We start from the raw sequence: 57,671 nt of genomic DNA, 5'->3' as shown, positions 1-57,671 counted from the left end.
TCCACGTCGAGGGATTCTGGACCGCCGTCCTGGGCGGTCTGATCATCTCGATCGTGTCCTGGGCCCTGCACGTCGTCCTGCCCGACGAGGACTGAGGAGGCATGACCTACCGGGTCTGCTTCGTCTGCACGGGCAACATCTGCCGTTCCCCGATGGCCGAGTCGGTCTTCCGCGCCCGCGTAGCGGAAGCCGGCCTGGACGGCCTGGTCGAGGTCGACAGCGCCGGTACGGACGGCTGGCACGAGGGCGACGGCGCGGACCCACGCACCGTGTCCGTCCTGGAGGAGCACGGTTACAGCGGCGTCCATACGGCCCGGCAGTTCCGCTCCTCCTGGTTCTCCCGCCTCGACCTCGTCATCGCCCTCGATGCCGGCCACCTCAGGACCCTTCGGCGCCTCGCCCCCACACCGGAGGACGCCGGAAAGGTACGGCTGCTGCGTTCGTACGACCCCGCCGCGGGCGCCGACCTCGACGTTCCGGACCCGTACTACGGGGGCCTGGACGGCTTCGAGGAGTGCCTTGAGATGGTGGAGGCGGCGAGCGAGGGTCTGCTCGCCGAGGTGCGCGAGCAGACGGAAGGACGGGTGGCATGAGGGACAGAACTGCGGACACGGGAGAGGGCACGCGCGCGGTACGGGCCGGACTGCCCGAGACGGTCAAGAACGAACCGACCCTGCCCGGTCCGGCCTTCGCCGCCCACTTCCACCTGCCCGGCGAGGTCGACGGCCCGTACACCTACGGCCGCGACACGAATCCGAGCTGGAGCCTGCTGGAACGCGCCATCGGCGAGCTGGAGGCGCCGGGGCAGGACGGGGTGGAGACGCTGGTGTTCGCCTCGGGCATGGCCGCCATCGCCGCCGTGCTCTTCTCGCAGCTGCGCGCCGGGGACACGGTCGTCCTGCCCAGCGACGGCTACCAGGTGCTGCCGCTGATCCGCGCCCAGCTCGAGGCGTACGGCATCACGGTACGCACCGCCCCGACCGGCGGCGACGCCCAGCTCGACGTTCTCGACGGCGCGCGGCTGCTGTGGATCGAGAGCCCGTCCAACCCCGGACTCGACGTGTGCGACATCCGGCGGCTCGTCGAGGCGGCACACGCGCGTGGGACGCTCGTCGCCGTCGACAACACCCTCGCCACACCGCTCGGACAGCGCCCGCTGGAGCTCGGCGCGGACTTCTCCGTCGCCAGTGGCACCAAGCAGCTCACGGGGCACGGAGACGTCCTCCTCGGGTACGTCACCGGCCGCGAGGGCGAGGCCATGGGCGCCGTCCGCCGCTGGAGGAAGATCGTCGGGGCGATCGCGGGGCCCATGGAGGCTTGGCTCGCCCATCGGTCGATCGCGACCCTTCAGATGCGCGTGGACCGACAGAACGCGACCGCGCTCGTGCTCGCGCAGGCGTTGCAGAGGCGACCTGAGGTGAGCGGGCTGCGCTACCCGGGGCTGTCCGACGACCCCTCGCACAAGATCGCGTCACAGCAGATGCGGCGCTATGGATGCGTGGTCTCCTTCACGCTGCCCACGCGTGCGCGTGCCGAGCGTTTCCTGGACGCCCTGCGGCTCGTGGACGACGCGACGAGCTTCGGCGGGGTGCGCTCGACCGCCGAGCGGCGTCGACGCTGGGGCGGAGACGACGTGCCCGAGGGCTTCATCCGCTTCTCGGTCGGGGCGGAGGACCCCGAGGACCTGGTGGCGGACGTGCTGCGGGCATTGGACGAGTCGGCCGACTGACCGTTTCAGCAGGGCTTTCACCGACGCCCGGCCATGTCCGGATACGCACAACGGACGGTCCGAGCCTCCCCCCTCGTGGCTCGGACCGCCCCGGTTCCCGCGCGCGAAGAACCGCGCGAACAAGGCTAGTTGACTCTGTGTCAGTGTCCAATCACAGTAGCGACAGAGACCTATCGACATATTTATAGTTGGGCCCCTGCCCCGGGGCCGGGAATGGGGCGGGGAGGGGGACGCCACCATGGATCTGGCCTTGCTGCGCACCTTCGTGACGGTGCACCGCTCCGGTTCCTTCACCCGCGCCGCCGCGCTGCTCGGACTGTCCCAGCCGGCCGTCACCTCGCAGATCCGCACCCTGGAACGGCAGTTGGGGCGCCCCCTGTTCCTACGGCAGGCCCGCGGCGTGACCCCCACGACCATCGGCGACGAACTCGCCCACAAGGCCGCACCTCATCTCGACGCCCTGGTGGAGATCACCGAGACCGGCCTCGACGACGAGTCGTCCTTGCGCACGTTGCATCTTGCGGGGCCTCCCGAGTTCACCGCCGAGCGGGCACTGCCCGCCCTCACCGAGTTGACCGGCGAGGACGGCCAGGGTTTCGCTCTGCGGGCCTCCTTCGGCAACGCCGAGGAGACCCTGGAGGGTCTGGCCGCCGGGCATCATGATCTGGCCATCAGCACGGCCCGTCCACGGGGTGCGCTGCTCACCGCGAGCACGCTCTGCGACGAGGAGCACGTCCTGGTCGCCGCCCCGAGCTGGGCCGACCAGCTCGGCTCAGGAGAGGCGGCCAAGGCGCTTCCGGCAATCAAGCGGGCCCCCGCGTTCGAGAACGTGCCCGTGATCGAGGTGCACGAGTCGCTGCCCTTCGTCTCGCGCTACTGGGCCTCCGTCTTCGATTGCCGCCCGGCCGCACCGGGCACCGTCGTCGTCCCCGATCTGCGCGCCGTACTCGCCTGCGCGGTCGCGGGCGCCGGGCTCGCGGTGCTGCCGCGGTATCTGTGCGCGGCCGCGCTGGAGCGCGGGGACGTCGTCGCCCTGCATGAGCCCACCGTGCCTCCGTTGCGGACGTACTTCCTGGTGGTGCGCACAGGGACGCTGGCGATGCCGCATATCGCGCGGGCGCACGAATGGCTGCTGCGGGCGGCTGTCGACTGGTGTTGAGCTGGGATTTCGCGCTCATAACCCAGCGAGCCCGGCCGGTGACACCACGCGATGTTTCACGTGGAACCATCCGGGCCACATACCCCACATGACCGTCCGACCCGTGGTCAAGCGCACCGCCCGTGCCGTCCTGCTCGACGGCGACGATCTGGTCCTGATCAAGCGCACGAAGCCCGGCATGGATCCTTACTGGCTGACTCCCGGTGGTGGAGTCGAGCCGACGGACACGACCGTCGTCGACGCCCTGCACCGCGAGGTGTACGAGGAGCTCGGTGCCAAGATCACCGACGTGGTGCCCTGCTTCGTGGACACCGTCGAGCACATCGGTGACGACGGCGGCGCCACCGGAGTGAAGGTGCAGCACTTCTTCGTCTGCCACCTGGAGTCGATGGACCTGTCCCTGCGGCACGGGCCCGAAGTGGACGAGCCCGTCGGAGAGTACGAGATCGTCCGGGTGCCGTTCACCCGCGTCGGGATCGCCTCCGTCCACCTGGTCCCGCTGTCCCTGCGGCACTATCTGGACGGCAACATCGAGGGCGTACGGGCCATGCACGCGCCGGACCTGGGCTGACCCCTCGCGAGGTCACTGGGCCAGGACGAGTTCCTCCACGGAGTCGTGGCGTATGCGGTCCGACGGGATCCCGATGGACCTGAGCGTGTCCACACCGCTGCGGATCATGCCGGGCGGCCCCGAGAGATAGGCGTCGTACTCGTGCCAGGGACCGTACTGGCGTACGGCGTCGGGGAGCTGGAGACCGGCCTGCTGGTCGACGACTGCGCGGACCGACAGCCAGGGGTGGGACTGCTGGAGCCTGAGCATCGTGTCGATGTCGTACAGGTCGTTGTCGGTGCGGGCCCCGTAGAACACCTCGACCGATCGTCGTGCACCGTGTTCGGCCAGGTCCTCGACCAGCGCCTTGATCGGCGCTATGCCGGTACCTCCGCCCAGGCAGAGCAGTCCGCTGTCGGTGGTGTGGTCCACGGTCATCGACCCGGTGGGCGGACCGAGCCGGATGATGTCGCCGGGGCGGGCCCGGCGCACCAGGGCGTTGGAGACCCAGCCCGCGGGAACAGCCTTCACGTGGAACGACAGCAGCCCGTCCGAGCGGGGTGCCGAGGCGAAGGAGTAATGCCGCCATATGCGCGGCCACCACGGCGTCTCCAGGCTCGTGTACTGGCCGGCGAGGAACGGATAGGGCTGGTCGGGCCGGACGGCGACGACGGCGACGTCCGGGATCCTCAGGTCGTGCGAGACGACCTCCGCGTACCACCAGGCCGGAGCGCGCCGTTCGTCCGCGGCTGCCGCGTCGATCATCATCTGAGAGATCCTCGTGTACGCCCGGACCCACGCCGCTTCGGTCTCCGTGTCCCAGCTGTCGGAGGCGTACTTGCTCAGCGCGCCGATGAGGCACTCTCCGACCGCCGGGTAGTGCTCGGCGCGCGTGCCGTACTTGCGGTGTCCCCGCCCCAGGCTCTGCAGGTACTCGACCAGGACCGGGGTGTTGTCGATGTGCTCGGCCGCCGTCAACAGTGCCCTGAGCAGGCGGTCCCGCTGGGCGTCCATGGCGGCGGGGAACAGCGGGCGCAGATGGGGATGGCGTACGAAGAGCAACGCGTAGAAGTACGACGTGACCTTCCCGGCGACAGGGGCGATCTCGGCCATGGTCCGGCGGATACGGACGGCGTCCGGGGAGGACGGCTGGAGAGCGTCCTGGGGCGGAGAGGAGCGCACGGGGACCAGGGGGTGCGCGGAAGCCGACCGTCCCGGGACCTGTGCCCGGTCGACCGGGGCGGGTGTCTCCTCGGCGGGTGGGACTTCCTCGCGGTCGATCTCCGTACCGGGCGGCAGTGTGGTCCGGGCTGGAGCCTCGGGCGGCACTGTGGTCTGGGCCGGCGGGTCCGTTTCGATGGCTGCCGGGGCTCCTGGAGAGGCGTCCGCCGCCGGCTGATGGCCGGAAGCGAACCAGCCGCTCCCGCCCCCGGAAGTACCGTTGTCGGCCGACATGGCGGTCGGAGCGTCCATGGTGTGCCTCGCCTCGACATCTCTCGATCGGTCTGCGGACTTCCTCGATCGGAAGATGCCTGCTTCCCCCGCAGACGGCTTGCTTTCCCCGCTCGGCGTCACGGTCGACGCGGCCACATTCATCGTCCCACCGTGTATGGATGCCCTGGCCGCATAACCACAAATGCGGGTTTTCGATCTCTCCGTCCCGATAGGCTGCATTGCCCCTCCCTCGGCCGCCACTCCGGATACAGGTGAACCATGAATGGACTCAATTACCGGGCGCGGCACACCAATTCATAGGCTTCCCACAGGTCCATGCCCTTGTAGGAGTGGGTTGAGATATCGGACAGTTGATGGTCCGCGTTGACCGCCACCGAGATCGGCACCGCGGCGAACAGGTCCTTGTCGGAGGACGAGTCTCCATAGGCAACGCAGTCGGCCCGGGTCACGCCGAACTGCTCGCACAGCAGGTCCGCGATCAGCACTTTGGCGGCGGCGCTGAGTGCTCCCGCAGGATCCACGGGCTCGGTGAAGGGGACGGCCGGAAAGCGGGATCCGTACGCGGCATGGGCTCCCCAACCGATGAGCCGTTCCACGAAGAAGGACGGTGAGAGTGACACCACCGCGCAGTAGTCGCCCCGCCCTCTGATCTCCTCCCAGACCTCACGAATGCGGGTCAACCACGGTGCGCCTTCGAAGACGGCGACGACGTGCGCCTCGGTCAGGGACGCCCACAACTCGTACACCTGCTGGGCGTATTCGGACGGGCCTATCAGTCCGGCCCCGATCGCCTGGTCGAGCGCCACCGTCTCGGCCTCAAGTCCGAGTTGCCGGGAAATCTGCACAGGTGCGCTGGTTCCATGCATCAAAGTGCTGTCGAGATCGAAGAGATGAAGTCTCGCCATGTTCCTGAGGCTAGTGGTCCATACGATCAGTGAGGCGTCCCGGGTGCTTCCGGTCGATCACCGGACGGTCGCCGTTCTTCGATGTTTCACGTGAAACACCCGGCATCTGATCGCGTGTTGTGCGCTTGTCCACGACATGGCCAAAAGCTCGTACGCACCCCGGGAAACAGGTGGACGCCGAGGGCATGCGTCGGACAGCCTGACCTGCGTGCCGACTCCTTCTCTCGCCGCTCTCCCCATCCGTCGTCTGACGCTTCGTGATCTCACGGCCTGCGCGGACCTGTCCGAGGACCGGGGGTGGCCACGCGAGGAGCACAAGTGGGGCCTCCTCCTCGCGGCCGGAAAGGGCTACGGCATCGACGACCCCGACGGAGGCCTTGTCACCGCCTGCGTGGTCACGGAGTACGGCCCCTACAGCGAGCCCGATCTGGCAGCGATCGGAATGGTGCTGGTCGCCGAACGCCACGCCCGACAGGGCATCGGCCGTCGGCTCATGCGTCACATCCTGTCCGCGATGAGCACCACCCCGCTGACTCTTCACGCGACGCCCTACGGCCGACCGCTGTACGAGGAACTGGGCTTCAAGGTCACCGGCCGGGCGGAGATGCTCCACGGACACTTCACTCCGGGCGGCCCGGCACCGACGGTGAACACGCGTGCGGCCACCGCCGAGGACCTCACCACGATTCTCCGGCTCGACGAGGAGGTGCTCGGGACGGATCGCACCCACTTCATCACCCGGCTGCCTGCCTTCGCCGATCAGTTCCGCGTCGCCGAGGAGAACGGCCGAGTCATCGGATACGCGGCCGCCTGGCCAAACATGCGCACCCATGTCGTGGGCCCGCTGATCGCCCGTGACACCGAGACGGCCCAGGCACTCATCACGTCGCTCGCCGCCGGCACCGACCGTCCCCTGCGCACCGACATCGACGTACGGCACGAAAAGCTACGAGCGTGGGCCAGAGAACGCGGTCTGGCGCCGGTCGCCTTCAACTCGGTCATGACCTACGGGATCCCGGAGCTGCCGGGCGACTGGAGCCGGCGGTTCGCTCCGCTGACGGTGGCCGCGCTCTGAGGCACGCCTGTACGACGGCACCGGTGTCCCGGAGTTTCAGTGGTGCACCACGGTCCGCTGTTCTGCGGGCGTCGCCCCTGTGACCACGGCACTGGGAGCACTGTCCCGGCGCTCCAGCGCGGCCGAGAGGAACGCGAGGAGAAGGGCCCCGGTGGCCAGGCCGGCGCCCACCAAGTTGGGGGCGGTGTAACCGAGACCGGCCGAGATGACCAGCCCGCCGAGCCAGGCGGAGAGGGCGTTGCCGAGGTTGAAGGCACCGATGTTGACGGCCGAGGCGAGCGTCGGGGCCTCGTGTGCCTGATCGAGGACCCTCTTCTGGAGCGGCGGCACGGCGGCGAAGCCCAAGGCGCCGATGAGAGTGATCGTGACGCCGGCCAGGACCTTGTGGTGTGCGGTGAACGTGAAGAGCGCGAGCACCACGGCCAGGGCGCCCAGGGAGGCGTACAGCATGGGCATCAGGGCCCGGTCGGCGTACTTGCCGCCGACGAGGTTGCCGCCGACCATGCCGAGGCCGAAGAGGACCAGCAGCCAGGTCACCGAGCCGTCGGCGAAGCCTGCCACGTGGGTCATCATCGGCGCGATGTAGGTGATGGCGGCGAAGACACCGCCGAATCCGAGGACCGTCATCGCCATGGCGAGCAGCACCTGAGCGTTCTTGAAGGCGGCCAGCTCGTGACGCAGGCGTACGCCCTCGGGCCTGGGCATGTCAGGGACGAGCCTGGCGATGCCGATCAGGCCGATGACGCCGAGGGCCGCGACGATCGTGAACGTGAGACGCCAGCCGGCACCCTGCCCGATCAGTGTGCCCAGCGGGACGCCGACGACATTGGCGACGGTCAGGCCGGTGAACATCATCGCGATGGCTCCGGCCTTCTTGTTCGGGGCCACCAGGTCGGCGGCGACGACCGAGCCGATCCCGAAGAACGCTCCGTGGGCGAGGGAGGCGACCACACGGCCGATCAGCATGACGGTGAAGGCCGGGGCGAGGGCGGAGAGCAGGTTGCCGACGACGAACAACCCCATCAGCAGCATCAGCATCCGCTTGCGGGAGATCTTGGTACCGAGGGCGGTCATCAGCGGGGCGCCGAACATGACGCCGAGCGCGTAACCGGTGACCAGGAAGCCGGCGGTGGGGATGGAGACCCCGAAGTCGTCCGCGACCTCGGGCAGCAACCCCATGATCACGAACTCGGTCGTTCCGATTCCGAAGGCCCCGGTCGCGAGGGCCAGGAGCGCGAGCGGCATGGGGGTGACACCTTCCCAAACGATTGCAGGAGCATGTTTCGCTCGAACACAATAATTGCAGACGCGCTATATATGCAAGTGGCGGCAATCTCTCCGTGCATCTGCGGCACCCGCACACGAGTGCCCCGCATAGGGTGCGGACATGGGAGATCTTGATATTCGGCCCGCCACGACGGACGACGTCTCCGCGATCGTCGGCATGCTCGCCGACGACCCCTTGGGTGCCCAGCGGGAGACCCCGGACGACCTGGAGCCCTATCTCGCCGCACTGGAGCGCCTCTCCTCCGACCCGAACCAGCATGTGGTCGTCGCGACGCGGGAGGACCGCGTGGTCGGCACGCTTCAGCTCACCATCGTTCCGGGACTGTCCCGCCGCGGTGCCACCAGATCGATCATCGAAGGGGTGCGCATCCACGCCGATGAGCGTGGCAGTGGACTCGGGTCCCGGCTCATCGAGTGGGCGGTCGAGGAATCCCGACGTCAGAACTGCCAGTTGGTACAGCTGACGTCCGACAACACACGTACTGACACCCACCGTTTCTACGAACGGCTCGGTTTCACTGCCTCACACGTGGGCTTCAAGCTGGCCCTCTGATCGTTCTCCGTGGCCATTCCTCTCTGCACAGCAACGGCGCCCTGTTTCACGTGAAACAGGGCGCCGCTCAGTCGGATCAGCCACGGGTGCCTAGCCGATGCCTCGCCACCCCTCCGGATCCACTCCACCGGGCACGGAAGCCCCCTCGTCGTACGGCTGTCGAGTGAACACGAACGAACCGAGGTCGAGGTGGTCCACGGATCCGTCAGGCCGCCGTACGGCCTTCAGGAGCTCCCCCTGGAAGTAGCCCTCCAGGCCCGTCCAGGTGCCGTCACCGTTGGCCCGGAATCGTGAACGCCGACCCGCTCCCGACAGAGGCTCCAGCGAGACCAGTCCGTCCGCCGTCAGCCGTAGGGCGAATCCATGCGTTCCCCAGTACCACTGACCCGCCAACTCCAGCTCGTGCGAATCAACTTCACGCATCGGGCGCCAGGGCTCGGGGATCCTGGGCTCCGCCTCGGCGACGATCCGTACGAGATCGGCCCCCAGGCCGGACAGCAGCGGGCCGGAGGTGCAGTTGGCCAGCACGACCGCGGCGACATCGTCCGTCACACTGATCGTGAGGTTCGCGAGGAACCCCGGCAGCGAGCCCGAATGACCCACGAGCAGGCGTCCGTCACGGTGCTGAATCTGCAACCCGAGCCCGTACGTGGCACCGTCGGCGAGCTCCCCCGTCCCGGCCGGTGCCGCGGGCGTACGCATCTCGCGCAAGGTCTCCGCGCACAGCACCCGGTCGTCGCCGTTCGCGAGGAAGACCGCGAAACGGGCCAAGTCCGACGCGGTCGACCAGAGTTGGCCGGCTGGAGCCATCCGCCCCAGGTCCTCGGAGGGCTCGGGCAGCATCACATCGGCCCACGGATGGACCGCCCAGCCGCCCGCATGCGGTGCTTCCGGACGGACACTCGTGCGGTCGAGACCCAGAGGTGCGAGTACTTCACGCCGGAGCACCTCATCCCAGGGAGCCCCGCGCAGCTTCTCGACGAGTGCTCCCAGCAGCGTGTAGCCGGGGTTCGAGTAGTGGAAGAGGCGTCCGACCGGATGCAGGAAAGGCTGCTCACCCAGTACGTCGGCGAGTTCGGGACGCAGAGCCCCTGAAGTGCGCTCCCACCAGGGTGCTGGGGACTCGGCCGCCAATCCACCGGTGTGGGCGAGGAGTTCGGCAACGGTGGCCTCCCCCGCTCCCGTGCCGGGTACGTGCTTCTCCAGCGGGTCGCCGAGGTCGATCAGCCCCTCGTCACGCAGCCGCAGGACGAGGACGGCGGTGAAGGTCTTGGTGATCGAGCCGATGCGGTACTGCACGTTCTCGTCCGGGCCGTGCCCGTCCACCGAGGTGCGCGCACCGCGCCACATGGTCCGTCCGTCCCGCACGACCGCCGCGACCAGTGAGGGTGCCCTCCCCTCTGCCTGGGCCACGGCGATCCGGTGCAGCAACGCCCGGCGCGTGCCGGGAAGCAGCTCTTCCTGAGATGTCGTCATGCCCTCAGTCCATCCCGTGGGGTGGCCGGGCGTCGACTTCTTCAGCCCTGGGGAGATGGTGGACGGTCGACTGACGGCTGCCGTCTCGAGGCCGTGTCATGTCGCGGTCGAGCATTCGGCGGACCTGGGCGGCGATGGCGGCGGATCGGTCGGGCGCGTGGTGTCCACGGTGATGACGGGGCCGCAGCCTTGATGTGGTCCTCGGCCGGCACGATGCGACGCCACACCGACATCAGGTCTGCGCCATGTCCACGAAGCGCGAGTAATGCCCCTGGAAGGCGACAGTGATCGTCGCTGTCGGGCCGTTACGGTGCTTGCCCACGATGATGTCCGCCTCGCCCGCGCGTGGCGACTCCTTCTCGTAGGCGTCCTCACGGTGCAGCAGGATCACCATGTCGGCGTCCTGCTCGATGGAGCCGGACTCACGCAGGTCGGACACCATGGGCTTCTTGTCCGTGCGCTGCTCGGGACCACGGTTGAGCTGCGACAGCGCGATCACCGGCACCTCCAGCTCCTTGGCGAGGAGCTTGAGGTTACGGGACATGTCCGAGACCTCCTGCTGACGGCTCTCGGAGCGCTTGGACCCACCGGCCTGCATGAGCTGCAGATAGTCAATGATCACGAGCTTGATGTCGTTGCGCTGCTTCAGCCGGCGGCACTTCGCCCGGATCTCCATCATCGACAGGTTCGGGGAGTCGTCGATGTAGAGCGGCGCGGAGGACACCTCGGGCATCCGGCGCGCCAGCCGGGTCCAGTCCTCGTCCGTCATGGTGCCCGAACGCATGTGATGCAGGGCCACCCGCGCCTCGGCCGACAGGAGACGCATCGCGATCTCGTTGCGCCCCATCTCGAGGGAGAAGATGACGCTGGCCAGGTTGTGCTTGATCGAGGCCGCGCGGGCGAAGTCCAGCGCGAGGGTGGACTTGCCCATGGCGGGGCGGGCCGCGATGACGATCATCTGGCCCGGGTGCAGGCCATTGGTGAGCGAGTCGAGGTCGGTGAAGCCGGTCGGCACCCCGGTCATCTCGCCGCTGCGCGAGCCGATCGCCTCGATCTCGTCGAGCGCGCCCTCCATGATGTCGCCGAGCGGCAGGTAGTCCTCACTGGTGCGCTGCTCAGTGACCGCGTAGATCTCGGCCTGGGCGCGGTTGACGATCTCGTCGACGTCGTCGTCGGCCGCGTATCCCATCTGGGTGATGCGGGTCCCCGCCTCGACCAGGCGCCGCAGGACGGCCCGCTCGTGGACGATCTCCGCGTAGTACTCCGCGTTCGCGGCCGTCGGAACGGTCTGGACGAGGGTGTGCAGATACGATGCGCCGCCGACCTTGTTGATCTCGCCGCGCTTGGTGAGCTCGGCGGCGATCGTGATGGGGTCGGCCGGCTCGCCCTTGGCGTAGACGTCCAGGATCGCCTGGAAAATCGTCTCGTGGGCGGGCTTGTAGAAGTCGTGGCCCTTGATGACCTCGACGACGTCCGCGATGGCGTCCTTGGACAGGAGCATGCCGCCGAGGACGGACTGCTCCGCGTCCAGATCCTGGGGCGGGACCCGCTCGAAAGCGGTACCTCCGCCGTCCCACTCGCCGGTGTCCCTGCCGCGGTCGTGTTGCTCGTCACGCCCCCGGCCTCCGTCGCCGCGGCGACGCGAGGAAGGCAGACGATCACTGGGACCGCTGTCGGCCCAGGGGTCGTCCAAGGGCTCGGAAATACTCACCGAGCCACCTCCTCCCGTCCGCCGAGCGGACCCTCGCCGTGCTTCTCAGTTCTACGGCACGGCACTGACAAATGAGACGCCCAACTCCGGTTCTGGCGCGTCGGTTTTGTGATGGTTTCCAGGCCGACGGACGGAGTGGGCGCCGGTCCACCGTAGGCCCGCGGGCACCGTCAGCCAATCTGGTTATCCACAGGCCATGTGGACGACGGCCCGGATGCTGTGGAGAACTCCGCAAAACCTGTGCACGACCCGGTGGACAGCCCTGTGAACAAGCTCGCCGCCCTTCTCGTAAACCTGCGCTGACCTGCATCTTCGTCGTCCACCGGCTGTGCAGGAGAAAAACTTTCCCGGTCGGCTCAAGATCAGTTCGAACTGTACACAGCGACAGGCACCCCACGAACGCGGGTAAGGGTCTAATCTCCATTGCATCTCTTACCTGTGGACGATTAGATTGGTGCACATGACACAGGCGTCCGCGACCCCCAAGGCCACCCGACGAGAGCACGACCGCGAGATCGTCGCCCTCGCCGTTCCGGCCTTCGGCGCGCTCGTCGCCGAGCCTCTCTTCGTCATGGCCGACAGCGCGATCGTCGGCCATCTGGGCACCGCCCAACTCGCCGGCCTCGGCATCGCCTCGGCTCTCCTGACGACAGCCGTCAGCGTCTTCGTCTTCCTCGCCTACGCCACCACGGCTGCCGTCGCCCGCCGTGTGGGAGCCGGCGATCTCCAGGCAGCCATCCGCCAGGGGATGGACGGCATCTGGTTGGCACTACTGCTCGGTGCCGCTGTCATCACCGTCGTCCTGCCCGCCGCCCCTTCGATCGTCGAGCTTTTCGGCGCCTCTGACACGGCGGCCCCCTACGCGACCACCTACCTGCGGATCTCGGCCCTCGGCATCCCTGCCATGCTGGTGGTGCTCGCTTCCACCGGGGTACTCCGCGGGTTGCAGGACACCAAGACTCCGCTCTATGTCGCCATCGCTGGGTTTGTAGCCAACGCCGCTCTCAACGTAGGGCTCGTCTACGGCGCCGGCCTCGGCATCGCGGGTTCCGCCTGGGGCACAGTCATCGCCCAGTGCGGCATGGCCGCCGCCTATCTCGTGGTCGTCGTCCGCGGAGCCCGCAGGCACGGCGCATCTTTGCGCCCTGACGCCGCCGGGATCAGGGCCTCCGCCCAAGCCGGTGTCCCACTGCTGGTTCGCACGCTTTCCCTGAGGGCGATCCTGATGATCGCCACAGCCGTCGCAGCCCGTCTGGGGGACGCCGACATCGCCGCCCACCAGATCATCCTGTCCCTGTGGAGCCTGCTCGCCTTCGCACTGGACGCCATCGCGATCGCCGGCCAGGCCATCATCGGGCGCTATCTGGGCGCCGACGACACCGAGGGCGCCCGCCAGGCATGCCGTCGGATGGTCGAGTGGGGCATCGCAGTCGGAGTCGTTCTCGGCGTACTGGTCGTACTCTCCCGACCGCTGTTCCTTCCTCTGTTCACCAGCGACTCCGCGGTCAAGGACACTGCTCTGCCTGCTCTGGTGATCGTGGCTCTCTCTCAGCCGATCTGCGGTGTCGTCTTCGTCCTGGACGGCGTTCTGATGGGAGCGGGCGATGGACCGTACCTCGCCTGGGCCATGGTGATCACCCTGGCCGTCTTCGCCCCGGTAGCACTGCTCGTGCCTGTACTGGGCGGCGGACTCACCGCACTGTGGGCAGCGATGACACTGATGATGGTGATCCGCATGCTGACGCTCTGGCTGCGAACCCGTTCAGGCCGCTGGATCGTCACCGGCGCGACCCGCTGACCGTTTCACGTGAAACATCGTGGGCCGTCACGTTTCACGTGAAACACCACGCACTCCACGATGGCTTGTGGCATGCAAGAGGGGCCGTACCCATGGGCACGGCCCCTCTCACCACTGCTCAAGACAACCGCAGCCGTCAGGCCGCGACAACCTCGATGTTGACCTTGGCGGCAACCTCGGGGTGCAGACGCACGGACGTCTCGTGGGCGCCCAGGGTCTTGATCGGCGAGCCCAGCTCGATGCGGCGCTTGTCGACCTCGGGACCACCGGAAGCCTTGATCGCGGAAGCGATGTCGGCCGGGGTGACGGAACCGAAGAGACGACCGGCGTCGCCGGAGCGGACGGCCAGGCGGACCTTGACGCCCTCGAGCTGCGCCTTCACCTGGTTGGCCTGCTCGATGGTCTGGATCTCGTGGATCTTGCGAGCACGACGAATCTGCTCGACGTCCTTCTCGCCGCCCTTGGTCCAGCGGATCGCAAAGTTCCGCGGGATCAGGTAGTTGCGAGCGTAACCGTCCTTGACGTCGACGACGTCGCCCGCGGCACCGAGGCCGGAGACCTCGTGGGTGAGGATGATCTTCATTAGTCGGTCACCCTTCCCTTATCGCGCGGTGGACGTGTAGGGCAGCAGCGCCATCTCACGGCTGTTCTTGACGGCCGTGGCGACGTCACGCTGGTGCTGCGTGCAGTTGCCGGTCACGCGGCGGGCACGGATCTTGCCGCGGTCGGAAATGAACTTCCGCAGCATGTTCGTGTCCTTGTAGTCCACGTACGTGACCTTGTCCTTGCAGAAAGCGCAGACCTTCTTCTTAGGCTTGCGCACAGGCGGCTTCGCCATGGTGTTTCTCCTGTGTGATCAAGAAGTGTGGGTACGACCCACCCCTCGGCCCGAGGCCTAGAAGGGGGGCTCGTCCGAGTAGCCGCCGCCACCGCCGCTGCCGCCGGAGTTTCCACCCCAGCCGCCGCCGCTGCCGCCGCCCTGGCTGCCACCGGCGGGGGTGCCGGTCGCCCAGGGGTCGTCAGCGGGAGCGCTGCCGCCCTGCTGACCACCGCCGGGGCCACCGCCCCAGCCGCCGCCACCCTGGCCACCGGCGCCACCGCCACTGAAACCGCCCTGGCCACCACGACCGGCACCGCCGGCCGTCTTGGTGACCTTGGCCGTGGCACTGCGCAGGCTGGCGCCGACTTCCTCGACGTCCAGCTCGTAGACCGTGCGCTTGACGCCCTCACGGTCCTCGTAGGACCGCTGCTTCAGCCGGCCCTGCACGATGACGCGCATGCCTCGCTGGAGCGACTCGGCGACGTTCTCCGCCGCCTGACGCCAGACCGAGCAGGTCAGGAACAGGCTTTCGCCGTCCTTCCACTCGTTCGTCTGACGGTCGAAGGTGCGGGGGGTGGACGCGACACGGAACTTCGCGACCGCCGCACCGGAAGGGGTGAAGCGCAGCTCGGGGTCATCGACAAGATTGCCGACGACCGTGATGACGGTCTCGCCTGCCATGGGGAACCTCTCGGCGGGTTTGCTCTGGCTGCTTGGTTGCTGCTACTCGGATCCCGGGATCAACTGAGCGGAAGCTCAGTGGGTCTCGGGGCGGAGGACCTTGGTCCGGAGGACCGACTCGTTCAGGTTCAGCTGGCGGTCGAGCTCCTTGACGACCGCAGGCTCGGCCTGCAGGTCGATGACCGAGTAGATGCCCTCGGGCTTCTTCTTGATCTCGTACGAGAGCCGACGACGGCCCCAGGTGTCGACCTTCTCCACCTTGCCGTTGCCCTCACGGACGACGGAGAGGAAGTTCTCGATCAGGGGGGCGACAGCGCGCTCCTCCAGATCGGGGTCGAGGATGACCATCACCTCGTAGTGACGCATGTGGAACCCACCTCCTTTGGACTCAACGGCCACGGTCGTTCCGTGGCAGGAGGGTTGTGATGCGTACGCAACGGTATCGGCCGCCACTGACAATCGGGGCTTCCTCGCGGTAGCTCCGGTCGTGACATGGGCAGACACCGTGCAGACGGTACAGACTACCCGCACACCGGCTTCCGGTTGAAATCCGGCCCCGAGGACGGTCACTCTGTACAACATCGGGTGTGTATGGCGCTACCATGCGCCGTCTTCCGCAGGAGGTGCCCTATGGCACAGGCAATGCGACCCAACACCGCCGGAGGCCTTTTCGCCACGGACGGAAAGTCCCATCCGCTCCAGCACACGCTGCTCGCGGTGACCCTGGTGCTGGGCATCACGGCGTTCGTCTCGGCGATGTTCCACAACCTGCACCTGCTCAGCTCCTGGACCGGCCTGGTGGGCATCCTCACCGGTGCCTACGGCCAGTGGGTATCGGAGACGACCCGGGAGCGCTTCGGACTGATCCTGGGCCTCGGCGCGGCCGCGGTCGGATTCTTCCTCGGCATGGCGCACGGCGGCCTCTTCGGCGGGGTCATCAACTGACGCCACGGGCACCGTCCCCTCAACACCACCCAAAGCACCGCGGAACGCCTCAGCAGCCCATGAGCCGGGGCGCGGGTTCCGTACGCCCAGTCTGGGCGCTCGCAAGGCGCAGTAGGCTTCGGCGCGAGAGCCGGAGCCCCTGTACCCATGGGGACACACCAGCCCGAGGAGCGCCCCACAATGAGCCTGACCCTGAGGACGATCAGTCGCGAGCAGCATCTGGCGTACATCCAGAGCCTGCCCTCGGCGAGCCACATGCAGGTTCCTGCCTGGGCAGACGTCAAGGCGGAGTGGCGCTCCGAGAGCCTCGGCTGGTTCGACGAGAGGACCGGCGAGCTGGTCGGCGCGGGTCTGGTCCTCTACCGTCAGCTGCCCAAGATCAAGCGCTACCTCGCCTATCTGCCCGAGGGCCCGGTCATCAACTGGTTCGCGCCGAATCTGACCGAGTGGCTGGAGCCGATGCTCGCGCATCTCAAGCACCAGGGCGCCTTCTCCGTGAAGATGGGTCCGCCGGTGATCATCCGGCGCTGGGAGGCCACCTCCATCAAGGCCGGCATCCAGAACCCGGACGTGAAGCGCCTGCGCGACATCGAGGCCGACTTCATCGAGCCACGCGCCTTCGAGGTCGCCGACAAGCTGCGGCGGATGGGCTGGCAGCAGGGCGAGGACGGGGGAGCCGGCTTCGGTGACGTGCAGCCCCGCTACGTCTACCAGGTGCCGCTCGCGAACCGCTCCCTGGAAGAGGTCCACAGGAACTTCAACCAGCTGTGGCGCCGCAACATCAAGAAGGCCGAGAAGGCCGGCGTCGAGGTCGTCCAGGGCGGTTACCAGGACCTCGAGGAATGGCAGCGGCTGTACGAGATCACGGCGGTGCGCGACCACTTCCGGCCCCGCCCGCTGTCGTACTTCCAGCGCATGTGGACGGCCCTCAACAGCGAGGACCCCAATCGGATGCGGCTGTACTTCGCCCGGCACGAGGGCGTGAACCTGTCGGCGGCGACCATGCTGATCGTCGGCGGCCACGTCTGGTACTCCTACGGCGCCTCCGACAACATCGGCCGTGAGGTCCGGCCCTCGAACGCGATGCAGTGGCGGATGCTGCGTGACGCCTACGCGCTCGGCGCGACCGTCTACGACCTGCGGGGCATCTCCGACTCGCTGGACGAGACCGACCACCTCTTCGGTCTGATCCAGTTCAAGGTGGGCACGGGCGGCCAGGCGGCCGAGTACCTCGGCGAGTGGGACTTCCCGCTCAACAAGCTGCTCCACAAGGCCCTCGACATCTACATGTCGCGCCGCTGATCGCGCGTTCTTCGCTTCAATAGCTCCCATACCTCTGATACACCGCAGCGACCAGAAAGGTTCCAGGTCCGGCCATGGCGCTCACGCTCTACGTCGACACCGCGCGCTGGCGGGCGCATCACAAGCACGTGCAGGAGCAGTTCCCGGGACTCGTCCCGGTCTGCAAGGGCAACGGCTACGGCTTCGGGCACGAGCGGCTGGCGGAGGAGGCGACCCGGCTGGGCTCGGACGTCCTCGCCGTCGGCACGACCTACGAGGCCGCGCGGATCAAGGACTGGTTCGGCGGTGACCTGCTGGTGCTGACGCCGTACCGGCGGGGCGAGGAACCCGTACCGCTGCCCGACCGCGTCATCCGCTCGGTGTCGTCCATCGACGGGGTCTACGGCCTCGTGGGCGCCCGTGTCGTCATCGAGGTCATGTCCTCGATGAAGCGGCACGGCATCAGTGAGCAGGAGCTGCCGCAGCTGCACGCCGCCATAGAGAACGTCCGTCTCGAGGGTTTCGCGATCCACCTGCCGCTGGACCGCACCGACGGCTCGGACGCCGTCGAGGAGGTGATCGGCTGGATGGACCGGTTGCGCGCGGCCCGGCTGCCGCTGCACACCGTGTTCGTCAGCCACCTCAAGGCCGAGGACCTCGCCCGGCTGCAGCAGCAGTTCCCGCAGACCCGCTTCCGCGCCCGCATCGGGACCCGGCTGTGGCTCGGGGACCACGAGGCCACCGAGTACCGCGGCGCCGTCTTGGACGTCACCCGCGTCTCCAAGGGGGACCGCTTCGGCTACCGGCAGCAGAAGGCGGCCTCCGACGGCTTCCTGGTCGTCGTGGCGGGCGGTACGTCGCACGGCGTGGGCCTGGAGGCCCCGAAGGCCCTGCACGGCGTCATGCCGCGCGCCAAGGGCGTCGCCCGGGCCGGCCTGGCCACGGTCAACCGGAACCTTTCTCCGTTCGTCTGGGGCGGCAAGCAACGCTGGTTCGCCGAACCGCCGCACATGCAGGTCTCCATCCTCTTCGTGCCCTCGGACGCCCCGGAGCCGAAGGTCGGCGAGGAGCTGGTGGCCCATCTGCGGCACACCACCACGCAGTTCGACCGGATCGTCGATCGCTGAACGCTTGAGCACTGCTTGCGAAAAGGCCGTACACGGAGGCTTCCGTGTACGGCCTTTCACGTGAGTGGCTCAACCGGCGTACGCCATACAGGTGGTGTTCGCTCAGAGCGAACCGCCGGTGGCCTCCCGGTCGCTGCGGTCGCCGCCCCATTCCACCGGCCCGTCGAAGTGGGCCGCGTGCCGCGGTGGATGGGCAGCGGGACCCAGCACGAAGACGTCCTCCGCTCCGTCGAGCACACCGCCCGAGGGATCGTCGTCGCCGGCCTGGCGCACCACGTCCCGTTCCGGCATGAGGATGTCGCGCACGACCATCACACAGAGGTAGGCCGTGCCCAGCAGATGCAGTCCGATGGCCCAGTGGTAGCCGTCGGTCGGCAGACCCTTGTGGGCGTTGCCGCTGGTCGTGTACGCCAGGTACATCCAGATGCCCAGGAAGTACGCCACTTCGCACGCCTGCCAGATCAGGAAGTCCCGCCACTTCGGCCGGGCCAGCACGGCCAGCGGCACCATCCACAGGACGTACTGCGGTGAGTAGACCTTGTTGGTGAGGATGAAGGCGGCGACGATCAGGAACGCGAGCTGGGCGAAACGCGGCCGCCGTGGGGCGGTCAGGGCAAGCACCGCGATGCCCGCGCAACACAGCAGCACCAGCAGCGTGGCGAGGAGGTTGACGGTCTCCGTACTCAGCGGGTCGCTCGATCTCTGGGCCCAGATCAGCCAGAAGGAGCCGAAGTCCACTCCGCGTTCCTGGCTGAACGTGTAGAACTTCGACCAGCCGTCGAAGGCGAAGTACATCACCGGCAGGTTCACCACGAGCCAGGAGACGACCGCGCCGCCCAGGGCCTTGCCGAAGTCCCGCCACTTGCCCGCCCGCCAGCACAGCACGAACAGCGGTCCGAGCAGGAAGATCGGATAGAGCTTGGCGGCGGTCGCAAGCCCCAGGAGGACACCGAAGGCGAGCGAGCGGCCCCGCGCCCACATCAGCATCGCGGAGGCCGTCAGAGCGACCGCCAGAAGGTCCCAGTTGATGGTGGCGGTCAATGCGAAGGCGGGCGCCAGGGCGACCAGCAGACCGTCCCAGGGACGACGGGCGTGGGTACGGCTCACGCAGACGACGATGACGGCCGCGCAGACCATCAGCATTCCTGCGTTGACCATCCAGTACCACTGCTCCTGGTGCTGGATGCTGCCGCTGCCGGGGGTGAGCCAGGCGGCGACCTCCATGAACACACCGGTCAGCACCGGGTATTCGAGGTACTGCATGTCACCGGGGAGCTTGTCGAAGTAGGGGACGAGTCCGTCGGCGAATCCGCGTCCCTGGTAGAGATGCGGGATGTCCGAGTAGCACGCGTGGGTGTACTGGGTGCTGGCACCGAAGAACCAGCCGCCGTTGTAGCAGGGCGCCTTCTGGACCAGGCCGAGCGCGAACACGCCGATGGCCACGAGCGCGATGACCCGGACGGGCGTCCACCAGGAGGTCCCCAGCAGGGCGCGCCGCCCGAGCGGGCCGCCGATGAACTCACTGCCGTTCCTGGAGACCTCGTCGTCCTTGGTCGGACGCACTGGGTCCGACTCGCGCACGCTCGCTGGCGTCGATTCAGCACTGGGCATGCGGCCCATCCTGCCGTACGAGGCTAGGAGTACGCCGAGGGCCGCCGCACCGTCAGGGCGGCGGCCCCTGTGGACAGGCGGAATCAGCCGTCACCCCACGCGCCCTCCGCATACGCCAAGTACACGCCTCCAGTCTTCATTAGAGGTCGTTTTCTCCTGTTGTTTCAACCTGGAATTGGTGTTTGATCCCGAGCTGTCATGTCGCGCTCGGATACGGTGGCCTCGCCGGCGAGGAGGTGGACCATCAGGTCGGTCTTAGCCGGATGAATCAGGGCTTTGGAGCGGGGGGCGGGGTCTCGTAGTCGCGGCTGAGCGTCACTGGACGAGGCGACGGGCTTCTTGGGATGAGGCATCACGTCTCTCGCGTGTCGAGTTTCCACAGAGGGCGGCGGGTGGGAGCAATCGCTGCCCGTTCCCAAGGGCCGCTCCGACACGGGAGCACGAATTCGCCCTGGCTGCATTGCAGTTTTGACGAGTTCATGGCAGACTTGCCCCATACATTAAACTGACAACGTGATCCGGTTCACAAATAGACCGGACAATAAGGGGGGGATAATGCTTAATTCCAAGCTCACCCGCATGGCGGCGGGAGCCGCGGGCGCCGCCGCGATGATTGTCGCGACAGCGAGCCCAGCCTTTGCCGCAAACAAGACCGTAGACATAGGCCATGGCTACATGACCTTCATTGACGACGGAGACGTCTTCAAGATCTGCGACACCCAGGCGGACGGCAAGGGGGTATATGGTGCAGTTTTCTATAATTCATATATCACCACCTCCGGCTACGAAAGAGTCATGACGGTCTCCGACGGCGGCGACAGCGGATGCGGCAGCAAGGGTTATAACATCGGTAATTCTGGCAGCTATACGTTCGTCATCTGCTGGGGAAAGTACCCGACTAGTGCATTCATGGACCCCACCATGGGTGAACCGTGCAACGATAGTGGCGAGTTCAACGAATAGCCTCCAGATAGCCTACCTTGATTGCGGGGACCATCGCCCCATCACGGGCCGGCGCAACAACTGACGCCGGGAAAACCAAGCGCTCCCAAGCTTTTCCGCGAGGGCCGGTCTGGACGAAGCCAGTTGCAACCCTAATGGTACAACCGGCTACATTCAAAAAGCCGCTACCCTCGATCGTTCAAAGGGGTCCGTCAGCTTGCTGACGGACCCCTTTGTTGGTGAGTTTTGATGGGGTTTTCGAAGTCTGGGCAGGCTGATGTCCCGGTTGTCGCGTCGAGGGTGCGCCGGGTTCCACGGCTCCGGTCGGGGTGGTGCTGCTCGCAGGGACGGAGATCGTGCTGGTCAGCTGGCGTTCGGGAGGATGTGGAGCCGATCCAGGGCATCGCTGATCCTTTCGGTCCAGGGCCAGTGCTTGGCCAGGCGGAAATAGCGCTCGGCCGGTGGTGATGAGTTGGGCGGCGGTAGAGAACGGCCGACGCCGCAGGCGGCGGGGCTCCCGCAAGCGGGACTTGGCCGGTCAACACGAGCAGGGGCCTCCCGGCCAGCAGGTCCCGGGCGATCTGGATGATCTCCAACCAGATCTGGTTCTGTGCGGCGTCGTGGAGGGGGAGGTTGCGCAGACCCGTGGCGTGGGCAGCGCGGATGTCCTCGGCCCGGGCCCGCTGGCGGTGTTGTAGTTCGAGGGTGGCGATCGCCTTCCTGGCCGTGTTGGTGGCGACGGCAGGTCAAGCGCATGCGTCAGCGTCAGTGAAGCGCAACTGGGCGGCGGGGTGCGGCCGTTTCTTGCGCACGATCAGGCGCAGTCCCTTCGGCCAGCCGTCCGGCAGTCGTCGGCGAGTTCGGCCACGCAGGCGCCGTCGCGGATGTCGCCGTCGGGCTCCACGGCCGGTGTCCAGGCCGAGGCCGGGACCTTGAGGACGGCCTGGTGAGGGCGTCAGTGATGGTCATCCCGACCGAGTACGACAGCCACCTGCCGCGCTGGGCGAGCCAGGCGACGAACTCGTGGGTGCCGCCGCCGGAGTCGGCACGGATCAGCGTCTGCCGACCGCGCCGCAACCGCCTCGGCATCTGGTCCAGGGCCAACCTGGTGGCCCCGATGTGGTCGGCGGCAGTGTTGGAGCCCGCGTAACCGAGCCGCAGCAGGATTACGACCGGCTCTCCGGACCCTCCGCGGCCATGGTCGACGAACCCCATCAGCGGGTGGTAGCGGCGGCGTCCTGCCTCTCGGAGTGGGCCAGGACGAGGACCCCGTCGATGTCCACGATCACCTGCCTGACGGCGTCCGGAGCTGCTTCACCGGCCAACCGCCACACGTGATCGCGTTACTTCAGCACGGGCGGCGCGCAGCGCGGCCAGAACCCGCGGTCCACCCCACGCCGGCTTGCTGACAAGTCGGGAGACCGTGGGGTTGAAGGCCACCGGGCCCGAACACGGCCGACCCAGCTCGCAGCAGCCCCACATCGGCCAGCCAGTCCCCGCCCAGCGCTGCGGCGAGCGCTACATCCACCGGATCGTGCACCGCCCTCGGTTTATGCCACGCCACGAGCGCCGCCGATATCGCCGTATCCAAGCCGGCCTTGCGGATCGTCTCGACCAGCAGCACAGGCCCGACCTGCGAGACGACGCCGCGACCGCCGCCCTCGACGCGGACACGCAGGTAGGACCCGAAACGCCTCTTCACCTGGAAAGTGCCTCCGGCGGTGGCAGGAACAAGGACTTCAGCAATCCCAATTCTCGCTGGCCAGAGGCACTTTCCGATTTCTTGATCACCAGCCGGACAGCCCGCCTCGTGAAAGCGCGAGGCTAATCACTACCCAGTCGAGCCGCCGAAGAGACCCCCATTGCCGTTGCCATTGGTATTGCCGCCATTCGTGTCCGTCGATGTGGCCGTAGGCGTCGAGGTCACCCCACCGTCAGTGCCACCGTTGTCCGTACCGCCCGCGTCGCTGCACTGCCAGTCGAACCGGCAGGTCTCGGTCGCTGTGGGCGTCGGTGTGGTGAGCGTCGGGGTGGGCGTCGGGGTCGGAGTCGGAGTGGCCGACTCCGACTCACTGGGTGTCGGAGTGGGCGTCGGGCTCGGTTCCTCGTTGAGGACCTGACCGATGGGCTCCGGCGTCGGGAAGTCGATCGCCTTCTCGCCCTTCAGTGCCTGTTCCATGTAGTCGTGCCAGATCTCTGACGGGAACGACGCACCGTGGATCTTTTCCTGGCCACCTGTGCCGTACATCTCCAGGAACGTGCGGTTCTTCTTCGTCTCGTCGTCGTCCAGCCGGAACATGATGATCGACGTGGACAGCTGTGGGGTGTATCCCACGAACAGGGCGGACTTGTTCTTGTCGGTGGTGCCGGTCTTGCCCGCCACCTCACGGCCGGGGAGCTGGGCGTTGGTACCCGTGCCGTCCTCGACCACGGTCTTGAGGACATCGGTGACGTTGTCGGCGACCTTCTTCTCGAAGGCCTCCTTGGGCTTCGCCGTGTGAGTGAAGACCTCGCCGTCCTTGCTCGTGACCCTCTCGACGGAGTACGGCTCGTTCTGCTTGCCGCTGGCCGCGAAGGTGGCGTACGCGCCCGCCATACGGATCGCGCTGGGGTCGGAGATACCGATGGAGAAGGACGGGAAGCTGGTACCGGCCAGGCTGTTCTCCTTGAGACCCGCGTCCATGGCCGCCTCCTTCACCTTGTCCAGGCCGACGTCCATGCCGAGTTGCACGAAGGCGGAGTTCACCGACTCCCGCATGGCCTCACGCAGGTCGATCTGGTACTTGGGCGGAGAGCCGTAGGACTGCTTGCCGTCGTTCTCCTGGTTCCATTCCTCGCCCTTCTCGTTCTTCCAGATCGAACCGTCGTAGTTCCTGATCTTGAGCTTGTTCTGGCCGCTGAACAGGCTCTTGGCGTTGACGACCGTGCGCTCGTCCTGCGCCTGGCTCTCGCCCAGGTCCGGATCGCGCACTCCCCATTTCATCGCTGCCGCGAGCACGAACGCCTTGAACGTCGAACCGACCTGGGCACCGGTCGAGTCGCAGTTGTTGGTGAAGTGGGTGGTCGCGTCCTCGCCTCCGTAGCAGGCCCGGATCGCTCCGGTGGCCGGCTCCACCGACGCCCCGCCGAACTGGACATAGGTGTCCTTGTCCGGGCGCTTCTTGGGATCGATGTTCTCCTTGCGGACCTTCTTGACCGCTGCCTCGAGCTCACCGACCTTCTTCTTGTCGAAGGTCGTGTAGATCGAGTAGCCGCCCTGCTGGAGCTGGTCGGCGCTGATGATCTTGTTGTTGATCAGATAGGCCTTGGCGAGGTCGACCAGGTAACCGATCTGTCCCTTGAGCTGGGTGTTGGACCGAGGGTTCTGCCACTTGGGAAGTGTGGTGTACCTGGCCCGCTCCGTCGCGTCGAGGTGGTCGTACTCGACCATCTTGTCGAGGGTGTCCTGCATCTGCCGCAGGGCCCGCCTCTGGTTGGCTTGAGGCGTGGCGCCCGACGCGTCGATGGACGTAGCGCCCGCCGGGTCGTAGTACGTGGCGCCCTTGAGCATGGCGGCCAGGAAGGCGCACTCACCCGGGTTCAGCTTCTCGGCGTCCTTGTTGAAGTAGGCGCGCGCGGCCGCCTGGATACCGTAGGCGTTGCGTCCGTAGTACGCGGAGTTCAGGTACTCCGCCATGATCTGGTCCTTGTTGACCGTGGCGCCCACCTTGATGGAGATGAAGATCTCCTTGAACTTGCGCGTGACGGTCTGGGACTGGTCGTTCAGGAGCGCGTTCTTGACGTACTGCTGGGTGATGGTGGAACCACCCTGTGTGTCACCGCCCCTGGCCATGTTGAAGACGGCGCGGGCGATGCCCTTGGGGTCGATGCCGCTGTCGGTGTAGAAGGTCTTGTTCTCCTGCGAGACGACCGCGTACTGCATCGCCTTCGGGATCCGGTCGAGGTTGACGATCTGGCGGTTGGTCTCACCGCCGGTGGAGACCATCTCGCTGTTGTCGGACCAGTAGTAGACGTTGTTTTGTGCTGTCGCGGTCTCGGCGACGTTCGGAACGCTCACGAGCGCGTAACCGACGCCGGCGACCGCGACCAGGCTTCCGATGAAGCCGATGAACAGCCCCGTCACCAGCTTCCAGGACGGCACCCAGCGCGCCACGCCGTACTTGCCGGCGCGCGGGTAGTCGATGAGGCGCTTCCTGCCCGGATCGGATGCGCGTCCCCGGCCTGTCGGCGCCCCGCGCCGGCCCCCGCGGTCCGGCTCCGCCCCTCTGCGGCGACCACCGCCCGTGCTTCTCTGGGCGGCACGGCGGGCCTCGGCACGGCTGCCGTACGGACGCTCCTCGCCTCCCGGACCGTAGGACTCCGACTCCTGGGAGCTCGTCCCATAGGAGTCGGCAAGAGACCCGGTGGCGCCTCGCGGAGCCGCGCGGCGGCCGGAGGACGAGCTGGACTGGCCGCGTCGGGCCGCGGCACGTCCGCCTCCCTGCGGCGGCGGCGGTTTGCGACGGTGCTCGCTCATCGAACGACTACTCCTCGGGCAGGCGCACCTTTGCGCGCCTGGAAACGGCGGCTGGTTTCCGGTCCCCCCGAAGTACGGATGTGGTCGGTTCCTCATTCATCCGTACCGCACCGGGACAGCGACGCCCCCCAGGCGTCACTCGGTTCCCGGTGGTGTGCATGCCGCACAGACTACGCACCGTCAAAACCCGCCGAGCTTCGAAGTTCACCCCAAATCAGGCAACTTGGGTCGCATGAATCATTGATGTGATCCCGTTCACCGTCCCCCCACTTGTCGCTTCCGGAAGGGCGTTCTATCGTCTTGATGTATCGAGTCGATACATCGGTGCGAGATAGAGACGAGGAGGCGACGATGAGCCGGCGTTCCGGGATCCTCGAATTCGCCGTACTCGGCCTGCTCCGTGAGTCCCCGATGCACGGCTATGAGCTGCGCAAACGTCTCAATACGTCACTGGGCGTGTTCCGTGCGTTCAGCTACGGCACGCTCTACCCCTGCCTCAAGACGCTGGTCGCCAACGGCTGGTTGATCGAGGAGCCGGGGCACACCACCGAGGACGCCCTCGCCGCACCACTCGCAGGGCGTCGCGCAAAGATCGTCTACCGGTTGACGGCGGAAGGTAAGGAGCACTTCGAGGAGCTGCTCTCGCAGACGGGTCCCGACGCGTACGAGGACGAGCACTTCGCAGCTCGTTTCGCCTTTTTCGGGCAGACCTCGCGCGACGTCCGCATGCGAGTCCTCGAAGGCCGCCGCAGCCGGCTGGAGGAGCGCCTGGAGAAGATGAGTGCCTCGCTGGCACGCACCCGGGAGCGCCTCGACGACTACACACTTGAGCTCCAGCGCCACGGGATGGAGTCCGTGGAGCGCGAAGTGCGCTGGCTGAACGAGCTCATCGAGAGCGAGCGGGCCGGCCGGGACCTGAAGGGCCCCGGCCATGAAGAACCCACTCGCGACACCACAGAGGGAGCGCCGGGCGTCCTGCCCCGGCCCGGGGACACCCCCGGGCCGGATACGCCCGGCGACACCGCCACGTGAGGTCCCTGCCAGGGCCTCACTCGTACACACAGGGAGCAACCGGAATGGGTTCGGTTCGCGTAGCCGTCGTCGGTGTGGGCAACTGCGCCGCGTCGCTGGTTCAGGGAGTCGAGTACTACAAGGACGCCGACCCGGCGGCCAAGGTCCCCGGGCTGATGCATGTCCAGTTCGGCGACTATCACGTGCGTGACGTCGAGTTCGTCGCGGCGTTCGACGTCGACGCGAAGAAGGTCGGTCTCGACCTCGCCGACGCCATCGGCGCCTCCGAGAACAACACCATCAAGATCTGCGACGTGCCGAACACCGGCGTGACCGTTCAGCGCGGCCACACGCTCGACGGCCTCGGCAAGTACTACCGCGAGACCATCGAGGAGTCCGCCGAGACCCCGGTCGACATCGTCCAGATCCTCAAGGACAAGCAGGTCGACGTCCTCGTCTGCTACCTGCCCGTCGGCTCCGAGGACGCGGCGAAGTTCTACGCCCAGTGCGCCATCGACGCCAAGGTCGCCTTCGTCAACGCCCTCCCGGTCTTCATCGCCGGCACCAAGGAGTGGGCCGACAAGTTCACCGCGGCGGGCGTCCCGATCGTCGGCGACGACATCAAGTCCCAGGTCGGCGCCACCATCACGCACCGCGTCATGGCGAAGCTGTTCGAGGACCGCGGTGTCGTCCTGGACCGCACGATGCAGCTGAACGTCGGCGGCAACATGGACTTCAAGAACATGCTCGAGCGTGAGCGCCTGGAGTCCAAGAAGATCTCCAAGACGCAGGCCGTGACCTCTCAGATCCCCGACCGGGATCTCGGCGCGAAGAACGTCCACATCGGCCCGTCGGACTACGTGCAGTGGCTCGACGACCGCAAGTGGGCCTACGTCCGCCTTGAGGGTCGCGCCTTCGGCGACGTGCCGCTGAGCCTGGAGTACAAGCTCGAGGTCTGGGACTCCCCGAACTCCGCCGGTGTCATCATCGACGCCGTGCGCGCCGCGAAGATCGCCAAGGACCGCGGCATCGGCGGCCCGATCCTGTCAGCCTCCAGCTACTTCATGAAGTCCCCGCCGGTCCAGTACTTCGACGACGAGGCCCGCGAGAACGTCGAGAAGTTCATCAAGGGTGAAGTCGAGCGCTAAGGCTCACTCAAACGCTCCTGCCAGGGCTGCAGAGGGTCCCCGGGCTGTATCGCCCGGGGGCCCTCGCCGTATGTGAGGCTGTGCCCCATGTCCGTCGTCCGTGATCTGCGTGTCCTTCTCCGCCTTCGGGACTTCCGGCGTCTGCTCTTGGTGCGCCTGCTCTCCCAGGGTGCTGACGGCGTCTACCAGATCGCGCTCGCCGCCTACGTCGTGTTCTCCCCGGAGAAACAGACCTCTGCCACCGCGATCGCCTCCGCGATGGCGGTCCTGCTGCTCCCCTACTCCTTGGTGGGCCCCTTCGCCGGCGTCCTCCTGGACCGCTGGCGCCGCCGCCAGGTCTTCCTCTACGGCAACCTCGTGCGCGCCCTGCTGGCATCGGCGACGGCCGTCCTGATGTTCAGCCACGTCCCGGACTGGCTCTTCTATGTCTCGGCCCTGTGTGTCACCGCCGTCAACCGCTTCGTCCTGTCCGGCCTGTCCGCCGCGCTGCCCCGTGTCGTGGACGAAGAACGACTGGTGATCGCCAACTCCCTGTCCCCGACGGCCGGAACGCTCGCCGCGACCGCGGGCGGCGGCCTCGCCTTCGCCGTGCGACTACTGGTCGCCGACTCCGACACGGCCGTGGTGCTGCTGGGAGCGGGGTTGTATCTGTGCGGTGCGCTCGCCGCACTGCGCATGCCACCGGAACTGCTGGGTCCCGACCGCGAATTGGTCCAGCCCCGTCTCGGCGCCGCCCTCGCCGGAACGACCCGCGACCTGGGCGCCGGCGTACGGCACCTGACCGCACCCACCCGCCAGTCGGCCGCCCGGGCACTCGGCGCGATGTCGGTCATGCGGTTCTGCTACGGCGCTCTGCTGGTGACGGTGCTGATGCTCTGCCGGTACGCCCTGACGTCCGATCCGGACGACGGACTCGCCCTGCTGGGGCTTGCACTAGGAATCTCCGGTGCCGGCTTCTTCGTTGCCGCGATCATCACGCCGTGGGCCGCAGAGAGGCTCGGGCCGGAGCGCTGGATCGTCGTGTGTGCGGCGACGGCCGCAGCACTGGAGCCCACCCTCGGGCTCCCCTTCGCCACCGCCCCCATGCTCATCGCGGCGTTCGTGCTGGGTCTGATCACCCAGGGCGCGAAGATCGCCACGGACACCATCGTGCAGTCCTCCGTCGACGACGGATTCCGGGGCCGGATCTTCTCCGTCTACGACGTCCTGTTCAACATCGCCTTCGTGGGCGCCGCGGCCGTAGCCGCCCTGATCCTGCCGCCGGACGGCCGCTCGGCGACTCTGGTGGTCACGGTCGCCGTCCTCTACGCAGTGATCGCCGTGGCGATGACGAAAGAACGGCAGATGGCGACGGAACGATGAAGGGGCGATGTTTCACGTGAAACACCACCCCTCGATGCGTTCGGGGTCATGTTTCACGTGAAACATGACCCCGTTTCACAGCCTCAGTCCTGAGCGGCCCACCACTCCTTGAGCGCGGCCACCGCCTCGTCGTGCTTCATCGGCCCGTTCTCCAGACGAAGCTCCAGCATGTGCTTGTACGCCCGACCCACCGCAGGGCCGGGTGTCACGCCGAGGATTTCCATGATCTGGTTGCCGTCGAGATCGGGCCTGATCGAATCCAGTTCCTCCTGCTCCTGAAGCTGGGAGATCCGCTCCTCCAGGCCGTCGTAGGCACGCGACAGCGCGGCCGCCTTGCGCTTGTTCCTGGTCGTGCAGTCCGAACGGGTCAGCTTGTGGAGCCGGTCGAGCAGCGGACCCGCGTCCCGCACATAGCGGCGAACCGCCGAGTCCGTCCACTCCCCGGTGCCGTATCCGTGGAAGCGCAGATGGAGTTCGACGAGTCGCGAGACGTCCTTCACCAGCTCGTTGGAGTACTTGAGTGCCGTCATCCGCTTCTTGGTCATCTTCGCTCCGACCACTTCGTGGTGGTGGAACGAAACCCGGCCGTCCTGCTCGAAGCGCCGGGTGCGCGGCTTGCCGATGTCGTGGAGCAGCGCGGACAGGCGGAGCGTGAGGTCGGGCCCTTCCTTCTCCAGCGCGATGGCCTGCTCCAGGACGATCAGCGTGTGCTCGTAGACGTCCTTGTGCCGGTGGTGCTCATCGCTCTCCAGGCGCAGGGCCGGAAGCTCCGGCAGCACATGCTCGGCGAGCCCCGTGTCGACCAGCAGCGTCAGTCCCTTGCGTGGATGGGCGGACAGGATCAGCTTGTTCAGCTCGTCCCTGATCCGCTCGGCGGAGACGATCTCCAGGCGCCCGGACATCTCCGTCATCGCGGTGACCACCTCAGGTGCCACCTCGAAGTCGAGCTGCGCCGCGAAGCGCGCGGCCCGCATCATCCGCAGCGGGTCGTCGGAGAAGGACGCCTCCGGGGTTCCCGGTGTCCGCAGCACACGTGCCGCGAGGTCGTCGAGGCCACCGTGCGGGTCGATGAACTTCTTCTCCGGCAGAGCGACGGCCATCGCGTTCACGGTGAAGTCACGCCGGACGAGGTCCTCCTCGATGGAGTCGCCGTACGACACCTCGGGCTTGCGTGAGGTGCGGTCGTACGCCTCCGACCGGTAGGTGGTCACCTCAATCTGGTAGCCGTCCTTCTGCGCCCCCACGGTGCCGAAGGCGATCCCGACCTCCCACACCGCGTCCGCCCACGGCCGAATGATCTTCAGAACGTCCTGGGGGCGAGCATCGGTGGTGAAGTCCAGGTCGTTGCCGAGCCGGCCGAGCAGTGCGTCCCGGACCGAACCGCCGACCAGGGCGAGTGAGAACCCGGCCTCCTGGAAGCGGCGGGCGAGGTCGTCGGCGACAGGTGTGACCTCAAGCAGTTCGTTCACCGCGCGGTCCTGCACCTGACTCGGGGCACTGAGGTTGTCTTCGTTGGCGTTCGGCACAACAGAAGAGGGTACGTGGCCCGGGCGTTGCCGGGCGCCTTCATTAAACGTGCACAGACTCGCCATCCGGACCTGCACAAGCCCTGCTCCGAAGACCCACGGCGGTGCTCCCCTTCATACGTGCACATTCGGGACAGTGCGGCACCATCCCCCGATCTTGTGGAGCAGTCCGCGGCACTTCCCCTCAGCGCGCATCGTTACCATGCGTGGACGCACATTCCGACGACCACTGACGACGAGGGACGGGCGAGCGCGTGGCCGAGGCGGCAGACTTCCAGGGGACGAGTCCCTCACCTGCCCGCCGCTTGCTGCGGCGTACCGGGACCCTGCTCGCGGCGGCCCCTCTGCTGGCCGGCCTGTGCCAGGTTTCCGCCGCGGCGCCCGCTGAGGCAGCCGCCGCCTCCGGATCCGTGTCCGTCGCGATCGACACACTCAGCCCCAGCGTGCCTACGGACGGTGACACGATCACCGTGTCGGGGACGGTGACCAACAACGCAAAGCAGGCCGTCACAGCCGCCCATGTGGGGCTGCAGGTGGGCCCGGAGGTGAACACCCGCTCGTCGATCGACGCCGTCACCGAGGACGGGGACTCGCTGCAGGGGGCGACGGGGTCCGAGGTCGGCGGGAAGTATGTGGCGAAGTTCGCGAAGCTGACGCCCGGGGTGGCCGAACCCTTCTCCATCTCCGTACCGGTCGACGAGCTGAACCTCGGTGACCCTGGCGTCTATCAGTTCGCCGTCTCCCTCTCGGGCGAGACCTCCGCACAGTCGTGGGACCAGCCGCTCGGCATCCAGCGGACCTTCCTGCCCTGGCAGCCCGACGAGCCGGACACGAAGACGAAGACGACCTTCCTGTGGCCGCTGATCTCCACCGTGCACATGACGGCGGAGACCGGCTCGAACGCACAGCAGACCCCGGTCTTCCTCGACGACGACCTCGCCGAGGAGATCTCGGCGGGCGGCCGACTGGACCAGATGCTGACGCTGGGCGAGAACCTGGATGTCACGTGGGTGATCGACCCGGACCTGCTGGCGTCCGTCGACGCGATGACCCGCAGCTACCGGATCCAGGGCGAGGGCGACACCACCACCGCGGGCACCCACCAGGCCCTCGCCAAACAGTGGTTGGCCAAGCTGCAGAAGGCCGTTGAGGACAAGGAGGTCGTCGTGCTTCCGTTCGCCGATCCCGACCTCGCCTCGCTGGCCCACAACGGCACGAGCGTCACCGGCTCGCTCAGTCATCTCGACGAGGCCACCGACGTCGCGGCCACCACGGTGAGGACCGTGCTCCACGTGACGCCGAGCACCGACTTCGCCTGGCCCGTGAACGGCGCGGTGGACCCGTCGATCGTCAAGGTCGCCACCTCCGCCGGAGCCGACAAGGTGATCGCCCGCAGCGACAGCCTGCAGGAGACCGCCGGACTGTCGTACACGCCGTCCGCGGCCCGCCCCATCGGCGGCGGCACCACGGCGGTCGTCGCGGACGCGCGGCTGTCCACCGCGTTCCAGGGCGATCTGACGAAGGCCTCCTCCACCACACTCGCCGTCCAGCGGTTCCTCGCCCAGAGCCTCACTCTCGACCTCCAGACGGACAAGCAGCGCAGCATCGTCGTCGCCCCGCAGCGCATGCCCACGGCGAGCCAGGCCGACGCCATGGCCGAAGCGATCACCGCGCTGCAGGCCGGGAACTGGTCACAGACCCAGAAGCTCACGGCGGCGGCCGCGGCCAAGCCCGACCCCGGGGCGACCACCAAGGTGCCCGCCGCATCCGCCTACCCTTCCTCGCTGCGCAGGCAGGAGCTGCCGAAGTGGGCCTTCCAGCAGATCGCGAGCACACAGAACAAGCTCGACAACTTCAAGGTGATCCTTTCCGACCAGTCCCGTGTCGTGACACCCTTCGGACTGGCCCTGAACCGCGAGATGTCCACATCGTGGCGGGGCCGGTCCACCGAGGCGAGCGGCTTCCGCACGGACGTCGAGGCCTACCTCGACGACCTGACCTCCCAGGTGAGCCTGATCGAAAAGTCGGAGACCAAGCTCTCCGGCCGCAGCGCCACGATCCCCGTGACGGTCCAGAACAACCTGGTGCAGGGCGTGAAACACCTGAGGCTGCGGCTGACGTCGCTGAGCCCGAACCGGCTCGAGATCGGCGGCTCCTCCTACTACGAGCAGCCGGTCGAGGTCTCGGGCGGCCACAGCCAGACGGTGAAGTTCACCACGACGGCCAACGCCAACGGCAAGGCCTCGGTGATCGCCCAGTTGTACACGGAGGACGGTCAGCCGTACGGCGAGGCCGTCAGGTTCGACGTGAAGGTCACCGAGTTCACGGCCACCGTCATGCTGGTCATCGGCGGCGGTGTCCTGCTGCTGGTGCTGGCAGGATTCCGGATGTACACCCAGCGCAAGCGCGCGGCGGCCCGTGAGGCGGACCAGAACGGCCCGGACGACGAGGCGGGCGAAGCCGTGGACGGCCCGGAGAACCCGGAAGGCCCACAGGACCGTCTCAAGGGCGAGACCGGCACCGGGCCCGGGGCCAACGACTCCGAGCAGCCGAGTGACCTGACAGCGGACACCGCAGCGGAAAGCGCCGACCCGTCCGGCACGGGTGAGAGAGTGGACCGTTGAGGATGTCGTGGCCGGTGGGCCCGGGACGATGAGGTGGGGTAACCATGAACGCGCCGTACGACGGTGATCGCGGTCAGGGCGCGGACAGCTCGGGTCACTCCGAGGGGCCGCCGCCCGAGCATGGCCAGGTGCCGCCGCAGGCTCCCGCGGACATGTATCTCCAGGACGCCTACGAGCAGGACCCCTACCGGGCACAGGACCTCCATGCCCAGGATCCGGTCGCCGAGGCCCTCTACGACCGTGCCGCTCATCCCCCGCCGCCCCCCGGCACCCATCAGCCCCAGCAGCCGTTGTACTCCCAGCCTCCCCAGTCTCCTTACGCCCCGGACCCGAACGTCTGGGCGCAGACGCCGGCGCCCGAGCCAGAGGGCCCGACGCAGTACCTGCCGTACGGCGACGACCCCCGCACCACCCAGTTCGTGGGAGTCGACGACCTGGTGAGCCAGGCCGGCGAAGAACGCCACGAGCCGGATGCGTTCGCGCATCTCTTCCGCGACCAGCAGCAACGTGGTGGCCGCCCGACGGATCCCCCGTCGGTGCCGGCGCCGGGCGGACCGTCACCGACACCGCAGTTCCAGACTCCCGCGGCACCTGCCCCCTCGGCCGACGAGACGATGAATCTCGGTACCGCGTCGGCTGTGGCGCAGGCGGCCCCCGCCGCCCCCGCGAAGCAGGGCGGCAAGGCAGGCGGTCTGCTGAAGTCGAGCGCCGTGATGGCGGCCGGCACGATGGTCTCGCGGCTGACCGGCTTCATCCGCTCGGCGCTGATCGTGTCGGCACTCGGCACCGCCTTCCTGGGCGACTCCTTCCAGGTGGCCTACCAGCTGCCGACCATGATCTACATCCTCACCGTCGGCGGTGGTCTGAACTCCGTCTTCGTGCCGCAGCTCGTCCGCGCCATGAAGGAGGACGACGACGGTGGCGAGGCCTTCGCGAACCGGCTGCTGACGCTCGTCATGGTGGCTCTCGCCGCGCTCACCGTGCTCACGATGTTCGCGGCGCCGCTCCTGGTGCGTGCGCTGTCGGACTCCGTGGCGGCCAACCCCGCGGCCAACGACGTCGCCATCACCTTCACCCGCTACTTCCTGCCCTCCATCTTCTTCATGGGCATCCACGTGGTGATGGGACAGGTCCTCAACGCACGTGGCAAGTTCGGCGCGATGATGTGGACTCCGGTCCTCAACAACATCGTCATCATCGTGACGCTCGCGATGTTCCTGTGGGTGTACGGCACCGCCGGGCACTCCGGCATGACCGTCACGAACATCCCGCCGGAGGGACAGCGGCTGCTCGGCGTGGGCATCCTGCTCGGCCTTGTGGTGCAGGCCCTCGCGATGATCCCGTATCTGCGGGAGACCGGGTTTCGACCGCGGCTGCGCTTCGACTGGAAGGGCCACGGTCTCGGCAAGGCCGCGATGCTCGCGAAGTGGACCATCCTGTTCGTCCTCGCCAACCAGGCAGGCGCCCTGGTCGTCATCCAGCTCGCCACCGCGGCCGTCGCCGACACCAAGATCCCCGGCACCGGCTTCAGCGCCTACGCCAACGCCCAGCTCATCTGGGGCCTCCCGCAGGCCATCATCACCGTCTCGCTGATGGCGGCCCTGCTGCCGCGCATCTCCCGCTCAGCCGCGGAGGACGACGCCGGCGCGGTCCGCGACGACATCTCGCAGGGCCTGCGCACCACAGCGGTCGCCATCGTGCCCATCGCCTTCGGCTTCCTCGCCCTCGGCATCCCGATGTGCACGCTGATCTTCGGTGCTTCCAGCACCGGCGCCGCCACGAACATGGGGTACATGCTGATGGCCTTCGGCCTCGGCCTGATCCCCTATTCGGTCCAGTACGTCGTCCTGCGGGCCTTCTACGCCTACGAGGACACCCGGACGCCCTTCTACAACACCGTCATCGTGGCGGCCGTCAACGCCGCCGCCTCCGCCGCCTGTTACGCCCTGCTGCCGCCCCGCTGGGCCGTGGTCGGCATGGCCGCCTCCTACGGTCTCGCGTACGCGATCGGTGTCGGCGTCGCCTGGAACCGGCTGCGCAAGCGCCTCGGCGGCGACCTGGACGGCAACCGCGTCCTGCGGACCTACGCCCGGCTCTGCATCGCCTCGGTACCGGCGACAATCCTGAGCGGGGCGGCCTGTTACGGCATCGGTCACTCGCTCGGCCAGGGCGTCGTCGGATCGTTCGCCGCTCTGATCGCGGGTGGAGCGGTTCTGCTCGGGACCTTCTTCGTCGCCGCACGCAAGATGCGGATCGAGGAGCTGAACTCACTGGTCGGCATGGTCCGGGGGCGTCTGGGGCGCTGAGGCAGGGGTACGCGCACAACCATCGTCCGCCACCGTGTGTCGTGCATAGCGGCGGACTGTGGGCACAATTGGATTCTGCGTCGCACGGCGCGCAATGAATTGGGGAGGCAGGGAACGACGGTGGCGGAACGGAGCACGGCTGCCGTCGACGTGGCAGACACCAGCGGTGACAAACCGCTGACCGCCAAGGCGGACCAGTCCACGGCCGACGGCGTGGCCAAGAACCGGGAGCGGGACACGGAAGACGTCGAGGCACAGGGGAGTGGCGGGACCGAGAGCCTTGGCAAGGCGTCACCGCCGGAGTTGCACAGCGGCCACAAACTGGCCAGACGCTACCGTCTCGAGGAGTGCCTCACCCGTCTGGACGGCTTCAGCAGTTGGCGTGCCGTCGACGAGAAACTCCGTCGTGCCGTCGGCGTGCACATCCTGCCCGCCGACCATGCGCGGGCGCGCACCGTCCTGGCCGCGGCCCGTTCCTCCGCGCTGCTGGGCGACCCGCGCTTCGTCCAGGTCCTGGACGCCGTCGAGGAGAACGATCTCGTCTACGTCGTCCACGAGTGGCTGCCCGACGCCACCGAGCTGACCACCCTGCTCACCCCGGGCCCGCTGGAGGGGTACGACGCCTACCAGATGGTCACTCAGGTGGCGTCCGCCATGGCCGCGGCCCACCGTGAGGGGCTCGCGCATCTGCGGCTGAACCCGAACGCGGTCCTGCGCACGTCGAGCGGGCAGTGGCGCATCCGCGGCCTCGCCGTGAACGCCGCGCTGCGAGGCGTCACTTCCGAGTCTCCCCAGCGGACGGACACGGAGGCGATCGGCGCACTCCTGTACGCGGCGCTCACCCAGCGGTGGCCGTACGAGAACGACGCCTACGGTCTGGCCGGTCTGCCCAAGGACATCGGTCTCATCGCACCCGACCAGGTGCGGGCAGGTGTCCACCGCGGGCTGTCCGAGCTGTCCATGCGGGCGCTCGCCAACGACGGCGCCACCGCCTCCCGGCACGAGTCGGCGTGCACCACGCCCGAGGAACTGGTCAAGGCGATCGGTGAGATGCCCCGCATCCGCCCGCCGGAGCCGGCGTTCACGGCCCCGCCCGAGTACCAGCGCACCACGTACCAACAGGGCACGTACGGCCGCCCGGCAGCGCACCCCGGTGTCACCCAGCCCGTACCGCCCCCGCCACCGCCGCTGCAGAGCCGCACGGGCCGGGCCCTGAAGTGGGCGGTCTCCGCCCTCCTCATCGCCGCGCTGGGCCTGGGCAGTTGGCAGCTCGCGGACGCGCTGATGGACCGGGGCGGCAAGTCCGACGAGAACCAGACCCAGACGACCGACGACGGCGACAAGAGCCCCACCAAGGCGGCCAACACCCCGATCGCGATCGTCAAGGGGTACGACTTCGACCCGTTCGGCGACGGATCCGAGAAGCCGAACGACATAAAGAAGGCCTACGACAACGACACCTCGTCGTACTGGGAGACGAAGTTCTACGAGGGCGCCGACTTCGGGAACCTCAAGCCGGGTCTCGGGATAATTCTCGACCTCGGCAAGGTCCAGGACATCGGCAAGGTCACCGTCACGTTCAGGGGCGACACTTCTGTCGAACTGCGCGCCGCCTCCAGCGACGCGAGTTCCCGGCCGACCACCTTCGACGCCTACACCAAGGTCGCCGAGGGTTCCGGTACGGGTGTCCCGCTCAAGCCGGACAAGACCGTGAAGTCCCGCTACCTTCTGGTCTGGCTGACCAAGTTGCCCCTGACAGAGGAAGGCACCTACCGCGGCCGGGTGGCGGACATCAAGGTCACCAGTTAAGGCTGAGGAGGGGGTCCGATGGCAGATGACACCGCGTACGGCGACACCAGCGATCAGGACCTCCTGGCCCGTCATGTAGAGGGCGACCCCGACGCCTTCACCGAGCTCGTGCGGCGGCATCGGGATCGCCTTTGGGCCGTTGCCCTCCGCACGCTCGGGGACCGTGAGGAAGCCGCTGACGCCGTTCAGGACGCGCTGGTATCCGCCTACCGAGCCGCGCACACCTTCCGGGGGCAGTCGGCGGTCACCACCTGGCTGCACCGGATCACGGTGAACGCCTGCCTGGACCGGGCCAGAAAGGCAGCCTCCCGCAAGACATCCCCCGTGGACGACACCGAGCGCCTCGAGCAGCTCCTGGAACCGCACGAATCCGCCTCGGCGCCCGCGGAGCGCAACGACCTCCACCGCCAACTCGTGGAAGCCCTCGGCACCCTCCCGCCCGACCAGCGCGCCGCCCTCGTCCTCGTGGACATGCAGGGCTACCCCGTCGCCGAAGCCGCCCGCATGCTCGACGTGCCGACGGGGACGGTAAAGAGCCGCTGCGCCCGAGGCAGAGCCAGACTGCTCCCGCTTCTCACCCATCTGCGGCCGGAAAACGCCGGAGGCGGCAGAGAAGCGGGCGCTGGACGGAACCGGGCGCAGGGGACATCCGTCCCACCCGCAGCGGGACCTCCGTCAGGAGGCCCGCCAGATTCGGGATCAAGCGATTCAGCTGCAGTGAAGGGCGGAGGTGGGCGAGCGTGACTTCCTCGACAGACACAGCCGGGCACCCGGATGTCGCGGAGATCTCCGACCTCACCGAAGGCATCCTGTCCACGTCCAGGACAGCGGACGTACGCAGGCATTTGGACGAGTGCGAACTCTGCGCGGACGTTCACGCGTCGCTGGAGGAGATCCGCGGCCTGCTCGGCACGCTGCCGAGCCCGCCTCGCATGCCCGCTGACGTCGCCGGCAGGATCGACGCCGCCCTCGCCGCGGAGGCTCTGCTGCAGGCAACTGCTCCGGAGGCCGTGAACGCACCGGCACCGGTCGAGAGTACGCATGTTTCACGTGAAACATCACCCGTCTTCGACCGCCCCACAGGACATGCCCGTACGTCCACCACCGGTCCGGGCCGCAAGGACCGCAAGGACCGCAAGAAGAACGGACGCCGCAAGGTTGCCGTCCTCGGAGCGGTCTTCACCGTCGCCGCACTGGGATTCGGCTCCGTTCTGCTGTCGTCGTTGGACGACGGCAGGCCGACCGGCTCGGCACACGAACAGCCGACCACCTCAGCCGACACCTTCTCCGCGAGCGGCCTCAAGAAGCAGGTCTCGGACCTTCTCAGCGAGAAGAGTGCGAGCGGCGGGTCTCGGGCTCCGCACACCAGCATGGGCGCGGCGAGCATCCCCGGCTCCGAGGATCCCCGCACCCTCAGGACGCCCGAGGTTCCACCGTGCATCCAGAACGCCCTCCACACCAGCGACTCGCCACTCGCAACCAAGGACGGCGTCTACAAGGGCACGGACGCACTTCTCATCGTGCTGCGTGACCCCTCCGACAGCACCCGGGTCACCGCCTACATCGTGAATGCGACGTGCCTGAAGAACGCACCGACCGGCACTGCGAAGGTTCTGCTGAAGCGGTCGTACGCGCGTTCCTGAGCGGTCGCGCTTCGTCTTCGTCCTGCGTGGTAATCCGTACGGTGTGGCCTCTCCGTGTGCCCGGACACACCGGGAATGCGCGCCCCTTAGGATCCGTTGGGTGGGGTGAGAGTTCTGAGAGGGGCTCCACCGGTCCGACGACGCAGTCCAGAGACGAGGAACCAAGCCGTGAGCGACGTCCGTAACGTGATCATCATCGGATCCGGGCCCGCCGGCTACACGGCGGCGCTGTATACCGCGCGCGCGTCGCTGAAGCCGCTGGTGTTCGAGGGCGCCGTCACCGCCGGCGGTGCGCTGATGAACACCACCGAGGTGGAGAACTTCCCCGGCTTCCAGGACGGCATCATGGGCCCCGAGCTCATGGACAACATGCGTGCCCAGGCGGAGCGTTTCGGTGCCGAGCTCATTCCGGACGACGTCGTCAGCGTGGACCTGACCGGAGAGATCAAGGCCGTCACCGACACCTCGGGCACGGTCCACCGGGCGAAGGCCGTGATCGTCACCACCGGTTCGCAGCACCGCAAACTCGGCCTGCCGAACGAGGACGCCCTCTCCGGTCGCGGTGTCTCGTGGTGCGCCACCTGTGACGGCTTCTTCTTCAAGGACCAGGACATCGCCGTGATCGGCGGCGGTGACACGGCGATGGAGGAGGCCACCTTCCTCTCCCGCTTCGCCAAGTCCGTGACGATCGTCCACCGTCGCGGCACCCTGCGCGCCTCCAAGGCGATGCAGGAGCGCGCCTTCGCCGACCCGAAGATCAAGTTCGTGTGGGACAGCGAGGTCGCCGAGATCCAGGGCGACCCGAAGCTCTCGGGCCTGAAGCTGCGCAACCTCAAGACCGGCGAACTCTCGGACCTGGCGGTCACCGGCCTGTTCATCGCGATCGGCCACGACCCGCGCACCGAGCTCTTCAAGGGCCAGCTCGAACTGGACGGTGAGGGCTACCTGAAGGTGGAAGCGCCTTCGACCCGCACCAACCTGACCGGTGTCTTCGGCGCCGGTGACGTGGTCGACCACACCTACCGCCAGGCGATCACCGCGGCCGGCACCGGCTGCGCCGCCGCTCTCGACGCCGAGCGTTTCCTCGCCGCCCTCGCGGACGAAGAGAAGGCCGAGCCCGAGAAGACCGCTGTCTGACCCCCATCCCGCCCCACCGCACCAACCCAGTTAAGGAGCCCGCCGTGGCCGGCACCCTGAAGAACGTGACCGACGATTCCTTCGAGCAGGACGTCCTGAAGAGCGACAAGCCCGTCCTGGTGGACTTCTGGGCCGCCTGGTGCGGACCGTGCCGTCAGATCGCTCCGTCCCTTGAGGCGATCGCCGCCGAGTACGGCGACAAGATCGAGGTCGTCAAGCTGAACATCGACGAGAACCCGGGTACGGCCGCCAAGTACGGCGTCATGTCCATCCCGACGCTGAACGTCTACCAGGGTGGCGAGGTCGCCAAGACCATCGTCGGTGCCAAGCCGAAGGCCGCGATCGTCCGCGACCTCGAGGACTTCATCGCCGAGTGATGTTTCACGTGAAACACGATGGGGCCGGCCCGAAAGGGCCGGCCCCATCGCATCACAGGGGGCGTAGCGCCGGTTCCTTCTGTACGGCCCCCAGAAGCCGGTCCAGTGCCATCTCCACGTCTTCTTTCCAGGAGAGTGTGGTGCGCAGCTCCAGCCTCAGCCTCGGATACGTGGGATGGGGTCTGACCGTCTTGAAGCCCACCGCAAGGAGATGGTCTGCGGGAAGCAGACAGGCGGGTTCTTTCCACCGGGCATCGCCAAAGGCCTCGATGGCCTTGAAGCCCCGCCGCAGCAGGTCCTTGGCAACCGTCTGCACCATCACACGGCCCAGCCCCTGCCCCTGATAGCCCGGCATGATGAACGACGTCATCAACTGCACGGCGTCCGGAGAGACAGGGCTCGTGGGAAACGCCGTCGACCGAGGAACATACGCCGGAGGGGCGTAGAGGACGTAGCCGACCGGTACGTCGTCGACGTAGACGACCCGGCCGCACGATCCCCAGTCCAGGAGTACGGCGGAGATCCAGGCTTCTTTTTCCAGAGCGGCGGTTCCGGTCTTTACCGCGGCTTCTCCGCTGACGGGGTCCAACTCCCAGAAGACACACGAGCGGCAACGCTGGGGTAGGTCCGGAAGGTTGTCCAGCGTGAGCGGTACGAGCCGACGCCCCATGAAGGCTGTTCCTCGCTTCCTTCGCCCGCCGCGTCGCGGGCAGCCGTCAGAGCGCTCCGTTCCCTGAGCAGGCTACCGACGAATCCGCCGACCGCCCCCAGTCCCAGGCCCGCGCTCACCAGTCCGCTTCGGCTCATCGTTCGCATGGCCCCTGTCTCCCCTCAGAGGTACTGCCGGGTGGATGTGCCGCACCCAGTCGCATCGTATCCATCCAGAGATTCCATCGATACCGGCTGAAAGCAAAGAGCGGGCCGCGTTCCGGAACATACCGGACACGACCCGCTCTTCACGCTTCGCCTGGGCGGTGTCACCCTGCCGATCCTGACTAGCCTTCCGTCTCCTCGGCGTCGTCGTCCAACAGGCTCTTCTGCAGAACCGGTCCCTCACCGGGGGCGAGGGAGCTGAGGATGCGTTCGAGGTCCTCCATCGAGGCGAACTCGACGGTGATCTTGCCCTTCTTTTGCCCCAGGTCGACCTTCACCCGCGTCTCGAAACGATCCGAGAGACGAGTCGCGAGGTCACTCAGCGCCGGAGACACCCGGGCGCCGGCACGCGGCCCCTTGGAGCGCTGGGCGGTCTGCGGCCGCGACCCCATGAGGGTCACGATCTCCTCGACCGCACGCACCGACAGTCCCTCGGCCACGATCCGATGGGCCAACCGGTCCTGCTCCTCCGAGTCCTCGACGGAGAGCAGGGCACGGGCGTGTCCGGCCGAGAGCACTCCGGCCGCCACCCGGCGCTGCACTGCCGGCGAGAGCCTCAGCAGACGCAGGGTGTTGGATACCTGCGGGCGGGACCGGCCGATGCGGTCCGCCAGCTGGTCATGCGTGCAGTTGAAGTCCTTCAGCAACTGGTCGTAGGCAGCTGCCTCTTCCAGCGGGTTCAGCTGAGCACGGTGCAGGTTCTCCAGGAGGGCGTCCAGGAGAAGCTTGTCGTCGTCCGTAGCCCGCACGATCGCGGGGATGGCCTCCAGGCCGGCCTCACGGCTGGCCCGCCAGCGCCGCTCACCCATGATGAGCTCGTAGCGGGCGGGGCCGACCTGCCGTACAACGACCGGCTGGAGAAGCCCGACTTCCTTGATGGAAGTGACGAGCTCCTGGAGCGCGTCATCGTCGAAGACCTCACGCGGCTGGCGCGGGTTCGGCGTGATGGAGTCGAGGGGGAGCTCCGCGAAGTGGGCTCCGATGGGCGGCGGGGGCGTCTCCGGATAGCCGTTGACCGAGGGCATCTCGGTTTCATGTGAAACAGGCGGCAGCGTGGCCACCTTCGCCGCGGCCACCCCACGGTCGGTCGTCAGCACCGGAACGGACGTCGGAGACGCGGAACCAGCGCCTCCCATCGCCGCCGGGGTCGGCGTCTTCTCCGTCGGGGCAGCCGGGATCAGTGCGCCGAGACCACGACCCAAACCCCTCCGTCGCTCGCTCACTGGATCCCCTCCACCATGCTCGGATTGCTCTGTGCGCCGATGTGCGCCTGCGTCGGGTCATAGCTGACGCCGACGCCCTTCAGCGCGATCTCTCGTGCTGCTTCAAGGTAGGACAGGGCCCCACTCGATCCTGGATCGTAGGTCAGCACCGTCTGTCCATAGCTCGGCGCTTCGGAGATGCGGACCGAGCGGGGAATGCTCGTCCGCAGCACCTCGTCACCGAAGTGAGTGCGCACCTCATCCGCGACCTGGGACGCGAGGCGCGTCCGGCCGTCGTACATGGTGAGCAGGATGGTCGACACGTGCAAGGTGGGGTTGAGGTGGCCCCGCACCAGATCGACATTGCGCAGCAACTGTCCCAGGCCCTCCAGCGCGTAGTACTCGCACTGGATCGGGATGAGAACCTCCGCACCGGCCACGAGCGCATTGACCGTCAGCAGGCCGAGCGAGGGCGGGCAGTCGATGAGGATGTAGTCCAGGGGCTGCTCGTACGCCTGGATCGCGCGCTGCAGTCGGCTCTCACGGGCCACCAGTGACACCAGCTCGATCTCCGCACCGGCGAGATCGATGGTGGCCGGGGCACAGAAGAGACCTTCGACATCAGGGACGGGCTGGACGACCTCGGACAGCGGCCTGCTCTCGACCAGGACGTCATAGATGGACGGCACTTCCGCGTGATGGTCTATACCCAGAGCCGTGGACGCGTTGCCCTGAGGGTCGAGGTCGATGACCAGGACACGGCCGCCGTGCAGAGCCAGCGAAGCAGCAAGATTGACGGTCGTCGTCGTCTTGCCCACCCCGCCCTTCTGGTTGGCAACGACCATGATCCGGGTCTGCTCGGGCCGTGGCAGGCCCTCGCCGGCCCGGCCAAGAGCCTCTACCGCCAGTTGGGCAGCACGACCGATCGGAGTGTCGTCCATCGGGGGCGGTGTTTCACGTGAAACATCCTCCCCCATCGACTCGGTTCGGGGACCGGGGACCGGATCGGTCATCGGTCCCGCGATGTTGGCGTCGGACCGCAAGGATTCACTCTCCTCGACTTCAGGCTCGCAATGAACAGAGCCTCCCATGTCTTCGGGGGTGTGAACCAGTGAGGCCTGTTGTTCTGTGGAGAAATCCACCTCTGTGGACAACTCCGTTACCTCTCCGAGTGACCCGAGAGGCTTTCGGTCACGGGGTTCGGCCGCAGCGCGGCCCCGGCTGATGATGCCGTGCAGCAGTGAGCGACGTTTCACGTGAAACACGATGCAGGGCAGCAGTGCCCGTTCTGCCGCGACACTCCGGCATGCATAGGTTTGACAGCTTGTGTGGAGTACGTCTCGTCGTCAGGACGGGTCAGCGGCGTCGACGAGTACGACCGGTACGGGCCGCCTTGGCACGCTTGGCCGCGAACCGCACACCACCAGGACTCTCCCCGACCTCGACCCTCACCACCGTGGACAACGGATCGACCACGCCCTCACCCACATGCAGGATGGAGGTCCCCACAGCGCCGAGTTTGCTCAGGGCCGTACCTGCCGCCTTGAGTTCCTCCTCCGCGGTGTCGCCCTTGAGCGCGAGCATCTCTCCGTAGGGGCGCAACAGCGGAACCCCCCACGTCGCCAGCCGGTCCAGCGGGGCCACGGCCCGCGCCGTCACCACATGCACCGGGTTCAGCTTGCCCATGACCTCCTCGGCACGGCCCCGCACGACCGTCACATGGTCCAGGCCCAGCAGCTCCACGACCTCCGTCAGGAAGGTCGTGCGCCTCAGTAGCGGCTCGAGCAACGTGATCTTCAGATCCTCGCGGACGAGAGCCAGGGGAATGCCGGGCAGACCGGCACCGGAACCGACGTCGCACACCGTCACGCCCTCAGGAACGACCTCCGAGAGCACCGCGCAGTTCAGCAGATGCCGCTCCCACAGCCGGGGCACTTCGCGGGGGCCGATGAGACCGCGCTGCACACCCGCCTCGGCGAGCAGCTCGGCATACCGCACCGCGTCCTCGAAGCGATCGCCGAACACCTCGCGCGCCTGCTCGGGCGCGGGGGGAAGCTCCGCTGCCTCCGTCACGGGGAACCGTCCTTCCGTACCGCATCAGCGCACCGGGCGCTGATCATCAGAACTATCAGGCTGACAAAGTTCGGCCCCGCCTGCTCTACAGACGGGGCCGGAGGAACGTACGGACCGATCAGGCGGGAAGCACGACGACGAAGCGCTGTGGCTCCTCACCCTCCGACTCGCTGCGCAGCCCGGCGGCCTTGATCGCGTCGTGCACGACCTTGCGCTCGAACGGCGTCATCGGCTTGAGCTTCACAGACTCGCCGGTGCTCTTCACCTCGGCGGCGGCCTTGGCACCCAACTCAGAGAGCTCGGCCCGCTTCTTGGCCCGGTAACCGCCGATGTCCAGCATCAGCCGGCTGCGGTCCCCGGTCTCCCGGTGCACGGCAAGGCGGGTGAGCTCCTGCAGGGCCTCCAGCACCTCGCCGTCCCGACCGACCAGCTTCTGCAGGTCGCGGCTGGCCACGTCGCTGATGATCGAGACAGCGGCGCGGTCGGCCTCGACATCCATGTCGATGTCGCCGTCGAGATCAGCGATGTCGAGCAGACCCTCGAGGTAGTCCGCCGCGATCTCGCCTTCCTGCTCGAGGCGGGTCAGGGTGTCTGCACCCTCGGCAGCGGCGGAGGTGGTGCCTTCCGTCACGGGATGGACTCCTTCTTACTTCTTGGACGGGGACTTGGGCCGCTGCGGACCCTTGCGCTGTCCGGACTGGGCCTTGCTGCGGGTACCGCTGCCGGTCTGCTTCTTGGCGGGAGCAGCGGGCTTGGCGTCCTCGGGCTCGTCGGACTTGCTCAGTGAGATCGACTCCGACGACGGGTTGTCCTCGACTGCCTTCGAGCCGGCCGAAGCCGCACCCGACTGACGCTGGGACTTGCTCTGCCGCTTGGGCTGCTGACGCCTGGGAGCCGCCGCACTCGCCGTCGAACCGTCCTCGGTCTGGACCGCGGTCTGGGACTCGCTCTGCACGACCGAGCCGTCGGCCTGGGCCGCGAGGCCCGCCTTGTTCAGAGCGTTGATGAACTTGCGCTCGAACTCGTTGCGGTCGCGGCCCTTGGCGACGATCGCCTTGATGATGGTGCGCTCGCTGCGCTTGCGGGCCTTGCCGTGGCTCGTGACGTGCTTGGTGAGACGCTCCAGGTAGGCGGCCTGAGCCTTGGAACCCGGGGTCGGGTTGTTGTGGATGACGTACATCTGCTGGCCCATGGTCCACACGTTGGTGGTCAGCCAGTAGACGAGAACACCGACCGGGAAGTTGATGCCGAAGACGGCGAACATGACCGGGAAGACGTACATCAGCATCTTCTGCTGCTGCATGAACGGCGTCTTGACGGTGGTGTCGACGTTCTTGGTCATCAGCTGGCGCTGCGTGTAGAACTGCGACGCCGACATCATGACGATCATGACTGCGGTGACGACCCGTACATCGGTGACCGTGGCGCCCAGTGCCTGGACGGTGGCGGACCCGTCCTTGAACTTCGCGGCGAGGGGGGCGCCGAAGATGTGCGCCTTACGAGCGCTGGCCAGCAGCGACTCATTGATGACACCGATGGTGTCGCCCGTCGCGATGCCGTTGAGCACGTGATACAGGGCGAAGAAGAACGGGGACTGCGCCAGGATGGGAAGGCACGAGGAAAGCGGGTTGGTGCCCGTCTCCTTGTACAGCTTCATCATCTCTTCGGACTGACGCTGCTTGTCGTTCTTGTAGCGCTCCTGGATCTTCTTCATCTCGGGCTGGAGCGTCTGCATGGCCCGCGTCGACTTGATCTGCTTCACGAAGAGCGGGATCAGACAGATACGGATCAGGATCACGAGGGACACGATCGACAGGCCCCAGGCCCACCCGGTGTCAGGGCCGAAGATCTTGCCGTACACCGTGTGGAACTGAACGATGACCCAGGAGACGGGTGTCGTGATGAAGCTGAAAAGACTGGCAATCGTGTCCACTAATCATGCTCCTTGGGCATGGGACGGAGTCTCTGCGGCCGGGCTCGAAGGATTCTGTCCCTCGGTGGCCGAGGCGGCGGAGGGCCCGCCCCTACGTGCACGCCAGGCGTTACGCAGCATTTCGTGCCACCGCGGACGTTTGCGCGGCGGGACATGGTCCACACCGCCCAGCGACCACGGATTGCACCGCAGGATGCGCCAGGCGGTGAGTGCCGTTCCCTTGATCGCACCGTGCCGGTCGATGGCCTGGTAGCCGTAGTGGGAGCACGACGGGTAGTACTTGCACACCGGCCCCAGCAGCGGGCTGATGGTCCACTGGTACAGCTTGATCAGCGCCAGCAGCGGGTACTTCATCGTGCGCCCCCTCCCAGCAGCCGCTGAACGGCGGCATCCAGGTCTCGGGCCAGCTGTTCATAATCGGCGTCGCCCGCCTCGGGCAGCGCTCGTACGACTACCAGGCTACCGGGGGGAAACAGGGCCACCCTGTCGCGCATCAGATGGCGAAGCCTGCGCTTCACCTTGTTGCGCACCACAGCACCGCCCACGGCCTTGCTCACGACGAAACCCGCACGCGTCGGGGGAGCGCTCTCCCCAGGCGCGTGCGGGTCCGTGGCACCGCTACGAAAGTGGACGACGAGACACGGGCGGCCGGCCCGGCGCCCTCGTCGTACCGCGGTCGCGAAGTCCTCGCGCCGCCTCAGCCGGTTCTCGGTGGGCAGCACGACGGCATGACCTGACCGGTATCAGGCGGACAGGCTGGCGCGACCCTTGCTGCGGCGGTTCGCCAGAATCGCGCGGCCGGCACGGGTACGCATCCGCAGACGGAAGCCGTGGGTCTTGGCGCGACGACGGTTGTTCGGCTGGAAGGTGCGCTTGCTCACTCGGGGGCTCCAGAAATCAATCGGTGGTGGCGGGTGCCGTCCTGGCTGTCACCGTGCGCCCACGAGTAGCTCGCAGTTACGCCCGTGTGCACCGCTTCCCGATCACCCGAAGTGATCTGTGCCCATCGGAGGCAGGCGGCAGCAGCCATCGACAACTCGACCTGGTTACGGTACGCGCGGCTACGCCATCCGGTCAAACCAGTGGTCACCAGGAGACACTATCCACAGGCTGGGGACAACAACTTGAACCGCACCCGTCGCCCTGACTACCGTGGCTGAACTCCGATTCGTTCCCTTGACCCCTGCATTTCGGCTCCACCCCATTTGAATCCCGACTCGTCCCAGAACCACACGTTCGTGGGACCCGTGAGAGAGCGTGCCCTGTGGCTGACGTACCTGCCGATCTTGCCGCAGTGTGGCCACGCGTACTCGAGCAACTTCTCGGTGAGGGCCGCGTCCAGGGCGTGGAGGCGAAGGACGAGCACTGGATCCGGCGCTGCCAGCCGCTCGCGCTGGTCGCCGACACCGCCCTGCTCGCCGTACCGAACGAATTTGCGAAAGGCGTACTGGAGGGCCGACTGGCCCCGGCCGTCAGTGAGACACTGAGCCGCGAGTGCGGCCGCCCGATCCGCATCGCGATCACCGTCGACGACTCCGCGGGCGAGCCCCAGGCCCCGCCCGCGCCTCCGGCCCCCCGGCCCCAGTCCCGCTACGAGGAGCCCGAGCTCCCCTCCAACCAGTACGACGGCTCGTACGACAACCAGTACGAGGGCTACGGCCGCCACCGCGCGGACGACTCCCCCCCGGGTCGCGGCGAACAGCGCCCCGGACACCAGGGCGACCGCGAACCCCGCCCGGACCAGCTCCCCACCGCGCGCCCCGCCTACCCCTCGGAGTACCAGCGCCCCGAGCCCGGCGGCTGGCCACGGCCGACGCAGGACCAGTACAGCTGGCAGCAACAGCGGCTCGGCTTCCCGGAGCGCGACCCCTACGCCTCGCCGTCGCAGGAGCCCTATCCGCAGGAGCCGTACCCGCAGGACTCGTACGGCCCTCCGTCACAGGACTACCGTCCGCAGCCGATGGAGCGCTCGTCCTACGACAGCCAGCGCTCCGACTACGACCAGCGGCCGGACTACGACAAGCCCCGCTCCGACTACGACCAGCGCGACACCCGCCGGGAGCTGCCCGATCCGCCGCCCGGCTCCGGGCGGGTCCACCGCGGCGGCCCGGTCGGCTCCAACCTGCCCACCACCGGCGCCCCCGGCCCGCTGGCCGCGCAGCCCGCGCCCGCGACCGGACCCGGTGAGCCCACCGCACGGCTGAACCCGAAGTACCTCTTCGACACGTTCGTCATCGGCGCCTCCAACCGCTTCGCGCACGCGGCCGCGGTGGCAGTCGCCGAAGCGCCGGCCAAGGCCTACAACCCCCTGTTCATCTACGGGGAGTCGGGGCTCGGCAAGACCCACCTGCTGCACGCCATCGGGCACTACGCGCGCAGCCTGTATCCCGGCACGCGCGTGCGGTACGTGAGCTCGGAGGAGTTCACCAACGAGTTCATCAACTCCATCCGCGACGGCAAGGGCGACAGCTTCCGCAAGCGCTACCGCGAAATGGACATCCTGCTCGTCGACGACATCCAGTTCCTCGCGGACAAGGAGTCGACGCAGGAGGAGTTCTTCCACACCTTCAACACGCTCCACAACGCGAACAAGCAGATCGTCCTCTCCAGCGACCGGCCGCCCAAGCAGCTGGTCACACTGGAGGACCGCCTGCGGAACCGTTTCGAGTGGGGACTGATCACCGACGTCCAGCCGCCCGAGCTGGAGACACGGATCGCGATCCTGCGCAAGAAAGCGGTGCAGGAGCAGCTCAACGCTCCGCCGGAGGTCCTGGAGTTCATCGCCTCCCGCATCTCGCGCAACATCCGCGAGCTGGAGGGCGCGTTGATCCGGGTGACGGCGTTCGCATCGCTCAACCGACAGCCGGTGGATCTGGGCCTGACCGAGATCGTGCTGAAGGACCTGATCCCCGGCGGCGAGGACTCGGCCCCCGAGATCACGTCCACGGCCATCATGAGCGCCACGGCCGACTACTTCGGTCTGACCGTCGAGGACCTGTGCGGCACCTCGCGCGGCCGCGCGCTCGTCACGGCCCGCCAGATCGCCATGTACCTGTGCCGCGAGCTGACGGACCTCTCCCTGCCGAAGATCGGCGCGCTGTTCGGCGGCCGCGACCACACGACCGTGATGCACGCGGACCGCAAGATCCGCAATCTGATGGCCGAGCGACGCTCCATCTACAACCAGGTGACCGAGCTGACGAACCGCATCAAGAACGGCTGACACAGGCGCGGGCAGAGGCAGAGTCACGGCGGTACCAACGCCGAAGGGCGCCCTGGGGACAAGGTCCCGGGGCGCCCTTCGTCATGCCTGAGGTCACGCCGCCGTTGCCTGCTGTTCGATTCCCCGCCGGGTTACGGCCTCCCTCCACAGATGTGGTGACTTTTTGCCGTCCACATCCTGGGGACCGCGAAGTTGTCCAGATCGCCGTCCACAGGCTGCCTGGTGAAAGACCATCAGGCCAGGTCAGGTGGTTGTGGATTCGTGGACGAACGATCTCCACAGACTGTGGACGGCGCGATGATCCACAGGCTGTGCACCGAGTTGTCCACCGGCAACCCACAGGCTGGAGTCGGTTGTCCCCAGCGATCACCGGCTTCTCCACATGCCTGTCCACTGTTCGGCAACGCGACGCGCCTGATCACCGGGTCGAGTGAAAGGCGTCACACGAAGGTGCCGGGTTGGGCTGTGGGAAAGCCGGCCAAAGCTGGGGACGGCGCTGGGGAGAACTCGCCTCTGCCTGTGCACGGAGTGTGCAGAACTTTCTGTTCTCCACAGACAGGCTCAGTTGTCCACCGGCGTCGCCCACAGGGCCGGTGGACAAAATTCCTGCTCTGAGCTGGGAAAACAGGGTTATCCACGGTATCCACAGCCCCTACTACTACTCCCAACTAGAGAGAGCTGGGAATCCGTTTCGAAGTGGGGCCTGTGCACAACTCGCTGTCCGGTGCCCGGCTGCCCCTCGTCACGACTTGACCCCGAGAGGCACCTACTGTCAGTGGGGTGCGTCAGACTGTTCCCCGGTGTCCTTCCCGGCACAGGGACCGACGACACCGAGACAGACGACGAAGCCAGGCAGGCCGAGCAGCGCCGGCAACAGCAGGAGGCGGCAACAGTGAAGATCCGGGTGGAACGCGACGTACTCGCGGAGGCAGTGGCCTGGGCGGCGCGCAGCCTCCCGGCCCGTCCGCCGGCGCCTGTCCTCGCCGGCCTTCTCCTGAAGGCCGAGGAGGGCCAGCTGAGCCTGTCCAGCTTCGACTACGAGGTCTCCGCGCGGGTCTCCGTGGAGGCCGAGGTCGAGGAGGAGGGCACGGTGCTGGTCTCCGGCCGCCTGCTCGCCGACATCTGCCGCGCCCTGCCCAACCGCCCGGTGGAGATTTCCACAGACGGTGTACGGGCCACGGTGGTCTGCGGCTCCTCGCGGTTCACACTCCACACCCTGCCTGTGGAGGAGTACCCGGCGCTGCCGCAGATGCCGAGCGCCACGGGCACCGTCCCCGGTGAGGTCTTCGCGTCCGCCGCCGCCCAGGTGGCCATCGCCGCGGGGCGTGACGACACGCTCCCGGTGCTGACCGGTGTGCGCATCGAGATCGAGGGCGACACCGTCACGCTGGCGTCCACCGACCGCTACCGCTTCGCCGTCCGCGAGTTCCTGTGGAAGCCGGAGAACCCGGAGGCGTCCGCGGTCGCCCTGGTGCCCGCCAAGACGCTCCTGGACACCGCCAAGGCGCTCACGAGCGGCGACAGCGTCATCCTGGCGCTGTCCGGCTCGGGTGCGGGCGAGGGCCTGATCGGCTTCGAGGGCGCGGGCCGCCGTACGACCACGCGTCTGCTCGAGGGCGACCTGCCGAAGTACCGCTCGCTGTTCCCGACGGAGTTCAACTCCGTCGCCGTGATCGAGACCGCCCCCTTCGTGGAGGCCGTCAAGCGTGTGGCCCTGGTCGCCGAGCGCAACACCCCGGTGCGGCTGAGCTTCGAGCAGGGCGTGCTGATCCTGGAGGCCGGTTCCAGCGACGACGCACAGGCTGTGGAAAGGGTGGACGCGCAGTTGGAGGGCGACGACGTCTCGATCGCCTTCAACCCGACCTTCCTGCTGGACGGCCTGAGCGCCATCGACTCGCCGGTGGCCCAGCTCTCCTTCACGACGTCCACCAAGCCGGCGCTGCTCAGCGGCAAGCCGGCCCTGGACGCCGAGGCGGACGAGGCCTACAAGTACCTGATCATGCCGGTGCGCCTCAGCGGCTGAGCGCCCAAGCGGCTGAGTCAAAGCCCCAGGTGGGGGCATACGTTTGAGCGCGTATGCCCACAGGTGTGCGTGAGCGTCCGGGTTTAGGCTCGTACGTGGGTACGAAGGTGCCCCACATGCCACAGCAACCTAAGGAACCACTGATGGAGCTCGGTCTCATCGGCCTCGGCAAGATGGGCGGCAACATGCGCGAGCGGATCCGCCGCGCAGGCCACACCGTGATCGGATACGACCGCAATCCGGACCTCGCCGATGTCCACAGCCTGAAGGAGCTTGTGGACGCGTTGCAGGGCCCGCGGGTCGTGTGGGTGATGGTCCCGGCCGGTGCGCCGACTCAGGCGACCATCGACGAGCTGGCCGAGCTCCTGGAGCCGGGCGACGTCGTGGTGGACGGCGGGAACTCCCGCTGGACGGACGACGAGAAGCACGCCGGGGAGCTGGCCGCCAAGGGCATCGGCTTCGTCGACTGCGGTGTCTCGGGCGGTGTGTGGGGCCTGGAGAACGGCTATGCGCTGATGTTCGGCGGCGACGCGGAGAACGTCGCCAAGGTGCAGCCGGTCTTCGACGCCCTCAAGCCCGAGGGTGACGCCGGTGCGGTGCACGCGGGCAAGGTGGGAGCCGGCCACTTCGCCAAGATGGTCCACAACGGCATCGAGTACGCGATGATGCAGGCCTATGCCGAGGGCTGGGAGCTGCTGGAGAAGGTCGACTCCGTGACCGACGTCCGGGAGGTCTTCCGCTCCTGGCAGGAGGGCACGGTCATCCGTTCCTGGCTGCTCGACCTCGCGGTCAACGCCCTCGACGAGGACGAGCACCTGGACAAGCTGCGTGGTTTCGCACAGGACTCCGGCGAGGGCCGGTGGACCGTGGAGGCCGCCATCGACCACGCGGTGCCGCTGCCGGCGATCACTGCGTCCCTGTTCGCGCGGTTCGCGTCCCGCCAGGACGACTCGCCGCAGATGAAGATGATCGCGGCGCTGCGCAACCAGTTCGGCGGCCACGCGGTCGAGACGAAGTAATCCACAGGGCTGCGGAGCAATCCACAGGCCGCGGTCCACAAGCTGGGGGAGGTCGGCGACCGACCATGCACGTCACGCACCTGTCGCTGGCCGACTTCCGCTCGTACGCCCGGGTCGAAGTTCCGCTCGACCCGGGCGTCACCGCGTTCGTGGGCCCCAACGGGCAGGGCAAGACGAACCTGGTCGAGGCGATCGGCTACCTCGCCACCCTCGGCAGCCACCGGGTCGCCTCCGACGCCCCCCTGGTCCGTATGGGCGCCGACCGTGCGATCGTCCGGGCGCAGGTCCGGCAGGGTGAGCGGCAGCAGCTGGTCGAGCTGGAGCTGAACCCCGGCAAGGCGAACCGGGCCCGCATCAACAGGTCCTCGCAGGTCAGGCCCCGTGATGTGCTCGGGATCGTGCGCACGGTGCTGTTCGCGCCGGAGGACCTCGCGCTGGTGAAGGGCGACCCGGGCGAGCGGCGCCGCTTCCTGGACGAGCTGATCACCGCGCGCTCCCCGCGCATGGCCGGCGTCCGCTCCGACTACGAGCGGGTCCTCAAGCAGCGCAACACCCTCCTGAAGTCGGCCGCCCTCGCGAGGCGGCACGGCGGCCGCTCGATGGACCTGTCCACCCTCGACGTGTGGGACCAGCACCTCGCGCGTGTGGGCGCCGAGTTGCTCGCCCAGCGTCTCGACCTGATCGCCGCGCTCCAGCCGCTGGCCGACAAGGCGTACGAGCAACTGGCACCCGGCGGCGGCCCGGTCGCCCTGGAGTACAAGCCGTCCGCGCCGGGCGAGGCACACACGCGTGAGGCGCTCCACGAGCAGCTCATGGCGGCGCTCGCCGAGGTGCGCAAGCAGGAGATCGAGCGGGGCGTGACCCTCGTAGGGCCGCATCGGGACGATGTGAATCTCAAGCTGGGTCAGTTGCCCGCCAAGGGGTACGCCTCGCACGGCGAGTCCTGGTCGTACGCGCTGGCGCTGCGCCTGGCGTCGTACGACCTGCTCAGGGCCGAGGGCAATGAGCCCGTGCTGATCCTCGACGACGTGTTCGCCGAGTTGGACACCCGTCGCCGTGAGCGTCTGGCCGAGCTGGTCGCGCCCGGTGAGCAGGTCCTGGTGACGGCGGCGGTCGACGACGACGTGCCGCATGTGCTGGCGGGGACGCGGTACACCGTGTCCGAGGGGACGGTGGAGCGCGCATGACCGACGAACAACTCCCTGCCGAGAAGCCTGAGCCGAGTGCCGAACCCTCCGGCGTCGACCTCGCGCGCGTGGCGCTGCGGGCGGCGAAGGCACAGGCACGCGCGCGTGGGGACGCGGCGCAGCAGAAGCGGCAGGCGCGGCGTGGAGGCGGTCTGCGCTCCGGTGCGCGCGCCGACGGACGCGACCCGATGGCCTTCGGTGCCGCCATCAACCGCTTGATCACCGAGCGCGGCTGGGAGACGCCGGCCGCGGTGGGCGGGGTGATGGGGCGCTGGCCGCAGATCGTGGGCGAGGACCTGGCCAAGCACTGTGTGCCGGAGAAGTACGACGAGGACGAGCGGGTCCTGATGGTGCGCTGTGATTCCACGGCCTGGGCGACGAACCTGCGGCTGCTGGCCCCGCAGTTGGTGGCCCGCCTGAATGAGGATCTCGGGCACGGCGCCGTGAACCTGATCAAGGTGAACGGCCCCGGCGGACCTCCTCGTCGCTACGGTCCGCTGCGTGCTCCCGGCAGCACGGGACCCGGCGACACCTACGGGTGACAGACATCACATCCAGGGCGTCGGCGGTGCCTTCGAGGCGCCGCCGACGCCTTTGTCGTGGCACTGCACGCGGTTGCGAATCTGGACGTGACTCCCAAGTAGCCAAGGGTTGACGGCCGGAAGCGCTGAGTGCCTCCGTGAGCCTCTTGGAGCCCCGCTCCGTATATGGGGACCCGGAAGACGCCGGTTCAGGGCGGCACATGCGGACTCAGGTACCGGCAAACCCCCATCACTGTCGGCGCTACCGGTAGACTGGAAGCCGATCCCGCCCCGAACGTGGGGACCGCCCGGGAGAAGCTGAGCAACGCTGATCAAGGCTTACCAACGCAACATGCCGCAGCCGCTCCGGCAACCCGCCGACGAGCCCGGCTCGTGCTGTGCCAGAAAGGGCGCTTCGTGGCCGATTCCGGCAACCCCAACGAGAACATTCCGTCCACCGACGCCGAGGCGACCTCGTCGAACGGCGAGGTAACCGCCTCGTACGACGCCAGCGCCATCACCGTCCTCGAGGGTCTGGACGCGGTCCGCAAGCGACCCGGTATGTACATCGGCTCGACCGGCGAGCGCGGCCTGCACCACCTGGTGCAGGAGGTCGTCGACAACTCCGTCGACGAGGCGCTGGCCGGCCACGCGGACACCATCGACGTGACGATCCTCGCCGACGGTGGCGTGCGCGTCGTCGACAACGGCCGCGGTATCCCGGTGGGCATCGTCCCCTCCGAGGGCAAACCGGCCGTCGAGGTCGTGCTGACGGTGCTGCACGCGGGCGGCAAGTTCGGTGGCGGCGGCTACGCGGTCTCCGGCGGTCTGCACGGCGTGGGTGTCTCCGTCGTGAACGCCCTGTCGACCAAGGTGGCCGTCGAGATCAAGACCGACGGCTACCGCTGGACGCAGGACTACAAGCTGGGTGTCCCGACGGCCCCGCTGGCCCAGCACGAGGCCACGGACGAGCACGGCACCACGGTCACCTTCTGGGCCGACCCGGACATCTTCGAGACCACCGAGTACTCCTTCGAGACGCTCTCGCGGCGCTTCCAGGAGATGGCGTTCCTCAACAAGGGTCTGAGGATCAACCTCACCGACGAGCGCGAGTCGGCGAAGGCCACCGCCGGCGCGGACGAGGCGGGCGAGGACGAGAAGTACGAGGTCAAGACCGTCTCGTACCACTACGAGGGCGGCATCGTCGACTTCGTGAAGTACCTCAACTCCCGCAAGGGAGAGGTCGTCCACCCCACCGTGATCGACCTCGAGGCCGAGGACAAGGACAAGAGCCTCTCCCTCGAGCTCGCGATGCAGTGGAACGGCGGTTACAGCGAGGGTGTGTACTCCTTCGCCAACATCATCCACACGCATGAGGGCGGCACGCACGAAGAGGGCTTCCGTTCCGCGCTGACCTCGCTGATCAACAAGTACGCGCGCGACAAGAAGCTGCTGCGGGAGAAGGACGACAACCTCACGGGTGACGACATCCGCGAGGGTCTGACCGCGATCATCTCGGTGAAGCTGGGTGAGCCGCAGTTCGAGGGGCAGACCAAGACCAAGCTGGGCAACACCGAGGTGAAGACCTTCGTCCAGAAGGTCGTCTACGAACACCTCACCGACTGGCTGGACCGCAATCCCGTCGAGGCCGCGGACATCATCCGCAAGAGCATCCAGGCGGCCACCGCGCGCGTGGCGGCCCGCAAGGCGCGCGACCTGACCCGTCGCAAAGGTCTTCTGGAGACCGCGTCCCTGCCGGGCAAGCTCTCCGACTGCCAGTCGAACGACCCCACCAAGTGCGAGATCTTCATCGTCGAGGGTGACTCCGCCGGCGGCTCGGCCAAGTCCGGCCGGAACCCCGAGTACCAGGCGATCCTCCCGATCCGCGGCAAGATCCTGAACGTCGAGAAGGCCCGGATCGACAAGATCCTGCAGAACCAGGAGATCCAGGCGCTGATCTCGGCCTTCGGCACCGGGGTCCACGAGGACTTCGACATCGCGAGGCTGCGCTATCACAAGATCATCCTGATGGCGGACGCCGACGTCGACGGCCAGCACATCTCCACCCTGCTGCTGACCTTCCTGTTCCGCTTCATGCGGCCGCTGGTCGAGGCCGGGCACGTGTACCTGTCCCGTCCTCCGCTGTACAAGATCAAGTGGGGCCGGGACGACATCGAGTACGCCTACTCCGACCGCGAGCGCGACGCGCTGATCGAGATGGGCCGCCAGCGCGGCAAGCGCATCCGCGAGGACTCCATCCAGCGCTTCAAGGGTCTCGGCGAGATGAACGCCGAGGAGCTGCGCATCACGACCATGGACCAGGAGCACCGCGTCCTTGGCCAGGTCACCCTCGACGACGCCGCCCAGGCCGACGATCTGTTCTCCGTCCTGATGGGCGAGGACGTCGAGGCCCGCCGCCAGTTCATCCAGCGCAACGCCAAGGACGTCCGGTTCCTCGACATCTGAGTCGGTCTCAGCTGACCGCACCAGGAAGGATCTTCACCAGCAATGGCCGACGAGAACATTCCAGTCACGCCCGAGGGTGACGGCATTATCGCCCAGCGTGTCGAGCCTGTCGGGCTCGAGACGGAGATGCAGCGTTCGTACCTGGACTACGCGATGTCCGTCATCGTGTCCCGTGCGCTGCCGGACGTCCGGGACGGTCTCAAGCCCGTCCACCGCCGCGTCCTGTACGCCATGTACGACGGCGGGTACCGCCCCGAGCGCGGCTTCTACAAGTGCGCGCGCGTGGTCGGCGACGTCATGGGCAACTACCACCCGCACGGCGACTCCTCGATCTACGACGCCCTGGTGCGCCTCGCCCAGCCGTGGTCGATGCGGATGCCGCTGGTGGACTCCAACGGCAACTTCGGCTCCCCGGGCAACGACCCGGCGGCGGCGATGCGCTACACCGAGTGCAAGATGGCGCCGCTGTCGATGGAGATGGTCCGTGACATCGACGAGGAGACCGTCGACTTCACGGACAACTACGACGGCCGCTCCCAGGAGCCGACCGTCCTGCCGGCGCGCTTCCCGAACCTGCTGATCAACGG

At 67.6% G+C, this 57,671-nt stretch carries 50 protein-coding genes and 1 pseudogene (2 of these 51 cut by a window edge); 29 read left to right on the top strand and 22 right to left on the bottom strand.

Going from position 1 to position 57,671, the window contains the following annotated elements:
- The 5 genes from ACIRP7_RS11760 to ACIRP7_RS11740 all read left to right on the top strand — a co-directional run.
- Positions 1-95, top strand: the 3' end of a protein-coding gene (locus tag ACIRP7_RS11760; protein WP_403656684.1) for a phage holin family protein. Its footprint begins 283 nt before the window's first position; 95 of the gene's 378 nt are visible here — the last part of the coding sequence; its start codon lies beyond the left edge, outside the window; its stop codon occupies positions 93-95.
- 6 nt (positions 96-101) lie between these two features.
- Positions 102-593: a low molecular weight protein-tyrosine-phosphatase gene (locus tag ACIRP7_RS11755; protein ID WP_403656681.1), complete on the top strand. Its 492-nt coding sequence runs from the start codon at positions 102-104 to the stop codon at positions 591-593.
- Positions 590-1,729 (top strand): cystathionine gamma-lyase, encoded by a 1,140-nt coding sequence (locus ACIRP7_RS11750; RefSeq protein ID WP_403656679.1) that lies wholly within the window; start codon positions 590-592, stop codon positions 1,727-1,729. Before ACIRP7_RS11755 ends, ACIRP7_RS11750 begins: the two co-directional genes overlap by 4 nt.
- A gap of 238 nt (positions 1,730-1,967) precedes the next feature.
- Positions 1,968-2,888, top strand: coding sequence for a LysR family transcriptional regulator (locus ACIRP7_RS11745; protein ID WP_403656676.1), 921 nt, complete (start codon positions 1,968-1,970; stop codon positions 2,886-2,888).
- An 88-nt stretch (positions 2,889-2,976) separates the two neighbouring features.
- Positions 2,977-3,459 carry an NUDIX domain-containing protein gene (locus ACIRP7_RS11740; protein ID WP_403656674.1) on the top strand — a complete coding sequence of 161 codons (483 nt, stop codon included), beginning with the start codon at positions 2,977-2,979 and terminating at the stop codon, positions 3,457-3,459.
- A gap of 12 nt (positions 3,460-3,471) precedes the next feature.
- On the opposite strand, the gene ACIRP7_RS11735 is transcribed toward ACIRP7_RS11740, so the two are convergent.
- Both ACIRP7_RS11735 and ACIRP7_RS11730 read right to left on the bottom strand, forming a co-directional pair.
- Complete coding sequence (locus ACIRP7_RS11735) at positions 3,472-4,911, bottom strand: globin domain-containing protein (RefSeq protein ID WP_403656672.1); 1,440 nt, start codon at positions 4,909-4,911, stop codon at positions 3,472-3,474.
- Between the two features lie 254 nt (positions 4,912-5,165).
- On the bottom strand, positions 5,166-5,798 hold the full coding sequence (locus tag ACIRP7_RS11730; protein WP_403656669.1) for an HAD family hydrolase: 633 nt from the start codon (positions 5,796-5,798) through the stop codon (positions 5,166-5,168).
- 208 nt (positions 5,799-6,006) lie between these two features.
- Here ACIRP7_RS11730 and ACIRP7_RS11725 point away from each other — a divergent pair, with 208 nt between their 5' ends.
- On the top strand, positions 6,007-6,873 hold the full coding sequence (locus tag ACIRP7_RS11725; RefSeq protein ID WP_403656667.1) for a GNAT family N-acetyltransferase: 867 nt from the start codon (positions 6,007-6,009) through the stop codon (positions 6,871-6,873).
- Between the two features lie 36 nt (positions 6,874-6,909).
- Here ACIRP7_RS11725 and ACIRP7_RS11720 read toward each other — a convergent pair whose 3' ends face one another.
- Complete coding sequence (locus ACIRP7_RS11720) at positions 6,910-8,118, bottom strand: MFS transporter (protein ID WP_403656665.1); 1,209 nt, start codon at positions 8,116-8,118, stop codon at positions 6,910-6,912.
- A 142-nt stretch (positions 8,119-8,260) separates the two neighbouring features.
- Here ACIRP7_RS11720 and ACIRP7_RS11715 point away from each other — a divergent pair, with 142 nt between their 5' ends.
- Positions 8,261-8,713, top strand: coding sequence for a GNAT family N-acetyltransferase (locus tag ACIRP7_RS11715; RefSeq protein WP_403656663.1), 453 nt, complete (start codon positions 8,261-8,263; stop codon positions 8,711-8,713).
- A gap of 90 nt (positions 8,714-8,803) precedes the next feature.
- On the opposite strand, the gene ACIRP7_RS11710 is transcribed toward ACIRP7_RS11715, so the two are convergent.
- Complete coding sequence (locus ACIRP7_RS11710) at positions 8,804-10,189, bottom strand: serine hydrolase domain-containing protein (protein ID WP_403656661.1); 1,386 nt, start codon at positions 10,187-10,189, stop codon at positions 8,804-8,806.
- A 232-nt stretch (positions 10,190-10,421) separates the two neighbouring features.
- Entirely contained in the window at positions 10,422-11,900 is a 1,479-nt protein-coding gene (gene dnaB / locus ACIRP7_RS11705; RefSeq protein WP_037707244.1) for a replicative DNA helicase, read from the bottom strand.
- A gap of 460 nt (positions 11,901-12,360) precedes the next feature.
- Here dnaB and ACIRP7_RS11700 point away from each other — a divergent pair, with 460 nt between their 5' ends.
- Positions 12,361-13,698: an MATE family efflux transporter gene (locus ACIRP7_RS11700; protein WP_403656659.1), complete on the top strand. Its 1,338-nt coding sequence runs from the start codon at positions 12,361-12,363 to the stop codon at positions 13,696-13,698.
- A gap of 136 nt (positions 13,699-13,834) precedes the next feature.
- On the opposite strand, the gene rplI is transcribed toward ACIRP7_RS11700, so the two are convergent.
- The 4 genes from rplI to rpsF all read right to left on the bottom strand — a co-directional run bounded on the left by rplI (position 13,835) and on the right by rpsF (position 15,565).
- Positions 13,835-14,281: a 50S ribosomal protein L9 gene (rplI, locus tag ACIRP7_RS11695; RefSeq protein WP_020134131.1), complete on the bottom strand. Its 447-nt coding sequence runs from the start codon at positions 14,279-14,281 to the stop codon at positions 13,835-13,837.
- Positions 14,282-14,299: 18 nt separating this feature from the next.
- Positions 14,300-14,536, bottom strand: coding sequence for a 30S ribosomal protein S18 (gene rpsR, locus ACIRP7_RS11690; RefSeq protein ID WP_003949403.1), 237 nt, complete (start codon positions 14,534-14,536; stop codon positions 14,300-14,302).
- Positions 14,537-14,593: 57 nt separating this feature from the next.
- Positions 14,594-15,199, bottom strand: coding sequence for a single-stranded DNA-binding protein (locus ACIRP7_RS11685; protein ID WP_403656656.1), 606 nt, complete (start codon positions 15,197-15,199; stop codon positions 14,594-14,596).
- 75 nt (positions 15,200-15,274) lie between these two features.
- Entirely contained in the window at positions 15,275-15,565 is a 291-nt protein-coding gene (gene rpsF, locus ACIRP7_RS11680; protein ID WP_007383258.1) for a 30S ribosomal protein S6, read from the bottom strand.
- 264 nt (positions 15,566-15,829) lie between these two features.
- Here rpsF and ACIRP7_RS11675 point away from each other — a divergent pair, with 264 nt between their 5' ends.
- The 3 genes from ACIRP7_RS11675 to ACIRP7_RS11665 all read left to right on the top strand — a co-directional run bounded on the left by ACIRP7_RS11675 (position 15,830) and on the right by ACIRP7_RS11665 (position 18,552).
- Entirely contained in the window at positions 15,830-16,144 is a 315-nt protein-coding gene (locus tag ACIRP7_RS11675) for a hypothetical protein (RefSeq protein WP_403656654.1), read from the top strand.
- A 180-nt stretch (positions 16,145-16,324) separates the two neighbouring features.
- Entirely contained in the window at positions 16,325-17,446 is a 1,122-nt protein-coding gene (gene femX, locus ACIRP7_RS11670) for a peptidoglycan bridge formation glycyltransferase FemX (RefSeq protein WP_403656651.1), read from the top strand.
- A 74-nt stretch (positions 17,447-17,520) separates the two neighbouring features.
- The gene (locus ACIRP7_RS11665; protein ID WP_403656648.1) at positions 17,521-18,552 is read left to right on the top strand and encodes an alanine racemase; all 1,032 of its coding nucleotides are present in this window, start codon (positions 17,521-17,523) and stop codon (positions 18,550-18,552) included.
- A gap of 102 nt (positions 18,553-18,654) precedes the next feature.
- On the opposite strand, the gene ACIRP7_RS11660 is transcribed toward ACIRP7_RS11665, so the two are convergent.
- On the bottom strand, positions 18,655-20,163 hold the full coding sequence (locus ACIRP7_RS11660) for a glycosyltransferase family 87 protein (protein ID WP_403656646.1): 1,509 nt from the start codon (positions 20,161-20,163) through the stop codon (positions 18,655-18,657).
- Between the two features lie 555 nt (positions 20,164-20,718).
- Here ACIRP7_RS11660 and ACIRP7_RS11655 point away from each other — a divergent pair.
- A complete protein-coding gene (locus ACIRP7_RS11655; protein WP_403656644.1) occupies positions 20,719-21,126 on the top strand; it encodes a hypothetical protein in 408 nt (135 codons plus the stop codon).
- Between the two features lie 342 nt (positions 21,127-21,468).
- On the opposite strand, the pseudogene ACIRP7_RS11650 reads toward ACIRP7_RS11655, so the two are convergent.
- Positions 21,469-22,807 (bottom strand): annotated as a pseudogene (locus ACIRP7_RS11650) (IS1380 family transposase).
- Between the two features lie 129 nt (positions 22,808-22,936).
- Positions 22,937-25,621, bottom strand: a complete 2,685-nt coding sequence (locus ACIRP7_RS11645; protein WP_403656642.1) for a transglycosylase domain-containing protein — start codon at positions 25,619-25,621, stop codon at positions 22,937-22,939.
- A 351-nt stretch (positions 25,622-25,972) separates the two neighbouring features.
- Between ACIRP7_RS11645 and ACIRP7_RS11640 the strand changes: the two genes are divergently transcribed.
- The 3 genes from ACIRP7_RS11640 (at position 25,973) to ACIRP7_RS11630 (ending at position 29,142) form a co-directional block, all read left to right on the top strand.
- Positions 25,973-26,653: a PadR family transcriptional regulator gene (locus ACIRP7_RS11640; RefSeq protein WP_403656639.1), complete on the top strand. Its 681-nt coding sequence runs from the start codon at positions 25,973-25,975 to the stop codon at positions 26,651-26,653.
- A gap of 44 nt (positions 26,654-26,697) precedes the next feature.
- The gene (locus ACIRP7_RS11635; RefSeq protein ID WP_403656637.1) at positions 26,698-27,780 is read left to right on the top strand and encodes an inositol-3-phosphate synthase; all 1,083 of its coding nucleotides are present in this window, start codon (positions 26,698-26,700) and stop codon (positions 27,778-27,780) included.
- Positions 27,781-27,867: 87 nt separating this feature from the next.
- Positions 27,868-29,142 (top strand): MFS transporter, encoded by a 1,275-nt coding sequence (locus tag ACIRP7_RS11630; RefSeq protein WP_403656635.1) that lies wholly within the window; start codon positions 27,868-27,870, stop codon positions 29,140-29,142.
- A gap of 83 nt (positions 29,143-29,225) precedes the next feature.
- On the opposite strand, the gene ACIRP7_RS11625 is transcribed toward ACIRP7_RS11630, so the two are convergent.
- The gene (locus ACIRP7_RS11625; protein ID WP_403656633.1) at positions 29,226-30,668 is read right to left on the bottom strand and encodes a CCA tRNA nucleotidyltransferase; all 1,443 of its coding nucleotides are present in this window, start codon (positions 30,666-30,668) and stop codon (positions 29,226-29,228) included.
- A gap of 254 nt (positions 30,669-30,922) precedes the next feature.
- Here ACIRP7_RS11625 and ACIRP7_RS11620 point away from each other — a divergent pair, with 254 nt between their 5' ends.
- The 7 genes from ACIRP7_RS11620 (at position 30,923) to trxA (ending at position 40,564) form a co-directional block, all read left to right on the top strand.
- Positions 30,923-33,292 (top strand): DUF6049 family protein, encoded by a 2,370-nt coding sequence (locus tag ACIRP7_RS11620; protein WP_403656631.1) that lies wholly within the window; start codon positions 30,923-30,925, stop codon positions 33,290-33,292.
- A gap of 44 nt (positions 33,293-33,336) precedes the next feature.
- Positions 33,337-35,598, top strand: a complete 2,262-nt coding sequence (murJ, locus tag ACIRP7_RS11615; protein WP_403656629.1) for a murein biosynthesis integral membrane protein MurJ — start codon at positions 33,337-33,339, stop codon at positions 35,596-35,598.
- A 120-nt stretch (positions 35,599-35,718) separates the two neighbouring features.
- The gene (locus ACIRP7_RS11610; protein ID WP_403656627.1) at positions 35,719-37,407 is read left to right on the top strand and encodes a protein kinase family protein; all 1,689 of its coding nucleotides are present in this window, start codon (positions 35,719-35,721) and stop codon (positions 37,405-37,407) included.
- 18 nt (positions 37,408-37,425) lie between these two features.
- Positions 37,426-38,151, top strand: a complete 726-nt coding sequence (gene sigM / locus ACIRP7_RS11605; RefSeq protein WP_352387186.1) for an RNA polymerase sigma factor SigM — start codon at positions 37,426-37,428, stop codon at positions 38,149-38,151.
- The gene (locus ACIRP7_RS11600; RefSeq protein WP_403656623.1) at positions 38,148-39,050 is read left to right on the top strand and encodes a hypothetical protein; all 903 of its coding nucleotides are present in this window, start codon (positions 38,148-38,150) and stop codon (positions 39,048-39,050) included. The genes sigM and ACIRP7_RS11600 overlap by 4 nt, the downstream gene beginning before the upstream one ends.
- Before the next feature lie 168 nt (positions 39,051-39,218).
- A complete protein-coding gene (gene trxB, locus ACIRP7_RS11595; protein WP_403656620.1) occupies positions 39,219-40,187 on the top strand; it encodes a thioredoxin-disulfide reductase in 969 nt (322 codons plus the stop codon).
- Between the two features lie 44 nt (positions 40,188-40,231).
- A complete protein-coding gene (trxA, locus tag ACIRP7_RS11590; protein WP_003991504.1) occupies positions 40,232-40,564 on the top strand; it encodes a thioredoxin in 333 nt (110 codons plus the stop codon).
- A 52-nt stretch (positions 40,565-40,616) separates the two neighbouring features.
- Here trxA and ACIRP7_RS11585 read toward each other — a convergent pair whose 3' ends face one another.
- The 9 genes from ACIRP7_RS11585 to rpmH form a co-directional block, all read right to left on the bottom strand.
- A complete protein-coding gene (locus tag ACIRP7_RS11585) occupies positions 40,617-41,234 on the bottom strand; it encodes a GNAT family N-acetyltransferase (protein WP_403656617.1) in 618 nt (205 codons plus the stop codon).
- Between the two features lie 325 nt (positions 41,235-41,559).
- The gene (locus ACIRP7_RS11580; RefSeq protein ID WP_403656615.1) at positions 41,560-42,660 is read right to left on the bottom strand and encodes a ParB/RepB/Spo0J family partition protein; all 1,101 of its coding nucleotides are present in this window, start codon (positions 42,658-42,660) and stop codon (positions 41,560-41,562) included.
- Positions 42,657-43,730 (bottom strand): ParA family protein, encoded by a 1,074-nt coding sequence (locus tag ACIRP7_RS11575; protein WP_403657134.1) that lies wholly within the window; start codon positions 43,728-43,730, stop codon positions 42,657-42,659. The genes ACIRP7_RS11580 and ACIRP7_RS11575 overlap by 4 nt, the downstream gene beginning before the upstream one ends.
- Before the next feature lie 265 nt (positions 43,731-43,995).
- Positions 43,996-44,712 (bottom strand): 16S rRNA (guanine(527)-N(7))-methyltransferase RsmG, encoded by a 717-nt coding sequence (gene rsmG, locus ACIRP7_RS11570; RefSeq protein WP_352387195.1) that lies wholly within the window; start codon positions 44,710-44,712, stop codon positions 43,996-43,998.
- A 118-nt stretch (positions 44,713-44,830) separates the two neighbouring features.
- Positions 44,831-45,343 (bottom strand): protein jag, encoded by a 513-nt coding sequence (locus tag ACIRP7_RS11565; RefSeq protein ID WP_393602252.1) that lies wholly within the window; start codon positions 45,341-45,343, stop codon positions 44,831-44,833.
- A gap of 15 nt (positions 45,344-45,358) precedes the next feature.
- Positions 45,359-46,645 carry a membrane protein insertase YidC gene (gene yidC, locus ACIRP7_RS11560; RefSeq protein ID WP_403656611.1) on the bottom strand — a complete coding sequence of 429 codons (1,287 nt, stop codon included), beginning with the start codon at positions 46,643-46,645 and terminating at the stop codon, positions 45,359-45,361.
- Between the two features lie 3 nt (positions 46,646-46,648).
- Positions 46,649-46,999: a membrane protein insertion efficiency factor YidD gene (gene yidD / locus ACIRP7_RS11555; protein ID WP_031036269.1), complete on the bottom strand. Its 351-nt coding sequence runs from the start codon at positions 46,997-46,999 to the stop codon at positions 46,649-46,651.
- Entirely contained in the window at positions 46,996-47,367 is a 372-nt protein-coding gene (gene rnpA, locus ACIRP7_RS11550) for a ribonuclease P protein component (RefSeq protein ID WP_352387201.1), read from the bottom strand. The genes yidD and rnpA overlap by 4 nt, the downstream gene beginning before the upstream one ends.
- Positions 47,368-47,388: 21 nt before the next feature.
- Positions 47,389-47,526, bottom strand: a complete 138-nt coding sequence (gene rpmH / locus ACIRP7_RS11545; protein ID WP_005482975.1) for a 50S ribosomal protein L34 — start codon at positions 47,524-47,526, stop codon at positions 47,389-47,391.
- 383 nt (positions 47,527-47,909) lie between these two features.
- On the opposite strand from rpmH, the gene dnaA reads away from it, so the two are divergent.
- From dnaA to gyrA, 7 genes are all read left to right on the top strand, one after another.
- On the top strand, positions 47,910-49,868 hold the full coding sequence (dnaA, locus tag ACIRP7_RS11540) for a chromosomal replication initiator protein DnaA (protein WP_403656607.1): 1,959 nt from the start codon (positions 47,910-47,912) through the stop codon (positions 49,866-49,868).
- An 892-nt stretch (positions 49,869-50,760) separates the two neighbouring features.
- Complete coding sequence (dnaN, locus tag ACIRP7_RS11535; protein ID WP_020119489.1) at positions 50,761-51,891, top strand: DNA polymerase III subunit beta; 1,131 nt, start codon at positions 50,761-50,763, stop codon at positions 51,889-51,891.
- Positions 51,892-52,034: 143 nt separating this feature from the next.
- A complete protein-coding gene (gene gnd, locus ACIRP7_RS11530) occupies positions 52,035-52,910 on the top strand; it encodes a phosphogluconate dehydrogenase (NAD(+)-dependent, decarboxylating) (RefSeq protein WP_403657131.1) in 876 nt (291 codons plus the stop codon).
- A 65-nt stretch (positions 52,911-52,975) separates the two neighbouring features.
- Positions 52,976-54,097, top strand: coding sequence for a DNA replication/repair protein RecF (gene recF / locus ACIRP7_RS11525; protein WP_403656604.1), 1,122 nt, complete (start codon positions 52,976-52,978; stop codon positions 54,095-54,097).
- On the top strand, positions 54,094-54,639 hold the full coding sequence (locus tag ACIRP7_RS11520) for a DUF721 domain-containing protein (RefSeq protein ID WP_403656602.1): 546 nt from the start codon (positions 54,094-54,096) through the stop codon (positions 54,637-54,639). The genes recF and ACIRP7_RS11520 overlap by 4 nt, the downstream gene beginning before the upstream one ends.
- A 396-nt stretch (positions 54,640-55,035) precedes the next feature.
- Entirely contained in the window at positions 55,036-57,084 is a 2,049-nt protein-coding gene (gene gyrB, locus ACIRP7_RS11515; protein ID WP_403656599.1) for a DNA topoisomerase (ATP-hydrolyzing) subunit B, read from the top strand.
- A gap of 42 nt (positions 57,085-57,126) precedes the next feature.
- On the top strand, positions 57,127-57,671 hold the beginning of the coding sequence (gene gyrA / locus ACIRP7_RS11510; RefSeq protein ID WP_403656596.1) for a DNA gyrase subunit A. 2,041 nt of this gene lie beyond the right edge of the window; the window shows 545 of its 2,586 coding nt (coding positions 1-545); the start codon lies at positions 57,127-57,129; its stop codon lies beyond the right edge, outside the window.

The organism is Streptomyces sp. NPDC102270 (genome assembly GCF_044766405.1).
Classification (GTDB): domain Bacteria; phylum Actinomycetota; class Actinomycetes; order Streptomycetales; family Streptomycetaceae; genus Streptomyces.
This window is presented reverse-complemented; position numbering and strand designations above follow the sequence as displayed.

Coding starts and splice junctions, on each gene's coding strand:
- ACIRP7_RS11755 (WP_403656681.1), top strand. CDS start 102: ATGACCTACCGGGTCTGCTTCGTCTGCACGGGCAACATCTGCCGTTCC.
- ACIRP7_RS11750 (WP_403656679.1), top strand. CDS start 590: ATGAGGGACAGAACTGCGGACACGGGAGAGGGCACGCGCGCGGTACGG.
- ACIRP7_RS11745 (WP_403656676.1), top strand. CDS start 1,968: ATGGATCTGGCCTTGCTGCGCACCTTCGTGACGGTGCACCGCTCCGGT.
- ACIRP7_RS11740 (WP_403656674.1), top strand. CDS start 2,977: ATGACCGTCCGACCCGTGGTCAAGCGCACCGCCCGTGCCGTCCTGCTC.
- ACIRP7_RS11735 (WP_403656672.1), bottom strand. CDS start 4,911: ATGGACGCTCCGACCGCCATGTCGGCCGACAACGGTACTTCCGGGGGC.
- ACIRP7_RS11730 (WP_403656669.1), bottom strand. CDS start 5,798: ATGGCGAGACTTCATCTCTTCGATCTCGACAGCACTTTGATGCATGGA.
- ACIRP7_RS11720 (WP_403656665.1), bottom strand. CDS start 8,118: ATGCCGCTCGCGCTCCTGGCCCTCGCGACCGGGGCCTTCGGAATCGGA.
- ACIRP7_RS11715 (WP_403656663.1), top strand. CDS start 8,261: ATGGGAGATCTTGATATTCGGCCCGCCACGACGGACGACGTCTCCGCG.
- ACIRP7_RS11710 (WP_403656661.1), bottom strand. CDS start 10,189: ATGACGACATCTCAGGAAGAGCTGCTTCCCGGCACGCGCCGGGCGTTG.
- ACIRP7_RS11700 (WP_403656659.1), top strand. CDS start 12,361: ATGACACAGGCGTCCGCGACCCCCAAGGCCACCCGACGAGAGCACGAC.
- rplI (WP_020134131.1), bottom strand. CDS start 14,281: ATGAAGATCATCCTCACCCACGAGGTCTCCGGCCTCGGTGCCGCGGGC.
- rpsR (WP_003949403.1), bottom strand. CDS start 14,536: ATGGCGAAGCCGCCTGTGCGCAAGCCTAAGAAGAAGGTCTGCGCTTTC.
- ACIRP7_RS11685 (WP_403656656.1), bottom strand. CDS start 15,199: ATGGCAGGCGAGACCGTCATCACGGTCGTCGGCAATCTTGTCGATGAC.
- rpsF (WP_007383258.1), bottom strand. CDS start 15,565: ATGCGTCACTACGAGGTGATGGTCATCCTCGACCCCGATCTGGAGGAG.
- ACIRP7_RS11675 (WP_403656654.1), top strand. CDS start 15,830: ATGGCACAGGCAATGCGACCCAACACCGCCGGAGGCCTTTTCGCCACG.
- femX (WP_403656651.1), top strand. CDS start 16,325: ATGAGCCTGACCCTGAGGACGATCAGTCGCGAGCAGCATCTGGCGTAC.
- ACIRP7_RS11665 (WP_403656648.1), top strand. CDS start 17,521: ATGGCGCTCACGCTCTACGTCGACACCGCGCGCTGGCGGGCGCATCAC.
- ACIRP7_RS11660 (WP_403656646.1), bottom strand. CDS start 20,163: ATGCCCAGTGCTGAATCGACGCCAGCGAGCGTGCGCGAGTCGGACCCA.
- ACIRP7_RS11655 (WP_403656644.1), top strand. CDS start 20,719: ATGCTTAATTCCAAGCTCACCCGCATGGCGGCGGGAGCCGCGGGCGCC.
- ACIRP7_RS11645 (WP_403656642.1), bottom strand. CDS start 25,621: ATGAGCGAGCACCGTCGCAAACCGCCGCCGCCGCAGGGAGGCGGACGT.
- ACIRP7_RS11640 (WP_403656639.1), top strand. CDS start 25,973: ATGAGCCGGCGTTCCGGGATCCTCGAATTCGCCGTACTCGGCCTGCTC.
- ACIRP7_RS11635 (WP_403656637.1), top strand. CDS start 26,698: ATGGGTTCGGTTCGCGTAGCCGTCGTCGGTGTGGGCAACTGCGCCGCG.
- ACIRP7_RS11630 (WP_403656635.1), top strand. CDS start 27,868: ATGTCCGTCGTCCGTGATCTGCGTGTCCTTCTCCGCCTTCGGGACTTC.
- murJ (WP_403656629.1), top strand. CDS start 33,337: ATGAACGCGCCGTACGACGGTGATCGCGGTCAGGGCGCGGACAGCTCG.
- sigM (WP_352387186.1), top strand. CDS start 37,426: ATGGCAGATGACACCGCGTACGGCGACACCAGCGATCAGGACCTCCTG.
- ACIRP7_RS11585 (WP_403656617.1), bottom strand. CDS start 41,234: ATGGGGCGTCGGCTCGTACCGCTCACGCTGGACAACCTTCCGGACCTA.
- ACIRP7_RS11575 (WP_403657134.1), bottom strand. CDS start 43,730: ATGGGAGGCTCTGTTCATTGCGAGCCTGAAGTCGAGGAGAGTGAATCC.
- yidD (WP_031036269.1), bottom strand. CDS start 46,999: ATGAAGTACCCGCTGCTGGCGCTGATCAAGCTGTACCAGTGGACCATC.
- gnd (WP_403657131.1), top strand. CDS start 52,035: ATGGAGCTCGGTCTCATCGGCCTCGGCAAGATGGGCGGCAACATGCGC.
- recF (WP_403656604.1), top strand. CDS start 52,976: ATGCACGTCACGCACCTGTCGCTGGCCGACTTCCGCTCGTACGCCCGG.
- ACIRP7_RS11520 (WP_403656602.1), top strand. CDS start 54,094: ATGACCGACGAACAACTCCCTGCCGAGAAGCCTGAGCCGAGTGCCGAA.